Origin of the sequence: Nitratidesulfovibrio sp. HK-II (assembly GCF_003402415.2) — a bacterium.
Taxonomy (GTDB): Bacteria; Desulfobacterota; Desulfovibrionia; order Desulfovibrionales; family Desulfovibrionaceae; genus Cupidesulfovibrio.
Map to the genome: position 1 here is coordinate 1,472,501 of NZ_AP036014.1, position 57,511 is coordinate 1,530,011.

Annotated in this window: 49 protein-coding genes and 2 rRNA genes (1 of these 51 only partly in view); 33 read left to right on the plus strand and 18 right to left on the minus strand. The window is 68.8% G+C overall.

Annotated features, from left to right (window positions below; all coding sequences use genetic code 11):
• Positions 1-818 (plus strand): 23S ribosomal RNA (locus tag RVX_RS05885) (it extends 2,110 nt beyond the left edge of the window).
• Positions 819-921: 103 nt separating this feature from the next.
• A 5S ribosomal RNA gene (gene rrf / locus RVX_RS05890) occupies positions 922-1,036 on the plus strand.
• Between the two features lie 620 nt (positions 1,037-1,656).
• Here the strand turns inward: rrf and RVX_RS05895 are convergent.
• The 4 genes from RVX_RS05895 to RVX_RS05910 all read right to left on the minus strand — a co-directional run bounded on the left by RVX_RS05895 (position 1,657) and on the right by RVX_RS05910 (position 6,642).
• Positions 1,657-2,823, minus strand: coding sequence for a SufB/SufD family protein (locus RVX_RS05895; RefSeq protein WP_116305116.1), 1,167 nt, complete (start codon positions 2,821-2,823; stop codon positions 1,657-1,659).
• Between the two features lie 2 nt (positions 2,824-2,825).
• Positions 2,826-3,614: an ABC transporter ATP-binding protein gene (locus RVX_RS05900; protein WP_116305117.1), complete on the minus strand. Its 789-nt coding sequence runs from the start codon at positions 3,612-3,614 to the stop codon at positions 2,826-2,828.
• A 392-nt stretch (positions 3,615-4,006) separates the two neighbouring features.
• Positions 4,007-4,750 (minus strand): rhomboid family intramembrane serine protease, encoded by a 744-nt coding sequence (locus tag RVX_RS05905; RefSeq protein WP_116305118.1) that lies wholly within the window; start codon positions 4,748-4,750, stop codon positions 4,007-4,009.
• A gap of 11 nt (positions 4,751-4,761) precedes the next feature.
• Positions 4,762-6,642, minus strand: a complete 1,881-nt coding sequence (locus tag RVX_RS05910; RefSeq protein WP_116305119.1) for a dephospho-CoA kinase — start codon at positions 6,640-6,642, stop codon at positions 4,762-4,764.
• Positions 6,643-6,750: 108 nt separating this feature from the next.
• Here RVX_RS05910 and upp point away from each other — a divergent pair, with 108 nt between their 5' ends.
• Together upp and uraA are read left to right on the plus strand one after the other, a co-directional pair.
• Positions 6,751-7,377, plus strand: coding sequence for a uracil phosphoribosyltransferase (upp, locus tag RVX_RS05915; RefSeq protein WP_116305120.1), 627 nt, complete (start codon positions 6,751-6,753; stop codon positions 7,375-7,377).
• Positions 7,378-7,532: 155 nt separating this feature from the next.
• A complete protein-coding gene (gene uraA, locus RVX_RS05920; RefSeq protein WP_116305121.1) occupies positions 7,533-8,819 on the plus strand; it encodes a uracil permease in 1,287 nt (428 codons plus the stop codon).
• 437 nt (positions 8,820-9,256) lie between these two features.
• On the opposite strand, the gene cmk is transcribed toward uraA, so the two are convergent.
• Positions 9,257-9,916 (minus strand): (d)CMP kinase, encoded by a 660-nt coding sequence (cmk, locus tag RVX_RS05925; RefSeq protein WP_116305122.1) that lies wholly within the window; start codon positions 9,914-9,916, stop codon positions 9,257-9,259.
• A gap of 52 nt (positions 9,917-9,968) precedes the next feature.
• Positions 9,969-11,123: a histidinol-phosphate transaminase gene (gene hisC, locus RVX_RS05930; protein ID WP_116305123.1), complete on the minus strand. Its 1,155-nt coding sequence runs from the start codon at positions 11,121-11,123 to the stop codon at positions 9,969-9,971.
• Positions 11,124-11,480: 357 nt separating this feature from the next.
• Here hisC and RVX_RS05935 point away from each other — a divergent pair, with 357 nt between their 5' ends.
• A complete protein-coding gene (locus tag RVX_RS05935) occupies positions 11,481-12,875 on the plus strand; it encodes an NAD(P)/FAD-dependent oxidoreductase (protein ID WP_420192420.1) in 1,395 nt (464 codons plus the stop codon).
• A gap of 194 nt (positions 12,876-13,069) precedes the next feature.
• Here RVX_RS05935 and RVX_RS05940 read toward each other — a convergent pair whose 3' ends face one another.
• Positions 13,070-13,513 (minus strand): universal stress protein, encoded by a 444-nt coding sequence (locus RVX_RS05940; RefSeq protein ID WP_116305124.1) that lies wholly within the window; start codon positions 13,511-13,513, stop codon positions 13,070-13,072.
• A gap of 255 nt (positions 13,514-13,768) precedes the next feature.
• Here RVX_RS05940 and RVX_RS05945 point away from each other — a divergent pair, with 255 nt between their 5' ends.
• Complete coding sequence (locus tag RVX_RS05945) at positions 13,769-14,326, plus strand: hypothetical protein (RefSeq protein ID WP_116305125.1); 558 nt, start codon at positions 13,769-13,771, stop codon at positions 14,324-14,326.
• Between the two features lie 244 nt (positions 14,327-14,570).
• Here RVX_RS05945 and thpR read toward each other — a convergent pair whose 3' ends face one another.
• Together thpR and RVX_RS05955 are read right to left on the minus strand one after the other, a co-directional pair.
• On the minus strand, positions 14,571-15,428 hold the full coding sequence (gene thpR, locus RVX_RS05950) for an RNA 2',3'-cyclic phosphodiesterase (protein ID WP_230404425.1): 858 nt from the start codon (positions 15,426-15,428) through the stop codon (positions 14,571-14,573).
• Positions 15,425-16,012, minus strand: coding sequence for a CinA family protein (locus RVX_RS05955; RefSeq protein WP_420192421.1), 588 nt, complete (start codon positions 16,010-16,012; stop codon positions 15,425-15,427). The genes thpR and RVX_RS05955 overlap by 4 nt, the downstream gene beginning before the upstream one ends.
• A 180-nt stretch (positions 16,013-16,192) precedes the next feature.
• Between RVX_RS05955 and RVX_RS05960 the strand changes: the two genes are divergently transcribed.
• From RVX_RS05960 to RVX_RS05985, 6 genes are all read left to right on the plus strand, one after another.
• Positions 16,193-16,972, plus strand: a complete 780-nt coding sequence (locus tag RVX_RS05960) for a hypothetical protein (RefSeq protein WP_116305127.1) — start codon at positions 16,193-16,195, stop codon at positions 16,970-16,972.
• Between the two features lie 204 nt (positions 16,973-17,176).
• A complete protein-coding gene (locus RVX_RS05965) occupies positions 17,177-17,518 on the plus strand; it encodes a PilZ domain-containing protein (RefSeq protein WP_116305128.1) in 342 nt (113 codons plus the stop codon).
• A gap of 91 nt (positions 17,519-17,609) precedes the next feature.
• Positions 17,610-18,764 carry a glucokinase gene (locus tag RVX_RS05970; protein WP_420192422.1) on the plus strand — a complete coding sequence of 385 codons (1,155 nt, stop codon included), beginning with the start codon at positions 17,610-17,612 and terminating at the stop codon, positions 18,762-18,764.
• Positions 18,745-19,521, plus strand: coding sequence for a TVP38/TMEM64 family protein (locus tag RVX_RS05975; RefSeq protein ID WP_116305129.1), 777 nt, complete (start codon positions 18,745-18,747; stop codon positions 19,519-19,521). Before RVX_RS05970 ends, RVX_RS05975 begins: the two co-directional genes overlap by 20 nt.
• Complete coding sequence (locus tag RVX_RS05980; RefSeq protein WP_116305130.1) at positions 19,499-20,971, plus strand: dihydrolipoyl dehydrogenase family protein; 1,473 nt, start codon at positions 19,499-19,501, stop codon at positions 20,969-20,971. The genes RVX_RS05975 and RVX_RS05980 overlap by 23 nt, the downstream gene beginning before the upstream one ends.
• 474 nt (positions 20,972-21,445) lie before the next feature.
• A complete protein-coding gene (locus tag RVX_RS05985; RefSeq protein WP_116305131.1) occupies positions 21,446-22,372 on the plus strand; it encodes a deoxyribonuclease IV in 927 nt (308 codons plus the stop codon).
• Between the two features lie 163 nt (positions 22,373-22,535).
• Here RVX_RS05985 and RVX_RS05990 read toward each other — a convergent pair whose 3' ends face one another.
• Together RVX_RS05990 and RVX_RS05995 are read right to left on the minus strand one after the other, a co-directional pair.
• On the minus strand, positions 22,536-23,195 hold the full coding sequence (locus RVX_RS05990) for a hypothetical protein (RefSeq protein WP_116305132.1): 660 nt from the start codon (positions 23,193-23,195) through the stop codon (positions 22,536-22,538).
• 299 nt (positions 23,196-23,494) lie between these two features.
• Positions 23,495-24,217: a hypothetical protein gene (locus RVX_RS05995; RefSeq protein WP_116305133.1), complete on the minus strand. Its 723-nt coding sequence runs from the start codon at positions 24,215-24,217 to the stop codon at positions 23,495-23,497.
• A 342-nt stretch (positions 24,218-24,559) separates the two neighbouring features.
• On the opposite strand from RVX_RS05995, the gene RVX_RS06000 reads away from it, so the two are divergent.
• The 18 genes from RVX_RS06000 to RVX_RS06085 all read left to right on the plus strand — a co-directional run bounded on the left by RVX_RS06000 (position 24,560) and on the right by RVX_RS06085 (position 42,099).
• Entirely contained in the window at positions 24,560-24,922 is a 363-nt protein-coding gene (locus RVX_RS06000; protein ID WP_172596529.1) for an Hpt domain-containing protein, read from the plus strand.
• A 333-nt stretch (positions 24,923-25,255) separates the two neighbouring features.
• Positions 25,256-25,930: a hypothetical protein gene (locus RVX_RS06005; protein ID WP_116305135.1), complete on the plus strand. Its 675-nt coding sequence runs from the start codon at positions 25,256-25,258 to the stop codon at positions 25,928-25,930.
• Between the two features lie 53 nt (positions 25,931-25,983).
• The gene (locus tag RVX_RS06010; RefSeq protein WP_116305136.1) at positions 25,984-27,114 is read left to right on the plus strand and encodes a FlgO family outer membrane protein; all 1,131 of its coding nucleotides are present in this window, start codon (positions 25,984-25,986) and stop codon (positions 27,112-27,114) included.
• Positions 27,115-27,526: 412 nt separating this feature from the next.
• Positions 27,527-27,664 (plus strand): 50S ribosomal protein L34, encoded by a 138-nt coding sequence (rpmH, locus tag RVX_RS06015; protein WP_116305137.1) that lies wholly within the window; start codon positions 27,527-27,529, stop codon positions 27,662-27,664.
• Entirely contained in the window at positions 27,652-28,251 is a 600-nt protein-coding gene (gene rnpA, locus RVX_RS06020; RefSeq protein WP_116306397.1) for a ribonuclease P protein component, read from the plus strand. The genes rpmH and rnpA overlap by 13 nt, the downstream gene beginning before the upstream one ends.
• On the plus strand, positions 28,248-28,565 hold the full coding sequence (gene yidD / locus RVX_RS06025) for a membrane protein insertion efficiency factor YidD (protein WP_116305138.1): 318 nt from the start codon (positions 28,248-28,250) through the stop codon (positions 28,563-28,565). The genes rnpA and yidD overlap by 4 nt, the downstream gene beginning before the upstream one ends.
• Entirely contained in the window at positions 28,555-30,165 is a 1,611-nt protein-coding gene (gene yidC, locus RVX_RS06030) for a membrane protein insertase YidC (protein ID WP_116305139.1), read from the plus strand. Before yidD ends, yidC begins: the two co-directional genes overlap by 11 nt.
• A gap of 162 nt (positions 30,166-30,327) precedes the next feature.
• Positions 30,328-31,707 (plus strand): protein jag, encoded by a 1,380-nt coding sequence (locus tag RVX_RS06035; protein ID WP_116305140.1) that lies wholly within the window; start codon positions 30,328-30,330, stop codon positions 31,705-31,707.
• Positions 31,708-31,907: 200 nt separating this feature from the next.
• Complete coding sequence (gene mnmE / locus RVX_RS06040; RefSeq protein ID WP_420192423.1) at positions 31,908-33,437, plus strand: tRNA uridine-5-carboxymethylaminomethyl(34) synthesis GTPase MnmE; 1,530 nt, start codon at positions 31,908-31,910, stop codon at positions 33,435-33,437.
• 130 nt (positions 33,438-33,567) lie between these two features.
• On the plus strand, positions 33,568-34,371 hold the full coding sequence (locus RVX_RS06045; RefSeq protein WP_116305141.1) for a 4Fe-4S binding protein: 804 nt from the start codon (positions 33,568-33,570) through the stop codon (positions 34,369-34,371).
• 149 nt (positions 34,372-34,520) lie between these two features.
• Entirely contained in the window at positions 34,521-35,951 is a 1,431-nt protein-coding gene (locus RVX_RS06050; protein WP_230404430.1) for a 4Fe-4S binding protein, read from the plus strand.
• A 261-nt stretch (positions 35,952-36,212) separates the two neighbouring features.
• Positions 36,213-36,818, plus strand: a complete 606-nt coding sequence (locus RVX_RS06055) for a 3'-5' exonuclease (protein ID WP_172596530.1) — start codon at positions 36,213-36,215, stop codon at positions 36,816-36,818.
• A 356-nt stretch (positions 36,819-37,174) separates the two neighbouring features.
• Entirely contained in the window at positions 37,175-37,867 is a 693-nt protein-coding gene (locus RVX_RS06060; protein WP_007522763.1) for a response regulator, read from the plus strand.
• 111 nt (positions 37,868-37,978) lie between these two features.
• Entirely contained in the window at positions 37,979-38,746 is a 768-nt protein-coding gene (pstB, locus tag RVX_RS06065) for a phosphate ABC transporter ATP-binding protein PstB (protein ID WP_043608425.1), read from the plus strand.
• Positions 38,747-38,821: 75 nt separating this feature from the next.
• Entirely contained in the window at positions 38,822-39,502 is a 681-nt protein-coding gene (gene phoU / locus RVX_RS06070; protein ID WP_116305143.1) for a phosphate signaling complex protein PhoU, read from the plus strand.
• 178 nt (positions 39,503-39,680) lie between these two features.
• Positions 39,681-39,959 carry a hypothetical protein gene (locus RVX_RS06075; RefSeq protein ID WP_116305144.1) on the plus strand — a complete coding sequence of 93 codons (279 nt, stop codon included), beginning with the start codon at positions 39,681-39,683 and terminating at the stop codon, positions 39,957-39,959.
• A complete protein-coding gene (locus RVX_RS06080) occupies positions 39,949-41,238 on the plus strand; it encodes a GAK system CofD-like protein (RefSeq protein ID WP_116305145.1) in 1,290 nt (429 codons plus the stop codon). The genes RVX_RS06075 and RVX_RS06080 overlap by 11 nt, the downstream gene beginning before the upstream one ends.
• A 93-nt stretch (positions 41,239-41,331) precedes the next feature.
• Positions 41,332-42,099 carry a DUF3313 domain-containing protein gene (locus RVX_RS06085; RefSeq protein WP_116305146.1) on the plus strand — a complete coding sequence of 256 codons (768 nt, stop codon included), beginning with the start codon at positions 41,332-41,334 and terminating at the stop codon, positions 42,097-42,099.
• Between the two features lie 151 nt (positions 42,100-42,250).
• Here the strand turns inward: RVX_RS06085 and alaS are convergent, their stop codons facing one another.
• Positions 42,251-44,890, minus strand: a complete 2,640-nt coding sequence (alaS, locus tag RVX_RS06090) for an alanine--tRNA ligase (protein ID WP_116305147.1) — start codon at positions 44,888-44,890, stop codon at positions 42,251-42,253.
• Between the two features lie 133 nt (positions 44,891-45,023).
• A complete protein-coding gene (gene recA / locus RVX_RS06095) occupies positions 45,024-46,097 on the minus strand; it encodes a recombinase RecA (RefSeq protein WP_007522742.1) in 1,074 nt (357 codons plus the stop codon).
• A gap of 306 nt (positions 46,098-46,403) precedes the next feature.
• Between recA and RVX_RS06100 the strand changes: the two genes are divergently transcribed.
• Entirely contained in the window at positions 46,404-47,510 is a 1,107-nt protein-coding gene (locus RVX_RS06100; protein ID WP_116305148.1) for a tRNA(5-methylaminomethyl-2-thiouridylate) methyltransferase, read from the plus strand.
• A 345-nt stretch (positions 47,511-47,855) separates the two neighbouring features.
• Positions 47,856-49,220 (plus strand): sodium-dependent transporter, encoded by a 1,365-nt coding sequence (locus RVX_RS06105; protein WP_116305149.1) that lies wholly within the window; start codon positions 47,856-47,858, stop codon positions 49,218-49,220.
• 993 nt (positions 49,221-50,213) lie between these two features.
• Here the strand turns inward: RVX_RS06105 and RVX_RS06110 are convergent.
• The 3 genes from RVX_RS06110 to RVX_RS06120 all read right to left on the minus strand — a co-directional run bounded on the left by RVX_RS06110 (position 50,214) and on the right by RVX_RS06120 (position 55,599).
• Entirely contained in the window at positions 50,214-50,576 is a 363-nt protein-coding gene (locus tag RVX_RS06110; RefSeq protein ID WP_007522736.1) for a molybdenum cofactor biosynthesis protein MoaE, read from the minus strand.
• Between the two features lie 40 nt (positions 50,577-50,616).
• Complete coding sequence (locus RVX_RS06115; protein ID WP_116306401.1) at positions 50,617-51,261, minus strand: diacylglycerol kinase family protein; 645 nt, start codon at positions 51,259-51,261, stop codon at positions 50,617-50,619.
• 2,112 nt (positions 51,262-53,373) lie between these two features.
• Positions 53,374-55,599 (minus strand): Tex family protein, encoded by a 2,226-nt coding sequence (locus tag RVX_RS06120; RefSeq protein ID WP_116305150.1) that lies wholly within the window; start codon positions 55,597-55,599, stop codon positions 53,374-53,376.
• Positions 55,600-55,708: 109 nt separating this feature from the next.
• Here RVX_RS06120 and RVX_RS06125 point away from each other — a divergent pair, with 109 nt between their 5' ends.
• A complete protein-coding gene (locus RVX_RS06125) occupies positions 55,709-55,945 on the plus strand; it encodes a hypothetical protein (protein WP_007522733.1) in 237 nt (78 codons plus the stop codon).
• Between the two features lie 110 nt (positions 55,946-56,055).
• Here RVX_RS06125 and RVX_RS06130 read toward each other — a convergent pair whose 3' ends face one another.
• Both RVX_RS06130 and tpx read right to left on the minus strand, forming a co-directional pair.
• Positions 56,056-56,526, minus strand: a complete 471-nt coding sequence (locus RVX_RS06130) for a hypothetical protein (protein WP_116305151.1) — start codon at positions 56,524-56,526, stop codon at positions 56,056-56,058.
• Positions 56,527-56,952: 426 nt separating this feature from the next.
• Positions 56,953-57,465: a thiol peroxidase gene (gene tpx, locus RVX_RS06135; RefSeq protein ID WP_116305152.1), complete on the minus strand. Its 513-nt coding sequence runs from the start codon at positions 57,463-57,465 to the stop codon at positions 56,953-56,955.
• Positions 57,466-57,511 lie beyond the last annotated feature (46 nt).

Genomic DNA, 57,511 nt, shown 5'->3' on the forward strand with positions numbered 1-57,511 from the left:
AGCTTGACATTGGGTTTTGGGCTTGCATGTGTAGGATAGGTGGGAGGCTGTGAACTCTGTACGCCAGTATGGGGGGAGCCATCCTTGAAATACCACCCTTGCAAGTCTAAGGCTCTAATCCATGCCCGTTACCCGGGATGGAGACAGTGTCTGGTGGGTAGTTTGACTGGGGCGGTCGCCTCCCAAACAATAACGGAGGCACGCAAAGGTTCCCTCAGCCTGATCGGAAACCAGGCGTCGAGTGCAAACGCATAAGGGAGCTTGACTGCAAGACAGACATGTCGAGCAGGGACGAAAGTCGGCGTTAGTGATCCGGTGGTTCCGCATGGAAGGGCCATCGCTCATTGGATAAAAGGTACGCCGGGGATAACAGGCTGATCGCGCCCAAGAGTTCATATCGACGGCGCGGTTTGGCACCTCGATGTCGGCTCATCACATCCTGGGGCTGAAGCAGGTCCCAAGGGTACGGCTGTTCGCCGTTTAAAGTGGTACGCGAGCTGGGTTTAAAACGTCGTGAGACAGTTTGGTCCCTATCTTCTGTGGGCGTAGGAGACTTGAGAGGGCCTGTCCCTAGTACGAGAGGACCGGGATGGACGCACCCCTGGTGGTCCTGTTGTCACGCCAGTGGCACAGCAGGGTAGCTATGTGCGGAAGGGATAACCGCTGAAAGCATCTAAGCGGGAAGCCTGCCTCAAGATAAGGTCTCCCTCTCTTCGGAGCTGAAGGGCCCGGGTAGACAACCCGGTTGATAGGCTGGAGGTATACATGCGGTGACGCATTCAGCTGACCAGTACTAATAGCCCGTGCGCCTTGTTTTCTTCTCTACACTTCCTTTCCACCCTGTTTGATTACATCTTTCGGTCCCGGCCGATGTGGCGGCGCTCAATAGCCAGCCTTGCCGGACGGTGACCAGAAATTTGTGCTGGTGTCCATGGAGGAGGGGGTACACCCGATCCCATTCCGAACTCGGAAGTTAAGCCCTCCATCGCCGATGATACTGCGTACTCTTGCGTGGGAAAGTAGGCCGATGCCAGCACTTATTTTCAAAAGGGATGCGACAAACCGCATCCCGACCCATCACGCAAAGGCCCCGGTGAGAAATCACCGGGGCCTTCGTGCGTTTGTGACAGGGCGCGAGGGGACGGGGGATGCAACTGGCTTACGGATCCCGCAGGAAGACTGGCATATCTTGATCAGTTTCGGCGACACTGGGAGCCAAAGGCTTTCTGTCCGCACAACAATGCCAAGACTGGCGTGAATCGGAATATCCGGCATTGCTCACGGCATGGGAGAGCTTTTCGGACGGACCGGCCGCCCTGCCGAAGGGAGTGCCTGGTTGCGCGCCGGTCAGGCCGACAGTGACGCGCCAAGCGCTAGCGAAACACGCCCTCACTGCATGTGCGAAGCGGCGATGCGACACCACGCCGACAAGGCCGCGGCTGACCGTGCGCGAAATGTGGGCATGGCGGGCGCAGCCAGGGGCAGGCGACCCGGCAGTTGCACTCTGTCCAGCTGTTTCCTTTCTTTGCCAGACGCAAGACGGCCCCGGCAGTTGCGTGCTGCCGGGGCCCGTCGTCATTTTCCGTGTGGCGTTCGTGTGGAGCCCGCCGTTAGCTGCATGGCACCCCGCAGGATGCTCGCATGCGTCTTGCTGCGCTACATGGCGTCGCCCGCGTCCAACTGGTTGATCTGGTCTTCCACGGCCTGTTCCAGCTCGCGCGGCAGGCCCATGATGTCCACGTTCAGGAAGCCGCGCACGATGGTCGAAGTTGCTTCGTCCTCGTCCAGGCCGCGCGCCATGAGGTATTCGATCTCTTCCTGCGCGATCTTGCCGACGGCAGCCTCGTGGGACAGTTCAACGCCGTCCACGGTGCCTTCCAGTTCCGGAATGGCATGGATGACGCCGCTGCCCAGGATCAGCCCCTTGCACTCCAGGTGGCCGCGCGCGGGCACCTGGTAGGCCCCGATGTGTCCCCGGTTGATGATGGTGCCGCCGGTGGTCAGGGTGCGGGCGATGATTTCGCCGCGCGTGTCGGGCGCGTTGAGCAGGATGCGGTTGCCCGTGTCCACGTGCGAGCCTTCCGGGGCCACGATGACCGAGTTGAACCGCGCCACCGACCCGCGTCCGGCAAGGGTGAGGGTCGGGTACATCTGCAGGTCCTTCACCGGTTTGAGCAACACGTAGTTGTTCACCAGCACTGCGTCTTCCTCAAGCACGCCGGCGGAGCGCGGGCGCACCGCCGTGTCTTCGCCCCAGTTGTGGATCATGGTGAAGGTGAGCTTGCCGCCCTTGTGCACGAAGAATTCGGAGATGCCCAGGTGGGCCGCCTCGCGCGTGCCGTGGGCCGTGGCGCAGCCGGTGATGATGTGCATCTCCGCGCCTTCTTCCACGATGACCACGTTATGCACGTTCTGGCCCACGCCGTTGCCCTTGATGAACAGGCACGACTGCACGGGCGCTTCTATCTTCGCCCCCTTGCGGGCGCGGATGAAGTAGCCGCCGTGCAGGTGTTCCGCAGCCGCGCGGGTGTATTCGTCGCGGTTGGGGTCCACCATCTTCCAGAAGTACTGCGGCAGACCGTCGTACTGCTTGAGGGCCTGCTTGATGTCCAGCAGCTCCAGCCCTTCCTGGGTGGACTTGCAGTGCACGCCGCTGTGGTTCATGTGCATGAACGAGCCGCTGCGCTCCTTGGTGTTCACGTCTATGCCAGCGTACAGCAGCCGTTTGCGGTCGAATTCGTCCAGCGTTGTAAGGTCGGTGATGGCGTCTGCCTGCGCCCCTTCGAAGCTGTAGCGCGAAAGATCCACGTTCTTGAAAGCCATGGCTACAGCGCCTCCTTGATCTGGCCGAGCGCTGCGTCGGAATCGAGGCAGCGCAGGCATTCCTGGTAGCCGTACTTGCTGACGTGGTCGAGGATGTCGCGGGGCCGCGCCTCGCAGCACAGGTGCCCGTCGTACATCACCTGGCCGCGGTCGGCGTTGACGTATTCGAGAATGTAGCCGGTGTGGGTGATGATCAGGCCGGAGGTCTTGCAGCGGGCCTTGTGCTGCTTCATCGAGCAGGAGGCCGGGGGCATGCCGTCCAGCAACTGGCGGGCTGTCTGGCCGATGAGGGCCATGTTCTCAAGGTCCACGCCGGATTCCGGCTCGTCGAACAGCACGAGGTCGGGCCGCTGCGCCATGAGCTGAAGCATTTCGGACCGCTTGATTTCACCGCCGGAGAACCCGGCGTTGACGTCGCGCTCCAGGAACCGGTCAAAGTTCACTTTCCGGGCCAGGTCTTCCACGTCCACCTCGCGCTCGCGGGCGCACATCTTCACCAGGTGGCCGGTCTTCAGGCCGTGGATGGTGGGCGGGCGCTGGAACGACATGCCGATGCCGAGCCGCGCGCGCTCGTACATGGGGGCGTGGGTGATGTCCTGCCCCTTGAACAGGATCTGCCCCTGGGTGACGGTATAGTTTGCGAAGCCCATGAGGGTCATGAGCAGGGTGGTCTTGCCGGAGCCGTTGGGACCGAACAGGATGAAGGTCTCGCCGGCCTCTATCTTGAGATCGATGCCTTTCAGAACCTCTACGTCGCCGATGCAGACGTGCAGGTCGCGTATTTCGAGCATGATGGACCCCTTGCGATGTTTTGCGCGATGCGCGGCCCGGTGCGTGCGCCCGGCCTTGTTCCCTTCACGGTGGCAACGGGATGGCATGGCAGGCGAAAACGGCGCGAACCGCCGCGCGGCAGCCCGAAACTTATGCGGCATACCCCCCGGTAAGTCAATGCGGGGAACCCTGCGGAAAAGGTGAGGAAGCACTCGCAACAGGGCGAAAAGACGGGGGGAGGGGGCAGCGCGTCCCGATACGGGCGAGGAGGGCGGACGGGACTGGTCTGGCCAGCATTTTCTGGTCGGCATTGTCTGGCCGGAGTGATTCGGCCGTATTGGTTCTGAACGGGCTGGTTCTGGACAGGCCAAGCGACGGCGCGCAGGGAAGGCAGGCGGGGGCTGTCGCTCCGTCATGCCTCCGGGTCATGGGGCAGGCGGATGACGCCCCGGCCACGCCCCTGGGGCATGTGACAGTAGTAGCAGCGCCCTTTCTGGCGGAACAGGGGCAGCAGCACGAACCCGGCCACGAATCCGCCCAGGTGCGCCCACCATGCGATGCCCGCGCCGTCGCTGCCCAGCGTGGTCAGTCCCGAGAACAGTTGGGTGACGAACCAGATGCCCAGATACACCACGGCGGGCAGGTCGAAAATCAGCGGGATGAACAGCAGCGGCACCAGCGTGGTGACCTTGGCGTGGGGGTACAGCAGAAAGTACGCCCCGAGCACCCCGGCGATGGCCCCGGAGGCCCCCACCACCGGCACCGTGGACGAGGCGGAGAACACCAGGTGCGTCAGCAGCGCCGCCAGCCCGCAGGTGAGGTAGAAGACCATGAAGCGCAGCGGCCCCATGACGTCTTCGATGTTGTCGCCAAAAATCCACAGCGTCCACATGTTCACCAGAAAGTGCCCCCAGCCCCCGTGCAGGAACATGTGGGAAACGAAGGCCACTGCGCCCCCCGGCGGATAGCCGGAGGTCAGCGCCCAGTCCGGGTGGGCGAAGCGCGCGGGCACCACCCCCATGAAATGGAACAGGCGCAGGGTTTCGCCCGGCGTCAGCGTCTGCTGCCACAGGAATACGGCCAGGTTGGCGGCAAGGATGCACCACACCGCCCAGGGGGTGTGCACGCGGGGAATGGTGTCGCGCAGGGGGAACATGCGCTAGCGTCTCACGCCTGCCACAGCGAGGCAAGATGGAGGGCAAGGCGCGCGTCGCGCGCGGCGCGCAGCCGGGCCAGCTCGGCCAGCAGGCCCTGCGCCCGGCGAGCGAGGTCTTCCGGCGTGCCGGAATTGTCCACCACCAGATGGCAGGCGCGCATCTTGTCTGCCTCGGGCCATTGCCAGGCCTCCATGGCGGCGATCATGTCCGGCGGCCAGCCGCGATGTGTTTCCAGCCTGCGGGCACGCTCGGCGAAAGGGCAGTGCACGCCCACCAGCAAGATGGAAGGCGCGGCGGGGGGCAGGACGCCGACGGGTGTGCTCTCGGGGCGCGCACCGAAGTGCGCCGGGGTGGCGTGTCTGGCGCCGGACGTCGCGCCGGACGCTGCGGCAAAGGCGCGCGCGGCCTTGCCTCCCCTGTGTTTCTTGTCGGGCAGCATCGCGGCCGCGCTTGCCGCGCGTACCGGGCCGGTCTTCGCCCCTGCGGCGGGGCCAGCGCCGCCGCTGGAGTATGTCGCCTTCCAGCCCGCTTCCAGAAACAGCGGCACTTCGGCCACGGCCACGGGCTCGCCCGCTGCCTCGGCCCGTGCGAAGAACGCGTCCATGTCGTGCCGGGCCAGGGGGTGGATCATCTCCTCCACCTCGCGGCGCAGGGCGGCGTCGGCCCGCATGGCCTCGAACAGGGCGCGCTTGTCCACCGGCCCTTCGGGCGCGGGCACGAAACGGTCGCCGTAGCGGCCGCGCAGCAGGTGGTGCCCGCCGCCGCCCGCTTCGTACAGCCGGGCCACGGCCGCGTCGGCGCTCCACACCGGCAGTCCCGCGTCCTCCAACTGGCGCATCAGGGCGGATTTGCCGCACCCCGGCGAGCCGGTGACCACCACCCGCTGCGTGCGCCGCGACAGGCGCAGGGCCAGCGCGGCGAAGTCCTGCGGGGGCGGGCAGGTGAAGTGCAGGTCCTCGCCCGATTCCGGGTGGCGGAAGGCCAATTGCCAGGCGTGCAACATCTGGCGTGGGGGAAATTCCGGTTGGCCAGCCATGTCCGGCGGCAACTGCTCCCCCGGGCCGTACACCGCGTCCTGCCACAGGGGATGGCCCAGATGGGCCATGTGCACCCTGATCTGGTGGGTGCGCCCGGTAAAGATGCGTACCGCCACCAGTGCGAAGCGCCCGCCCGGATCGGCCAGCAGCACCCGCCACGCGGAGCGCGCGGGCTTGCCGCCCCGGTTCTCCGGAACCACGGCCATCTTCACCTTGTGCAGCGGATGGCGGCCGATGGGCGCGTCGATGTCGCCCGCCGGGGCGGGCACGCCGTGCACCAGGGCCAGGTATTCCTTGTTCACCTCGCGCTCTGCAAAGGCCCGTGAAAGTTCCAGGCGCACCGCCTCGGTCAGGGCCACCAGCAGAAGACCGCTGGTGTCCTTGTCGATGCGGTGCACGATGCCGGGGCGAAAGCCCTCTTGCGCGGCCAGTTCGGGAAAGTGGCGCACCAGCCGGTGCACCAGCGTGCCTTCCGGGCAACTGGGGCAGGGGTGCACGGTGAGCCCGGCGGGCTTGTCCAGCACGGCGATGGCGGCGTCGCGGTACAGCACGGCCAGTTCGCCTTCCTCGGGCGTCACCCTGGCGGCGGGCACGGCAAGGGTGAGCGTGACCGTCTGGCCCGGCTCCACACGGGTGTTGGGCACGGTGCAGGCGCGGCCCTGCACCGTGGCGGCCCCGTCGCGGATGGCCCGCTTGACCTTCTCGCGAGAGATGGCGTCGGCGTGCCCATCCGCATCGCCCAACCCGGCCATGGCATCGCCCAGAAAGCGGTCCAGCCGTTGTCCGGCGTGCTCCGGGGGGACGGTGAAGGAATGGGTGCGCGCTTCGGCCGGGGGGGGCGGTGAATTCGACATGTTTGGCAACGGTTGTGCTTTCACTTGACCGATGGGGGCGTGTTTTTTACAACCTGTGCGTTTGGGGGGCAAGCGCCCCGCGCACCGAGACAGACAAGGAGACCTATCGTGGCCGTTACCGTGGTGAATCATCCGCTGGTCAAGCACAAGCTGGGCATTCTGCGTCAGCACGACGTGCCCGTAAGCGAGTTTCGCGCCATTTCCAACGAAATATGCCGACTGCTTACCTACGAGGCCACCAAGGACCTCGAAACGGAGAAGGTCACCATACAGGGGTGGGCCGGGCCTGTCGAGGTGGAGCAGATCCGCGGCAAGAAGATCACCGTGGTGCCCATCCTGCGCGCGGGCCTTGGCATGCTGGACGGCCTGCTGGACATGATCCCCGGCGCGAAGGTCAGCGTCGTCGGCATGTTCCGCAACGAAGAAACGCTGGAACCGGTCAAGTACTACGTGAAGCTGGCCAAGAACATCGAAGAGCGCATGGCCATCATCATCGACCCCATGCTGGCCACCGGCGGCACCCTGAACGCCACCATCGACCTGCTGAAGGAAGCGGGCTGCCCCCAGATCAAGGGGCTGTTCCTGGTGGCCGCGCCGGAAGGCATCAAGAAGGTCACCGAACGCCATCCCGACGTGGACATCTACGTTGCCTCCGTCGACGAGCGGCTCAACGAGCACGGCTACATCCTGCCCGGCCTCGGCGACGCGGGCGACAAGATATTCGGCACCAAATAAGGCGCACCACGGGGCGGGACAGCAAATGTCCCGCCCCTTTTTGTGAGGGGCCTCGCCGCCCCGCCGTTGGCGGTTGCCCCCTTCGACCGGCGTACCCAAGGGCATCATCCCCGCGCGGCACCACGCACCACATCAGCACATTTCCGGAGAGGGCCATGGCCAGAAAGACCATCCAGGTGGAGGAAAAGGTACCGTTTCTTCAGGGCATTCCCCTGAGCTTCCAGCACCTTTTCGCAATGTTCGGGGCATCGGTACTGGTGCCCACGCTGTTCAAGATCGATCCGGCCATCGTGCTGCTGATGAACGGCATCGGCACTCTGATCTACCTCGTGCTCTGCAAGGGAAAGGCCCCGGCCTTCCTGGGGTCCAGCTTCGCCTTCCTGTCGCCCGTGTTCGTGGTGCTGGGCGCGGACCAGGCCATGTGGGGGGCCAACTACTCCTACGCGCTGGGCGGGTTCATCGCCTCGGGCTGCATCTTCATCTCCGTGGCCCTGATCATCTGGAAGTTCGGCCCGGACTGGATCGGCGTGGTGCTGCCGCCCGCCACCATGGGACCCATCGTGGCCCTGATCGGCCTTGAACTGGCCGGGGTGGCCACCGGCATGGCCGGCGTCATGCCCGACGCCAACGGCGTGTACAACTCCACCGCCATCATCATCTCCATGAGCACGCTGCTCACCGTGGCCTTCGGCTCGGTGCTGTTCCGGGGTTTCATGGCCATCATCCCCGTGCTCACCGGCATCGCCGTGGGCTACGTGGTGTCCATGGCCCTTGGCGCGGTGAACTTCGGCGGCGTGGCCGCCGCCCCCGTGCTGGCCACCCCCACCGTGTACATGCCCAAGTTCGACATCAACACCATTCTGATCATCATTCCCGCCGCGCTGGTGGTCATTTCCGAGCACATCGGCCACCTGGTGGTCACCGGCAACATCGTGGAGCGCGACCTGACCCGCGACCCCGGCCTGCACCGCTCGCTCATGGGCGACGGCGTGTCCACCGTGCTGTCCGGCTTCTTCGGCTCCGTGCCCACCACCACCTACGGCGAGAACATCGGCGTCATGGCCATCACCCGCGTGTACTCGGTGTGGGTCATCGGCGGCGCGGCCATCATCTCCATCCTGCTGGCCTTCGTGGGCAAGCTCTCCGCGCTCATCCAGTCCATCCCCACCCCGGTCATGGGCGGCATCTGCATCCTGCTCTTCGGCGTCATCGCCGCTTCGGGCATCCGCATGCTGGTGGAATCGCGGGTGGACTACTCCAAGCCCGCCAACCTCACCCTGACCGCCATCGTGTTCATTACCGGCATCAGCGGCGTGCCCGTGCAGGTCGGCTCGGTGCAGCTCAAGGGCATGGCCCTCGCCACCGTGGTGGGCATGATCCTGTCGCTGATCTTCCATGTGCTGGATCGCAGCGGGGTGGCCAGTTCGCAAACGGATTTGTAAGAGTATTGAGGATAATCGGGGGAAGGGAGGGGGCTTTGAAAAGCCCCCTCCCTTCCCCCGAACCCCCACCCCTCCCGCAAACTTTTCATTTGGTTCATTGCATCCCTGTCGCGGTAACGCGGCGGGGATGTTTTTTTGTGGAGGTAGAGAGGGATATTCGCAACGCCAGGGTTAGTATGTTTATCCACGGTTCCGCCGAAACGGGAGTGCAGAACAGCAGCCGTTATGCGAGTCTTCGAGCATTGCCCTAGCCGTTGGTGAGCAAAGCGAACCTTACGGACAGGGGCCGCAAAGCGCGGATGGCGATCGCAACGCGCGATAGCCCTTTGCCCGCCGGAGGCGAACAAAAAAAGTGCCCGTTCAAATGATACGGCCCGCGCTTCACACGAAGTGCGGGCCGTTTGCATGAAAAGCCGAGGGAAAGTCAGTGATGATGGCTACAACCCGCCGCGCGCGGCCATGTGCCGGGTAAGTTCGTCGAACACGCCGTCGATGTCGAGGGTGGTGGTGTCCACCGTGACGGCATCGTCGGCGGGTCGCAGCGGGGCCACGGCGCGGTTGCGGTCCATGTCGTCCCGTTCGCGGATCTGGGCGGCGATGGTTGCGAGATCGGCGGGCTGGCCCTGCGCTTCCAGTTGCAGACAGCGGCGGCGGGCGCGTTCCTCGGGCGTTGCGTCCAGGAAGAACTTGTGCCGCGCGGCGGGAAACACCACGGTGCCCATGTCGCGACCTTCCACCACCAGGGCGCAGGAGGCCCCAAGGGCCTGTTGCGCCGCCTTCAGCCGCTCGCGCACCACCGGCAGGGTGGCGATGCGCGAGGCAAGGGCCGCCACTTCCTCGGTGCGGATTTCCTCGCCCACGGGCACGCCGTTGCAGGACAGCACGGAGGCCCCGCCCGCACCGGACAGCGCGAAGCAGAAGCCTTCCAGCCGGGCGCGCAGCTCGCCTTCCGGCAGTTCGTGCGCGCCGGGGCCCAGCTTCCAGGCCAGGGTACGGAACATGGCCCCGGTGTCCAGGTAAGCCACGCCCAGCGCATCGGCAAGGCGCTTGGCCAGGGTGGTCTTGCCCACGCCCGCCGGGCCGTCCAGGGTGACCACGGGAACGGTGGGCGCACCGGTGCTTCCGGCTGCCTTGGAACAGGCGCAACATTTACCCGGCATGGGACATGATCTCCCCGGCGGCCTTCAGGAACGCCGCGTTCTCGTCCGGGCTGCCCACGCTGACGCGCAAGAGGTCGGGCAGGCCGTAGCTTTTCAGCGGGCGGATGATGATGCCGCGCCGCAGCAGTTCCTCGAACAGGTGCGCCGCGCCCTTCCCGCCCGAGGCCGGGCGGAACATCAGGAAGTTGGCCTTGCTGGGGTACACGTGGCAGCCCAGCGCGGCCAGCCCGGCCGTCAGCGCGTCGCGCCCCTCGGTGGTCACGCGCAGGGTCTCGGCGCGGAACACCTCGTCCGCCAGCGCGGCCATGCCCGCCTCTTCGGCCAGGATGTTCACGCTGAACGGCAGCCGCACCCGGCGCAGGTAGTCGGCCAGTTGCACGGGCAGGATGCCGTAGCCCAGGCGCAGCCCGGCCAGGCCGAAGCTCTTGGAAAAGGTGCGCAACACGGCAAGGTTGGGAAATTCGTCGATGCGCGCAAGCAGCGAGTGGGCCGCCTCGTCGCCGCAGAAGTCCATGTACGCCTCGTCCACCACCAGCAGGCAGCCGGTGGGCAGGGCGCGTGCCAGCCGTTCCAGGTCGGCCACGGGCGGGCAGAAGCCGGAGGGGTTGTCCGGCGTGGTCACGAACACCACGGCGGTGGCGTCGTCCACCAGGGCCAGCAGCCCGTCCCAGTCGAACGAAAAGTCCGCCGCCAGCGGGGCCTGGCGGAATTCCACGCCCGCGAGGCGGGTCTGCAACTCGTAGATGCTGAAGCACGGGTTGAACGCCACCACGTTGTGCACGCCCGGCACCGCGCGCACCCGCACAATGAGGTCGATGATCTCGTCCGAGCCGTTGCCCGCCACCACGCGCTCGGCGGGCACGCCGTGATGCGCGGCGATGGCCGCCGTCAGGCGCGGGTTGCCCGACTGGGCGTAGCGGAAGGCCAGGTCCGCCTTCTGGCGCAGGGCCTGCTGCACCACCGGCGAGGTGCCCAGCGGATTTTCGTTGCTGGCCAGCTTGATGACGTGGGCAAGGCCGTACCTGTCGCGGATTTCGTCGATGGACAGGCCGGGCGTGTACGGCTTGAATCCGCGCACCTCGGGCCGCACGGCGTCGGGCGAGGCGAACGGAAGACCGCTGGGGGCGCTTGTGTCGGCGCTCATGGTGGAACGTGCTCCTTCGTTGGGCGCGCGGCGGGGCGGGGGTGCGCCCGTCGTCGCGGAAGACCCATCAGATAGTCCAAGGGGCGCGCACAGCGCAAGGGGCGGCGCGGTGATGGCCGTGCGGTGGTGAAGCCGGGGCTTGCCCCGTCTGCGCGTGCTTCGCCCTCTTCCTGCGTGGGGCGCATCTTCTGCTGGCCCCTTGCCCCTTGCCCCCGTCCGCCGGGTGCGTATATCGTGAAGGATGGCCGCGTGCCCGAGCGCGGCGTGCAGTACGTCTTGTTTCGCGGGCACATGGTCCGCGGGGCGATGCGAACACTCATGCGGATACACGCGGGACGGCACACACGGAGGCAGATCATGATCGGCCAGAACGATACGGACAGGTTCTCGCGCGGTACCGGCAGGCCCCGCGTGGTCATCGTGGGGGGGGGCTTCGGCGGGCTGTGGGCGGCGCGGCGGCTGGCCCGGTCCGGCCGGGTGGACGTGGTGCTGGTGGACCGCAACAACTACCATACCTTTTTGCCGCTGCTGTACCAGGTGGCGGCGGCCGAGATAGAGCCGGAGCAGATTGCCTACCCCTTGCGCGGGGTGTTCCGGCGGCAGGACCGCGTCAGCGTGGCGCTGGCGGAGGTGCGCGGCGTGGATGGCGCGCGGCGGGTGCTGCACACCGACGGGCCGGACATTCCCTACGACCACCTGATTCTTGCGCCGGGCAGCCTTACCTCGTTCTTCGGGGTGCCCGGCGCGGCGGAAAACGCCTACACCCTGAAATCGCTGGAAGATGCGGTGCGCCTGCGCAACCACATCCTGGCCTGCTTCGAGCGCGCCAGCCTGACCGAAGACCCGGCCCGGCGCGCCGCGCTGCTGACCTTCACCGTGGTGGGCGGCGGGCCCACCGGCGTGGAGTTTGCCGGGGCGCTGGCGGAACTGGTGCGCACCCCGCTGGCGCGCGACTTTCCGGAACTGGCGGGCAAGACGCCCGCCCGCATCGTGCTGCTGGAGGCCGCCGACGGGCTGCTGACCGGCTTTCCCGAGCAGTTGCGCACCTACGCCCGCGACCGTCTGGCCCTGATGGGCGTGGAGGTGCGCACCAAGGCCGGGGTGGCCGAGGTGGGGCCCACCGACGTGCGCCTGGGTGACGGCATGCGCATCGCCACGTGCACCGTGGCCTGGACGGCCGGGGTGCGCGGGCACGACGTGGCGGCGGCGCTGGGCCTGCCCGTGGGGCGGGGCGGCCGCGTGCCGGTGCTGCCCACCCTGCAGGTGGACGGGCACCCGGAAATCCACGTGGTGGGCGACCTTTCGCTGCCCGAGGGACAGAATCCGCCCATGATCGCCCCCAACGCCACCCAGCAGGGCCGCCATGCGGCGGCCAACGTGCTGCGGCTGCTGCAGGGCGGCAAGGCCAAGGTCTTCCGGTACCGCGACAAGGGGGCCATGGCCACCATCGGGCGGCAGGCGGCGGTGGTGCGGCTGGGGCGCTTTGCCTTTTCCGGGCTGTGGGCCTGGGTGCTGTGGCTGTTCGTGCACCTGGCCTACCTGATCGGCTTCCGCAACCGGCTGTTCGTGCTGGTGAATTGGGCGTGGGATTACCTGTTCTTCGAGCGTTCGGTGCGGCTCATCCTGCCGCGCGTGGCCATGGACGACGCAGTGTGCGAGGCCCCGCCGGAGGTGGCGGACGGCGCGGATGCCGGGGCCGGGAACGGGCGGGATGCCGAAGGGGCCAAGGGGACGGGCCAAGCCGCGTCATGACCTTGCGCAAGGGAGCAAAAGGGACGGAGGTTGAGCGGGGAATGTTCCGGAACGCCTCTCATCACGGGAAGTAAACGGAAAGGGCCGCCGCGAACGGTTCGCGACGGCCCCTGGTCTTCAATGAGTAGGGCAATGGGGAACAGGGCTCTATGGCCCGGCGGCCATTCCCTGTAGTCGTCCGGCCGCCCTGCGGGCTACACCGAAGGACGGATGGTCAGCACCGGCTGGCGGGCGCTCTTGACCACCTTTTCGGCCACCGAGCCGAACAGGATGCGGTCCAGCCCCTTGCGGCCATGGGTGCCCATGATGATCACGTCCGCGCCTTCCTTGTCGGCGATGCCCAGGATTTCCTCGGCCGCATAGCCGGTGACGATGCGCCCCTCGGCCTTGATGCCCTGGAAATTTTCGGCCACGAACGATTCCATGGCCTTTTCCGCACCGGACACGATCTCGCCCACGAAGTTCTCGATGGAGTTCGGCGGCACGTGGAAGCCCACGTACTGGCTGAGCGAGGGGGCGGCGTACAGCACCAGCACCGATGCGCCAGCCATCCTGGCGAAAGAGGATGCGTATTCGGCAACGTCCTTGCTGTGCTCGGAAAAGTCCACGGCGCAGAGAATCTTCTTGAAGTCCTTCATGGTGTTCCTCCGTGGTTACGGGTTCCGTGCCCCTCTCGGGGCCGGGTGGCAGTCTGAACCTCTTCGTATTCTTACAGTATGCCCTGCGGGTGAAATAGACAAGGGCGGATTTCATGCGTACTGTCCGGTTGTGGGCAAGCCGTGCCGCCCGGCAGCTTTTTCCCGCTGTTCACGAAAGTGGGAGCCATGAATTTCAGGCGGTTCCATGAATGATGCCCGTGGCAGGGTTCTTGCTTCGGCACGGTCGGACCCTGCATGCACGACATGCGCTACATCCCTGACATGGGGGACGTCATGAAGATCGGCACGGAACAACTGGAGGCCCTGCAACGGCAGGAGCAGACGCAGAAGAAGACCACCGGGGGCGTGAGCGCCACCGGATCTGTGGGCGACTTCGGCGCGCTGCTTTCGCAGGAGCTGGCAGGCACCGAGGCGTCGCAGTCCGCTGCGTCCGTGGTGCCGCCGGGGGCGGCGGGCATCGACCCGTTGCTCATGGCCTCGACGGTGGATGGCGTGAACGGAGTGGACGCCACCTCCGCCGATGCGACCGGCCTCGATGAGGCCATGGCGCAACTGGACGGGCTGCTCGACAACTGGGACGCCTACGCCCGCGAACTGGGGCAGGGGGCGTCTTCCGGCGGGCTGCGCGGCGCGTATTCGATGCTGCAAGGCATCGACAGTTCGTTGCGCGACCTCAAGCAGACCATGCCCAACCTTTCCGACCACGAAGGGCTCGCGGCCGTGGTCAACGAACTCGAAGTGATGGCCGCCACGGAGAAGTTCAAGTTCAACAGGGGCGATTACGCCTCGTAGGCCTGGGCAAACCGACCTTTCCCCGTCGCGCGGGACGTGCGGCGGGGATGTACGGTGAGCCCGTCAGCGGCGTGCCGTTCCCTCGCCCCGGCGGGGAGACGGCATGACAGAGCGGCACGACGCCGCGCCTTCGGGCGCGGCGTTTTCCGTTTTTACATGATTATGGTGTGTTGGCGTGGTTGCGCGAGGCAAATTCAAACAAGCGGCACCGGAACTGCTCTGAGGGGACGAGGCGGACCGAACATCATCCCCGCGCGGGCAGCACGGCCAGCGGGGTGTACACCGGGTGGGGGCCGCCAAGGTCGCTGCGCCACAGCACCATTTCGCGCACCATGCAGGCGGGCCAGGGCGAGGCGGCACGGGTGATTCCGGCGTCAATGGCCGCCAGCAGGGCCGCCAGCAGGGCCGCCAGCAGGGCCGCGCGCGCGCCCGCCGCCTGCGGAAAAGCGGGGAAAGCCGATTCGCCCTCCGGGCGTGTGCAAGCCACCCGTTCAGCGCCCCTTGGTCCGTGTTCCTGCCGGTCGTGTTCGGGGCGGTCGATGCCCCGCGCCGCGTGCACGCGGGCCAGCGTGAGGTGCGGCGCAAAGGGGCGGCCCTCCGGTGCGAAGCCCAGCGGGGCCAGCGCCGCATTGACGGCCCCGGCAAGGGATGCGCACTCCTTCCCGCCCCGCGTCAGGCCCAGCCACAACACGCGCGGCGCGCCCCTGGCGGGGAACGCCCCGGCCCTGCCCACGGCCAGCGTGAACGGGGCGAAGGCCACTTCGGCCAGCGCCGTGGTGAGTTCCGGAATGCGCGGAGTGGGCACATTGCCCAGAAAACGCAGGGTCAGGTGCCAGTTGCCGGGGGGCGTCCAGCGCAGGCGGCGCAGCAGGTCGGCCAGCGCCGGTTGGCGGGCATCGGCGGGCGTGCGGCCGGGCGCGCGCAGGTGGTCGCGCAGCATGGCCAGCCGGTCTTGCCATTCCTGAGGCAGGGGCAGCCCCACGAAGCAGCGCACAGCAGGCTCAGCGCCCTTTTGGGCAGACTGGCAGGATTGCCCCGACTGATCGGCGGGGGCGGCAGCGCCCACGTCTCCGCCAGACTCGGAAACAGGGCGGCCGTTCATGGCGCGTCCGTTTCCCGGGGCGGCTCCTGCTCCCCGAGCAGGGCCAGCAGGGTTTCCACGGCGGCCTGGGCCGTGGCCAGGCGTACGGAGGCCCGGTCGCCGGGGAACAGCAAGCGTCGCGCGTGTACGGTATCTCCGTCGGCCACGGCCAGCCATACCGTGCCCACGGGTTTTTCCGGGGTGCCGCCATCGGGCCCGGCCACGCCGGAAACGGCCACGGCGTAGCGCGTCCCGGTCAGGCGGCGTACCCCCGCGGCCATGGCGCGCACCACGGGCTCGCTCACCGCCCCGTGTGTAGCCAGCAGGACCGGGTCCACCCGCAGCACGTCGCGCTTCACCTCGTTGGCGTACGCCACCACCCCCCCCGTGAACCACGCGGAACTGCCCGGCACGTCCGTGCACAGCGCGGCGATGAGCCCGCCGGTGCACGATTCCGCCGTGGCCAGCGTGGCCCCCCGCGCCACCAGCCGTTGCCCCAGCAATCGGATGCGCGCGTGCGGGGCCTCGGCGGGGCGGGAAAGGGCGTGAGAGCAGGGCCGGGAACCGGCTTCGGGGGCGTGCGGGACACATGGGGCGGGGGGCATGGGCGGCTCCTGATGGACGGGGTTGAGCGTGGTGCGGGCGTGGTGCGGGCGTGGCGGACGGCGCGTGGCGCGCATCCTTCCGCCCGGCTACCACCGAGGAACCTGCGCGGCAAGTGGCGCGCTTGCTACGGGCTGCCAGCGCTGCTACTCTGGTGGCCGACAAGCAGCCATGGAGACGCGATGACCGACCAGCGTGAGGAGATGGTTTCCGCCCTGCAGGATGAAGTGCTCAGCGAGATGGCCGAGACCTTCTTTTCCGCGCGCAAGGCCGTGGACGACGAAATCGAACTGTTCCGCGCCCGCGAGGACGAACTGCGTCGGGCCAGCCAGCGCGCCCTGTGCCTGGCGGCGTGGCTGTCGGACCTGCTGACCGGCAGGGACATGGCCGAACGGCTGTGGCTTGCGCTGGGAGTGCCCGTGGACTTCCTGTCCCTGGTCGACTCCGGCGAACGCTGCCCGCACCGCGACCTGCCCTTTGCCTGGACCCGGCGCGGCCGTTACGAAAAACTGCTGCAGGACGTGTACGAGGACGCTTGGCGCGCCTTCGACGACTATGTCAACGGCACGGCCACGCCCGTGCCGGGGCGGCCGGGCAAGGTGCGCCGTCTGGGCTACCGGCGGTACCGCCGCTGGGCGGGCGAGATCAATCGGATGGTGGAGAAGGTCAACCGCGACCATTCGCCCTCGTGCGTGCTGGGCATGGCGCGGTCCATGGACGTGCAGGGACAGGACAAACTGCGGGTGGCTGGCGGCGGCATGGACGGCTATTCGTGCGCGCTGGACGCCACGCTGGCCCTGCCGTGCCTGGACGAGCGGGTGCCCGAATTGCCCGACCTGCCGGAACTGCCGCCGCCGGACGCGGCCGCGCGCACCTTGCGTTCCTTCGCCCGCAAGGCATGGGACGAGCGGCGTAACCGTGCGGCCGAAGTGCTGGCGCGCGTGGAGCGTACGCAGGAATGACATTTTTTCGATGACACGCTGCGGGCCAGCCGTCCGGCAAGCCGGGACATCCGGCCAGCCGGTGGCGGGCCGAACACGACGGACGTTGCAGACACGGCGGGCATGGACCGAAATGGGGCGGTCCATGCGTGCCCAACGCACAGCAGAAGGTGCGCCGCGCGCAGGGGCCGCACGCGGCGCACGCCACGCAAGAGGGGAGAAGACATGGACGCGAAACAACCGGCGGCCGAACCCGCCGCCAAGTCCGGCGGCGAGCGCAGGCGCGCCGCCCGTGTGGCGGGGCGGTACAAGGGCCGCATCGAGATTTCCGGTTACGGCTTTTCGGTGATGACCTGGGACGTCAGCCTCACCGGCGCGCGGTGCGCCGTGCGCGGCAAGTTTCCCGAGGGCACCGTGTGCACGCTGTTCGTGCAGAACGCCAAGGGCGAGGAAATGGGCCTGCCCGCCCGGGTGGTGCGCGGCACCGGCAACGACGTGCGGTTGAGCTTTTCGGCGGTGTCGCCAGAGGCCAGCCTGTTCCTGCGCGCCCTGACCGGCCTTACGTAATCCCGGCGTGCCGGTGGCCGCCGCCCGGCAGGGCGGCACCGCGCCGAAACGCGGCGCGCGAATGAACCTGCACGGAAGGAACGGGGGAAGCATGCGCGTGCTGGCGGCGGACATAGGCGGCACCAACAGCCGCTTCGCCCTGTACGAGACGGACGGGCTGGCGCGCGGCCATGCGCCGCGCCCGCACGACCGCCTGTGTGCGGTGCGCCTGCCCACGGCCGGGGCCGCGTCCTTTCCGGACCTGCTGCGACAGGCCGCAGCCGTGGCGCCGGGGCTGTTCGCCCCGGCGGACGGAATGCCCCCGGCGCTGGCCGTGTTCGCCGTGGCCGGGCCGGTGCGGGGCGGGCGCAGGTGCGCGCCGCCCAACATCGCCTGGGCGGTGGACCTGGACGACCCCGCGTTGGGGCCCCCTGCCGCGCCGGGCCAGCCTCCGCTGTCCGCGCTGCCCCCCTTGCCGCCGGTGCTGCTGATCAACGATTTCGTGGCCCAGGCCTATGCCTGTCTGCGCCCCGGCATGCTGGACGTGCTGGATGTCCTGGACGGGATGGCGGTGCCGGACGCGGCCATGGCCGTGGTGGGGGCGGGCACCGGTCTTGGCAAGTGCCTGCTGCTGCCGCCCTGCCAGCCGGGCGCGCCGCCCAGGGCCCTGCCCTCCGAGGGCGGGCATGCCCTGTTCCCCTTCATCGACGAGCGGGAAATGGCCTTTGCCGCGTTCATCCGCGCCCATGCCGGGCGGCAGGTCATCGGCGACCTGGTGGTGTCCGGCCCCGGCCTGCGCCTGCTGCATGCCTTTCACACCGGGCAGTGGCTGGAACCGGCCGAGGTGACGGCCCGCCTGGTTCCAGGCCGCGGGCCGGGCAGTGAGCCGGGCGGCGGACCCGATGACGAAGAGGGCAAGGGCCTGGGCCAGGTCCTGTCATGGTTCGCCCGGTTCTATGGCCGCGCCTGCCGCGACTACGTGCTGGAAACCCTGGCCCTGGGCGGGCTGTTCATCGCGGGGGGGGTGGCCGCCGCCGTGCCCGCGTTGGTGACGCACCCGGCCTTCGCCGAAGCCTTCCGCCAAAGCGACACCCACGCCGACCTGCTGCGCGGGGTGCCGGTGCGCCTGATGCGCAGCCCCGACGCCGGGCTGCTGGGCGCGGCCCTGTATGGCGCCCTGAACGTCCCACAGGATACGACTGCAAACGGCGGGCGGGCAGCGGCCCGTCATGCCGAAAAGGAACCTCATGCGGCCAAGGTGGATTGAGACGGCGCGGCGCGCCCTGTTGCTGGCGGTGGTCGCGGCCTGTCTTGCGGCGGCGTGGTGGTCCGGCCTTGGCGAATGGCTGTCGCTGACCCGGCTCAAGGCCTCGCAGGCGGAACTGGTGGCCTGGCACCAGCGGCAGCCCATGCTTTCGGTGGGGGCGTACATGGCGGTGTACGTGGCCTCGGCCGCGCTGTCGCTGCCGTGGGCCACGGCCCTGACCTTGGCGGGCGCGGCGGTGTTCGGTTTCTGGACCGCGCTGTGGTCCACCTCGCTGTCCAGCACCCTGGGGGCCACCCTGGCCTTTCTGGGGGCGCGCTACGTGTTCCGCGACGCGGTGCGGGGGCGCTTTGGCCACCGTTTGGCCCGCATCGACGAGGGCCTTGCGCGCGACGGGGCGTTCTACCTGTTCGGGCTGCGCCTGGTGCCCGCCTTTCCCTTCTTTCTGGTGAACCTGCTCATGGGGCTGACGGCCATGCCCGTGCGCACCTATTTCTGGGTGTCGCTGGTGGGCATGCTGCCGGGCACGGCCGTCTACGTTAATGCCGGACGCGAACTGGGAGCAGTGGCCTCGCCGGGCGACGTGCTGTCGCCGGGGCTGCTGGCAGCCATGACCCTGCTGGGCGTGTTCCCGCTGCTGGCGCGTCGGGTGCTGGAGCGGGCGCGTTCACGCCGCGCGGAACCCGGTTCCGGCCCGGCTGGGCAAACGCGGCACGACGCCCGCAAGGAGAACGAGCATGACCCGGACCACACGACATGACGCGGACCTGCTGGTCATCGGCGGCGGTGCGGCGGGACTGACGGCGGCCGTTGGGGCGTCCCGCCTTGGCGCTCGGGTGGTGCTGGCCGAGCGGGAAGCCGCCCTGGGCGGCGATTGCCTGCACCACGGCTGCGTGCCCAGCAAGACCCTGCTGGCCACGGCCAGGGTGCGCCACGCCATGCGCCGCGCGGCGTTCTTCGGCCTGCCCGCGCCGGAACTGGAACCGGTGGACTTTACAGCCGTGGCCCGGCGCATCCGCGAGGTGCAGGCCGTCATCCAACTCCACGATGCGCCGGAGCGGTTCGCCTCGCTGGGGGTGGACGTGCGCTTCGGCCCGGCCCGCTTTTGCGACGAACACACCGTGGACATCGGCGGGCGGCGGGTGAGCGCGGCGCGCATCCTCGTGGCCACCGGATCCGCGCCGCAGTTGCCGCCTTTGCCGGGGCTGGATTCCGTACCCTTCCTGACCAACCGCGAGGTATTCTCGCAGGACACGCTGCCCGCGTCGCTGCTGGTGCTGGGCGGCGGCCCCATGGCCTGCGAAATGGCCCAGGCCTTCGCCCGGCTGGGCTCGCGGGTGACCATGGTGCTGCGCGGCCCGCGCATCCTGCCGCGCGACGACGCGGACATGGCGGGCGTGGTCCATGCCGCGCTGGCCACGGACGGCGTGCGCGTGCTGGCCGGGGCCACGGTGACGATGCTGCGCCAATGGCGCGATGCGGATGGCGAGGGCGTGGAGGCGGACCTGGAGGCGCCCCTGGGCGAGGGGCGCGGCCCGCTCACCGTGCGCGCGCATCGGCTGCTGGCGGCGCTGGGCCGCACCCCGGAAACCGCCGGGCTGGATCTGGCGGCGGCGGGGGTGGCCACCGGAAAACACGGCGGCATCGTGGTGGACGGCCGCATGCGCACCAGCCAGGGACACATTTTCGCGGCCGGGGACGTGACCGGCGACTGGCAGTTCACCCACGCGGCCGGGCACGAGGCCGGGGTGGTGGTGGCCAACGCCGTGCTGCGCCTGCCGCGCAAGGCGGACTACACGCGCATGCCGTGGTGCACCTTCACCGATCCGGAACTGGCGTCGGTGGGCTGCAACGAGCGCATGGCCGCCGAGCGCGGCCTGCCCGTGGACGTGCACGTGGAGCCGTTTTCCGCCAACGACCGCGCCCTGGCCGAAGGCGCGCCCGAAGGGCGGCTGAAGCTGGTGCTGCGCAAGGGCGGCGGCAAGGTGCTGGGCGTGCAGGCCGTGGGGCCGCACGCGGGCGAGGTGCTGAACGAATGGGTGGCGGTGCTGGGCGGCGGGGTGCGCCTTTCCGCGCTGGCCGGGGCCGTGCATCCCTATCCCACTCTGGGAGAGATTTCGGCCCGCGCGGCGGGCAACGTGGTGTCGCGGGTGCTGTTTTCCGGCGGGGTGCGCAGGGTGCTGCGCCTGCTGTTCGGCTACCGGGGCTGATGGATCTGGCGGGCTGCCCAGACGCATGGAACCGTCCGGACACGTTCGTGGCGCGCTCTTGGCGGGCGGCGGCAGGAAATGAAGTGCCCCCGGAGACGGTGGCAGAAGCGGGGGTACCGTCTCCGGGGGCTGTTCCGGGGGCATGTTGACGAAGGGAGTGACGCTGTGCGCGGCATCCCTTCGATGGTGCCTGTCTAACACCGTTATGCGCTGTGCGATATTGGGTGGAGCACTGAATTCCCGGGTAGGGAAGGCGGTAGGGAACCCCCATGAACGGCGCAGGCGCATGGGGCCAGGCAGCACGGCAGGGGCCGTGCGGCCTGGGGCGCGCCGCCAGCCATGCGATCAGGCCGTGAGTTCGGGGCATGCTATAAGGACGCGCGGCGCGGGCCATGCGAACAGGACGCGCGCGGCGAGGGGCCGTGGGCTTCGCGCCAGACGCGGACAATGTCCAACGAAGTCGGGGGAGGAAGGATGCCGCTGTTCGGGGCGCACATGTCCGTGGCCGGAGGGCTGTGGCGCGCGGTGGAGCACATCGTGGCCGTGCGGGGCGATGCCTTGCAGGTGTTCACCGCCAACCAGCGGCGGTGGGAGGCCCCCCGTCCTCCGGAGGAAGACGCGGAGCACTTCCGCGCCGCCGTGGCCGCGTGGGGCGGCGGGTTCGTGGCCTCGCATGCCTCGTACCTGTTCAACCTCGCCTCGCCGGACGAGGACGCGGCGCACCGTTCGGTGCAGGGGCTGGCCGCGGAAATCGAGCGTTGCGCGCTGCTGGGCATCGCGTGGGTGGTGCTGCATCCCGGTGCGCACCTGGAGGGCGGACGCGGCGAGGCCGCCGTGGCGGACGGCACGCGGCGGGTGGCGGAGCGGCTTGCGCGCGCCTTTGACGCGGCGGGCCGTCTGCATCCCGAAGCCGTCGGGGTGGGGGTGCTGCTGGAGAACACCGCCGGGCAGGGCACCTGCCTGGGAGCCGACGTGGCGGAGCTTGGGCGCATCGTGGACGCCTGCCCGGCGGGCGAGCGGCTGGGGGTGTGCATCGACACGGCACATGCCTGCGCCGCCGGATACGACCTGGCCACGCAGGATGGCTACGCGCGGCTGATGGCGGCGGTGGACGGCGCGGTGGGCCTTGCGCGGGTGCGGCTGTTCCACGTCAACGACAGCGCCACGCCGTGCGGGGCGCGCAGCGACCGGCACGCGCACGTCGGCCTGGGGCACGTGGGCGCGGCCGGGTTCGCCCGGCTGGTGCGCGACCCGCGTTTCTCCGGCCATCCCATGGTGCTGGAAACGCACAAGGGCAAGGACCTGGCCGAGGACCGCCGCAACCTGCGGGTGCTGCGCCGTCTGGCGGCCGGTGATGACCCGGAGCTTGCGGCGCGCGACGTGGAGGGACTGCAGGAATAGGCGGATGACCGGCCGGGAATCCGGCCGGGCGTTGCCGGATGTTTCGAGCTTCGCTCGGCTGATCGAATTTTGTCCCACGCGGACCGAAGGCGGGTACCTGCGCTTGGTGGTGTGCGGTGAACGCGCGTGGGGGAGGTGACCGAACCTCCCCCTGCTTGTTGGGCTACTGGCGGGATGCGGTGTCGCCTTCCGGAGCGTTGTCCGAGACATCGCCTGCCCCCGCGTCCGCGCCGGATTCCGCCTCGGTACGGGGCGTTTGCTGCCCGGGCAGCAGCGACCCGGGGCACGCCGCACCCGACGGGCATCCGCCTGCTCCGCCTGCACTGGCGGACGCGCATCCGGAACAGCCAGCGGTGTCGCCGCCCGCGCCGGGCGCGGTGACCGCGTATTCCGGCAGCAGGTGGGGCATCAGTTCCTTGGTGGCCGAGCGGTGCGCGGCCTCCACGAACACGCCGCCGTCCCGCGCCGTCACGTCGAAGCGCGTCACCACCCGGCGGTCGTCCGGGAACATCAGTCGTTTCTGGCGGATCATTTCCTCCACGATGCCTTCCAGCGCTTCCTGCGCGTCGTCGGTAAGGTCGAAGCGCACCAGCGACAGGCGCAGGTTGGCGCGCCAGCGCTCGTCGGGCAGGAAGGCCGCGTTCCACGCGAACACGCCAAGGCTCACGGCGTTTTCCGGGCCGCTCAATTCCTCGGCCACGGCCAGCAGCGGGCGGCAGAAGTCATGGATGGTCTGGGAAAAGGGGTCCATCTGCCGTTCGGCCTTGCGGCGGCGGATTTCGGCGATGCGTTTCTTCAGTTTCTTGGCGGTGGGAGCGGCCATGGTGCCTCGCTGCGGTAAGGTGCGTGGCGCGCCCGTGCGGGCGCGAACGGCTGGTGCATAGGCGGTTTCGCGGGCAAGCGCAACCCGCCGGGCCGTGCGGGGCGGATGCTTCGGCGGGAGGGGGGCCGCGCCCGGCAGGCCGCCGTCCGGGGCGTTTGGGGAGCGGGGCCGCCAGATGTGGAAAGCAGGAACCCGCCGGAAACGGCGGGTTCATCGCGTGGAGGGCAGTGTCAGGGAGGGGTGCCGACGCGGACGGGGGCATGCGGTCTGCCCCCGGTCTGCACGCCAGGCCCCAAGGTTCAGCGACGGCGCGAACGGGCCCACAGGGCGATGCCCGCCAGCCCAACGATGTAGCCGATGCCGCCCGCAACATCGGCCATGCGCGGACCGCCGGATTGCATGGCCGCCAGCGAATGGCGCAACGGGGCCACCTGCTCGGCCACGGACTCGGCCACGATGCGGCGCAGGGCCGCTTCGTCCAGCGTGGTTGCCGCGCCGGACCCCGCGCGCGCGGTGGAAACGGCGGGCGCCGGGGCCTTGGGCGCGTCCTGCGCCGTAGGGGCGGGCTCGACGGCGGGGCCGCCCTGCGCATCGGGTTGGGCGGCGACTGGCGAAGCGGCAACTGGCGGCGCGGACAGGTATTCCTCGGCGGGCATGGTCCAGACATTGCGGTGGCCTTCGCCCGCCTGCACCTCTATGACCAGGTCCGCCTTGCCGGCCCGCATTTCCGGGGTGATGGGCAGGGCGCAGCGCCCCTTGGCGTCGGTGATGCCCGTGCCGAGCACCGCGCCGTTGGCGGCGGAGGTGACGGTGACCTTGGTGTCGCGGGCGGGGTTGCCGCTGCTGAACGAACTTTCACAGCGGATGGCCCCGCCTTCCACCCAGGCGAACACGTTCACCCGATGGGCCAGGGCCGGGCGCGCCTGCGCGGCGACAAGCGCGATGGCGACGAACAGGGTCGCCAGAAGGGACGCCGCGCGCAGCGATGCGCGCGAGGGAAACGGGGTCGGTGTGGAATGCATGGTGCCTCCTGCGTGTTGCCCCTTTGCAATGCATCATTTTTTTGCAAAGTTCAAACTTCGAGCGTGCGTTTTTTTAAAACGTGCTACGAATCCTCGACGCGCGGCGGTACGATCGGGCGGCTTTCGCTTGCCTGCGCACGCAGTTGAGGCTATCAGGTCAAGGATATCACCTTCAGGAAGAAGGGTAGACGGATGAAGGACGCAAATCCGAAACATGCACAGGGCGCGCGCGCGGAAGCCGACACGGGCCGCGAGCCCCTTGGCCATTCCTCTGGACATCCTGCGGGCCATCCTGCGGGCCACCCCGCGAACCATCCCCCAAACCATCCGGCGGACCATCCCGTGCTCGACCGGTCAGGGGCCATGCGCCGCCTGGAACTGGACGCCGAAAGCTATGGCCAGTTGCTGGCGCTGATGACCGTGGAGGTGGCCGGGACGCTGGACGCCCTGACCGAGGCGTGGCGCAGCGGCGACCGGCAGTCCATGCGCCTGCACGCGCACCGCCTGAAGAGCGAGGCCGCCAACGTGGGTGCCGAGGAGGTGCGCTTTGCCGCCGCCCGTCTGGAACGGCTGCTGCGGCAGATCGGAGAGGCGGGCGTTCAGGAGGCTGGCGCGGCGGGGGCGGATGCCCACGGCGACGCCGCGGCGGCCGTCAGCCATCTGCGCATGGCGCTGGCGCGTCTGGCCGCCGTGCTCGGCCAGTAGCGGCCAGTGGCGGGCGGTAACGCCGGTCACGGCCAGCGGGGCAGCAGAAGACGCCTGGTATTTCGCGGAGATCCGGCGAGCCAGGGGTGTCCCGCGCATGCCCGATCGCCGCGTCGGCGCGCCGTCGGCAGGGTTTACGGGGGCAACTGTCCCGTTTTGTCGGCTGCGCCATCAGGCCCGCGCGCCTCGGTATTTTCTTGGGGTGTAGCCATCTTCCCGCCTTACGCGGTGCCCGCTCCGCATCCCGCGCTCTAAAGCAAAACGCCATCCGGCCGATGAAGTTTCCGACGGGGTGCGCCCACCCCGCCGCGACCCTTTGCGGAAGGTACGCCCATGCTTCGCCGTTTCCGTGCATTTCCTGCCGTTGATCACGCCGCGCGCGGCTGTGCGCCGCTTTGGCGCGGTCTGTTCCGCGTCCTGTTGCTGGCCGCGCTGCTGGCGCTGCCCGCCTTCGCCGCAGAAGGGCTGTGCGGGCCGACGGCCACGCCGCCGCCGCGCAACGTGCCCGACGAACCCTTTGCCGAAACCCGCGCCGGGCGGACCCTGGACGAGCCCGACGACTGGAGCCGCATGGCCACGGCCACGGCCCTGCGGGTGTACAAGGCGCTGGACGACCGGGCTGACCTGGTGGCCCTGCCCATCCGCATCACCCCGCCCAACGCCCGGCCCTTCGCGCTGGCCTACCAGAACCTGCTGGCCACGGAACTGGTCTCGCGCGGCATGCAGGTGTCCCTCGCGCCAGAGGCCGACGCCGTGGAACTGGACTTCGCGGTGCACGCCGTGCCCGTGGGGCCGCAACAGCCGGTGTCCGCCGCGCACACCCGCCCCGACGACAAGTGGGAGGTGGTGCTGACCACCACCATGTGGCGCGGCAACCGCTACGTCATCCATACGGCTGACGGCTTTCTGGTGCGCGGGAACGAACTGGGCAAGTACGTGGACCCCGACGCGCCCGGCCACACCGTGCGGCCCTTCCGGTCGCGCAGCGTGCCCATGGTCAACAGGTAGAACAGCCGGAACGGCCGCCCAGGCCGCGCAACCGTCAGACCGGGAGGCGACGCATGTCCGCATCCATCACATATCCTGAGTGTTTCCGCGCGGTCCGATCGGCGGGCCTGTCGCTCGCCCTGTCGGCCTGCCTGATGGCGGCCGCGCTGCACGCGGCCCCGGCGCGGGCCGATGCCGGTCCCGTGGGCGCGGCCGCGCGCCAGCCCGCCGCGCCGGACGCCGTGCTGGTCAACCCGCCGGAAGGCTCGGAACTGCTCAACGCCAACACCTACGCGGCCGATGCGCTGCACGCGGTGATGGCCTCGCGCGTGAGCACGGGCAGCCCCATCCTGGTGGCCACCCTGGCCGATGTGGACAACCTGGAGCGCAGCACCCCCTTCGGCCGGGTGACCATGCAGCAGGTGGCCTCGCGCCTGGGCCAGCACGGCTACCGCGTGCTGGAAGTGCGCATGGGGCGCGCCATGACCTTTTCGCAGCAGGGCGAATTTCTGCTCTCACGCGACGCCACCCGCCTGATGCAGTCGGAATACGACGCCCAGGCCGCCCTGGTGGGCACCTATTCGGTGACGGGCGGCACGGCCTACGTGTCGTTGCGCGTGGTGCGGCTGGATGACGCCGCGGTCATGGCCGCCTACGAGTACCACCTGCCGGTGCGCGGCGACGCTCGCCGCCTGATGGCAGGGCAGGGCGACCCGTGGAGCCAGTACGCCGGACGGCGGCAGGCGTTTTCCGGCGCGGCGGTGGCGTCGGCCGTGGCTCCCCCCGCCGCCGTGAGCGGCCCGGCAGGCCCGGCTGGCCAAATCGGGCAGGCAGGCATGTCGGGGGGCCGCCCCGTCTATCCGACGCCGGTGGCGGTACCCGCCGCGCAGCCCACGGACCCGGCGGCCATGCCGCTGCTGAAGGATTTTCCGCCCATCGGGTCCAAGTCTTCCGCCACGGCGGGCAAGCCCGTGGCCAAGAAGGCGGCCCCGGCCCAGAAGCAGGCCGTCAAGAAGCAGGCAGCCAAGCCCGCCGCCAAGGCGGCCGCCAAACCTGCGGGCAAGGCCCCAGCCAAGAAGGCTCCCGCAAAGGCGGCGGACGGCAAGAGCGCGGCGAAATCCGCATCCAACCCCGCGCAGAAGCCCGCACCCACTTCTCCGGCGGCGCCCCAGTCCGAACCCCAGCCGGGGCAGCCCTCGGGGTAGCGCGAACCGGCGCGCCCTTTGTGCTGCACGAGCGCAATATCCGAAACTCCCGGCGGCGCGCGGCAGTGCGCTCCGTCGGGAGTTTCTCGTTGCGGCGCAGGATATGAAAACGCCGTGGCAAACGCCGGGGTTGTTCCGGCCGTCGCGTCGGGCAACGCGGTGGCGATGGGGCAGCGTGGCCGAATCGGATCGGGGCGGCCCCGGCTGGCGCGCCTGCTCTTGCTCCGTCCGGGGCGGGCGCGGCCGCCACGTGGATTTCACTTGAATTCCAAGCCCGAAGGGCCTATGTCTGCGGTGCCGGACGCGGGCGCCGCCCGTTCCGGCATCATCCCCAGCTACATCAGGCTCCACTTGACGCAGACCTGCATACCGGGTAAACAGGTCCGTTCATATTTTTTGAAGGAGAAATTCCATGTCGAAGAGAACCTACCAGCCCAGCAAGATCCGCCGCAAGCGCACCTGCGGCTTCCGCGTCCGCATGAGCACCCCCAACGGTCGCGCCGTCATCCGTCGCCGCCGCGCCAAGGGGCGCAAGAGATTAGCTCTCTAGTCTTCCCCCGGCGCAACCGGCTTGTCCGGCGGCCCGATTTCGTGGCCTGCTACGACAAGGGACGCCGTCTTTTCACCAAGCATTTCGTTCTGTTCGTCCTATTCGACCTGGATCGCACGGCCAGCCCGGAAGGGTGGCGCCTGGGGCTGGCCGTTACCAGGAAGACGGGGTCGGCCGTGCGGCGCAATCGCGTGAAGCGGGTGCTGCGCGAGTTCTTCCGGCTCCATCGCGCCTTGATGCCCGATGGCGTGGACGTCATCGCGGTGCCCAAGCGCCACCTCAAGCCCGAGCGGGTCACTCTCGCCCTCGTCACCCAGGAACTTCAGCCCCTGCTGGCGGAACTTGGCGCGCATCGCCGCGCTGAAGACCGCACTGGCCCCAACCGGCCAACGGCGACAGGGGGGGAGCCTTCCGAACCGGAGTCGCCTTCGGATTCGCCTGGACCGGAATTTTCCGGACCGGAGCCTGCCGGGCCTGAAACGGCCGCGTCGCGAACGACCCGGCCGGACACGGCTCCATCAGGCTCCGCCCACATCGACGAGGCCCGGCCGGACACGGCCCGCGAGGCGGAAACCGGAGCGCAATGAGCACCTTACCGCGCGAACTGGTCGTGTGGCCCATCCGCTGCTACCAGCGCCTCATCTCGCCCTTTCTTCCGCCTGCCTGCCGGTACGTGCCGACCTGTTCCGCCTACGCCGCCGAGGCCGTGCTGACGCACGGCGTATTGCGCGGCCTGCTGCTGGCCTGCCGGCGGCTGCTGCGTTGCCACCCGTGGTGCGCAGGCGGGTATGATCCCGTGCCCCCTCCCCGGCATTCCCGAAGCGTTGCCATCGGCGTTTCCGCCAGCGCAACAGCCAGACACGCAACAGCACAGGAGCTGTCGATCTCCCATGGAAAGTAAGCGCGCCATCATCGCCATCGCCTTGAGCCTGGTTGTCATTTTGGGTTGGAGCTATCTTGCCGACCACATGGGCTGGAACGGCCAGCCCGCGCCGCAGACCCCGCAGGAGCAGGCCGCCCCGCAGGCGGCCCAGCAGGCGGCCCCGCAGGCCGCCGCACCCGCTCCCCGCAGTGAGGCCCCCGTCTTCCTGCCGTCCGCCGGGCGCGAGGTGGCGGTCGTCACGCCGCTGTACAAGGCCGTGCTGCATTCCGGCGGCGGCGTGCTGAAGCACTTCAGCCTGACGCGTTACCGGACCGCCATCACCGCCGGGGCCCCGGCCGTGGATCTGGTGGACACCGCCGCCACGGTCATGTCGCCCCTGGGTCTGCTGGTCAACGGGCAGCCCTCGTGGAGCACCGGCCAGTGGTCCTTCGACGGGGGCGACCTGTCGCTGGCTGCCGGGCAGTCCGGCAGCCTGACCTTCACCGGCGAGGTGGACGGCGTGCGCGTGGTGCGCGAGCTGACTTTCAACGCCGACACCTACCTCATTTCCGAAAAGGTGCGCCTTGCCCCCCTGGCCGAGGCGCGCACCGTGCGCCTTGGCTTCACCGTGGGCGCGGGCAACCTGTCGCCCAACGGCGGCCAGTACGACCACACCCGCGTGGCCTGGCTGCAGGACGGTTCGTTCAACGAGAAGACCAGCGCCTCCGACCTTGAAAAGGGCGTGCAGGAAACCGGCGCCCTGGGCTGGGGCGCGGTGATGAGCAACTATTTTCTGGTGGCGGCCGTTCCGGCCGAGGCCACCGGCGTGACCATGAAGGGCAAGCTGCAGGAAGGCGTGTACCGCGTGGCCATGGAGCGCGGCGACGTGTCCATTCCCTCGGGCGGCGAAACCAGCGCGGCGTGCAGCTACTGGATCGGCCCCAAGGACCGCGAACTGCTGAAGGACGCGCCCAACCACCTGGCCGAGGCCATCAACCTCGGTTGGTTCAGCATCATCGCCCGCCCGCTGGTGGACCTGCTGGTGTTCTTCAACAAGTACGTGGGCAACTACGGGGTGGCCATCATCCTGCTCACCGTGGTCATCAAGCTGGTGTTCTGGCCGCTTTCGCACAAGAGCTACAAGTCCATGGAGCAGATGAAGAAGCTCCAGCCCATGCTCCAGAAGCTGCGCGAGAAGCACGGCGACGACCGCGAGAAGATGAACGAAGAGATGATGCGCCTGTACAAGACCTACAAGGTCAATCCGGCGGGCGGCTGCCTGCCCATGCTGGTGCAGATTCCCGTGTTCTTCGGCCTGTACCAGGCGTTGCTGAACGCCATTGAACTGCGACATGCCTCGTTCATCGCGCATTTGCCGTTCACCGACATGGTCTGGCTGGCCGACCTTTCGGCCAAGGATCCGTACTACATCACCCCCATCGTCATGGGCGCCACCATGCTGTTGCAGCAGAAGCTGACGCCCGCCCCCGGCGACCCGACCCAGGCCAAGATCATGATGTTCATGCCCGTGGTGTTCACCTTCATGTTCCTGAGCTTCCCGTCGGGCCTCGTGGTGTACTGGCTGTGCAACAACGTGCTGTCCATAGCGCAGCAGTGGTGGATGCTCCGCAAGGCCTAGGACGTGGCTTTCGCCGTCCTTCCGCCCGTGCCGCGCGCACGGCGGAAGGACGGCCATGCGCCGGGCGCGCCCCGCATGACGACGCGCCGTCCGGCGGCGGGCCACCCGCCCGCAAGGCCCCTCCGGCTCCGCCTTCCCTCCCTCCCTTTTCGAGGTGACAGCATGGATGGATACAAGGAGTTTCAGGGCAAGAGCCTTGACGACGCCATTCGCGAGGCCTGCTCCTACTTCGACGCCCCCCGCGAAAAGCTTGAGATAGACATCGTTCAGGACGCAAAGTCCGGCATCTTCGGCATCGTGGGCGCGCGCAAGGCCAAGATTCGCGCGCGTCGCGCCCAGATCGGGCGGATGGCCCAGGCGGGCGCCGCGGTGCAGCCGGAGGCTTCGGCCACTGCGCCGTCTGCGGTACTGGCGGAAGACGCGGATGCGTCCGGTGAACGGCCCGCCCGCGCGTCCCGGCCCCGCGAAGAGCGTCCGCGCGAGGACCGTCCCCGCCGCGAGCGCGGGGAGGCCCCGGCCCTGGCCGAGGCGGCCGTTGCCCGGTCCGATATCCGTGACGATGCAGACTCCGAAGACGACGACGAACGTGACGGGCGCAAGCCGGAAGGCGAGCGCGGCGAACGTGACGACCGTGGCGGACGCCGCCGCCGCCGTGGCGGCCGTGGCCGCCGCGAGCGTGACGGCGAACCTCGTGGCGACCGTCCCGATGGAAACGGGCGCGGCGAGCAGCCCGCCCCGCCCCGAGGGGGCGAAAGCGATGCCGACGACGCCGCAACCGACGCTTCCCGTCCTGGCGGCAGACCCGCCCGCGCGCCCCGTGACCAGAATGCGCAGCGTTCTTCTCGCGGGCCGCGTCCCGCGCGCCAGCCGCAGGAAGACGACGGCAACGGCCAATCGGACCAATCGGGCCGCCGTGGTCCCCGCCGTAACGGCGAACAGCCGGACAGATTGGACCGGCCAACTCGTTCGGACAGGCCCGATCGGGCCGCGGGTGACGCCCCCTTCCCGGCCGACATGCTGGACGACGCCGACGAGCACGGCGGCGACGGCCTGCCCGAAATCCCGCTGGAACAGCTGGATCAGGATCAGGTGAAGCAGGTGGCCGTGGAGGTCATGGAACGCCTGGTCACGCCGATCATTGGCGAAGCGGGCTTCGCCGTGGAACTGGCCGAGGGCCGCGTGAACGTTTCCGTGGATTGCGGCGAGAATTCCGGGCTGCTCATCGGGCGCGAGGGGCAGACCCTGTCGGCGCTGCAGTATCTGGCCTCGCGCATCGTCTCTCGCACGCTCGGCTCGTCGGTGCGCGTGCAACTGGATTCCGGCGACTACCGCGAGCGGCAGGACGACAAACTGCGCGACATCGCCCTGCACCTGGCCGAAAAGGTGCGCGCCACCGGCAAGCCGCAGTCCACCCGTCCGCTCAGTTCGTACCACCGCAGGGTGGTGCACGTGACCCTGCAGGACGACGAAGAGGTGGTCACCCGCAGCAAGGGCGACGGCCCGCTGAAACGGGTGATCATCATGCGCCGCAGAAAGGGCTAGATCGGTCCGGTCCGCCGGGCGGCGGCAATCCGCGCCCGTTCGCAAGCGCGAGATTCCGTTTGCGGTGCGACCGTGGACCCTACATAGTGAATGCGCAGGGCGGGGGATACCCACACGGGTTTCCCCCGTTCGCGTCCACAAGGGCGCGCGCCGCCGTGATCGTGGGGATCGGGCGGCACCGCCGCGCCGGGGAGCACGCCATGCGGCAGGAAGGCACCATAGCCGCCGTCGCCACCCCGCCCGGACACGGGGGGGTGGGCATCATCCGCATCAGCGGGCCGGACAGCCACGCCATTCTCGGGCGGCTGTTCCTGCCCGCTTCGCCGCGTTTCGCCGGGTTCCGGCCATGGACGCTGCATCGGGGCCGCGTGCGTGACGCCTCCGGTGCGCCCGTGGACGACGTGCTGGCCGTGGCCATGCCCGGCCCGCGCACCTTCACCGGCGAGGACGTGGCCGAAATCCACTGCCACGGCGGCCCCGCCGTGCTGGCGGCGGTGCTGGAGGCTGCCTGCGCCTGCGGGGCGCAACCGGCGGGGCGGGGCGAATTCACGCGGCGGGCCTTTCTGAACGGGCGCATGGACCTGACCCAGGCCGAAGCCGTGGCCGAGATGATCGCCGCCCCCGCGCGGGGCGGGTTGCGCCTGGCCCAGGCCCGGCTGGAAGGGCTGCTGGGCGCGCGGGTGGCCGCGCTGCGGGCGCGACTGCTGGAGTTGCGCGCGCAGGTGTGCGTGGCCGTGGACTTTCCGGAGGACGAGGTGGATTGCCTTGCCCCCGAGGCCTTCGTGGCCGAATGCGACGCCGTGGCCAGCGGGGTGCGCGGGCTGCTGTCCGCGCACGAGCGGGGGCGCTGCTGGCAGGAGGGCGCGCTGGTGGTGCTGGCCGGGCACGTCAACGCGGGCAAGTCCAGCCTGATGAACGCCCTGCTGGGACGCCGCCGGGCCATCGTCACCGACATGCCCGGCACCACCCGCGACTTCATCGAGGAGCCGGTGCACCTGGCCGGGCTGCCGGTGCGCCTGGTGGACACGGCGGGCCTGCGCGAAACCGGCGACATCGTGGAGCAGGAGGGCGTGCGCATCAGCCGCGACCTGGTGGCCCAGGCCGACCTGGTCCTGCTGGTGGTGGACGCGGCCGCCGGAGTGGGCCACGCGGAACGCGAACTGCTGCGCCAGGTGCGTGGTCAGCATGCCCCGGATTCCCCGGTCGGCGTGTCCGTTCCGCCTGACGTGTCCGGCTCGTTTGATATGGCTTCGTCCGGCGTACTCGGCATGGCGCGCGGCCGGGTGCTGGTGGTGCTGAACAAGGCCGATCTCGCGGCGGGGGAAGAAGGCGCGGCCGCCTTCCAATGCCCGACCGGGGTGGAGGGCTGCCCCTGCGTGGCCGTTTCCGCCCTGCATGGCCAGGGCGTTGACGAACTGGCCGCCGCCGCGCGGGCCATGGTGCTGGCGAGGCTTGGCGAGGCGGGCGGGCCAGGCTCGGTTGACTCGGCGGGCGCAAGCGGCGAACCGGAATCCGGCGATCTCGCCCCCAACTTGCGCCAGGCCCAGGCGTTGCGCCGCGCCCTGGACGAGTTGGATGCCCTGGCGGACGACATTCGCGCCGGGGTGCCGTATGATCTGTGCTCGGTGCGCCTTGACGGGGCTTGCGCCGTGCTGTCCGAGATCACCGGAGAAACCACGCCCGCCGAAGTGCTGGAACATATTTTTTCTTCATTTTGCATAGGAAAGTAGGTGGAATTCGCCCTGCGACGGGACCACCGGGAAGCAAACAAGCCATCCCGCCCGTTGTGACCTGCGTCACCGACCGGAACCCGCCCCCCGTGCCACGGTGCACGCAAGGCGGACACGCCACAGGAGAACCATGTCCGATCGCGCTCCCTCTCCCTTCATCGTCAACGGTTGTCGCGGCACGACCGTCTCCTCCTCGCGCGGGGGCACCTGCCGCTTTTCGCTGCCCGTGCCCGAAGGCTTTCTGGCCCGGCTCGAACAGGTGGTCGTCGGCAGCGGCTGGCCGGAATTCCTGCGCGACGTGGTGCGCGGCCCCATCCTGCACCACCACGCCTTCCGCGTGGCGGTGTCCGCGTGTCCCAACGGCTGCTCGCGCCCGCATATCGCGGACGTGGGCATCATCCGGGCCTGGACGCCGGGCCGCGCCTCCGACGCCTGCACCCGCTGCGGGCTGTGCGAGCGGCTGTGCCCCGACCACGCCATGGTGGTTACGGAGAACGGGCCGGAACTGCACCCCGAGAACTGTCTATCCTGCGGGCTGTGCATCAAGCGCTGCCCGGAAAAGGCCCTGCCCGTGGCCCGCGAGGGCTGGCGGGTGGTGGTGGGGGGCCGTCTGGGCCGCCGCCCCCGGCTGGCCACCGAACTGGAGGGGCTGGACGAGGTGCCCGGCGCTTCGGGCTTCCCCGGCCAGTCGCACCTGCTGGACGACGACGGCGTGGTGCGCGCGTTGCGCAACGCGCTGGCGTGGTACATGCGCGAATACCGGCTGCACCTGCGCTTCGGCGACCTGGTGGCCTCCGACCCCGCCACGGCGGCGCGTCTGGCGGGCGTCCTGCCGGGGCCGGTGCGCACCCCTGAAAAAATGGCCCCCGTCCGCTTCGATGCCCCGGACCCGGATACCGGCGAAGGGGAGGGCGCGGGTGGCGAAACCCCGTAGCCGCCATTTGCAAGAGCATGGCCAGCCACCGCACCGATTTTCCTCCCCCGCATGGCGCAACGCGCCCGTCGCACGACGGGGGTAACGCTGCGGCGGATTGTCCCGGAGGGGGAGACAGCACCGGGACATCACCCGGAAACCGGCAGGCCATGCCACCATTGCCCCATGCTGCATCGCGGCCCGTGCCGCCGTTTTCGCCCGCCATTTCCGATGGCGGCGCGGACGGCGGGCCGGGCCGTGTCGCGTTCTGGTCCGTGGCCGCGCCCTGTCTGTCGGCCTTCGCCCTGCTGGCCGCCCATGCCGTGCGCGCGGGCGACTGGGGCGTGGCTGCGGCGTGGGGCGTGCTGGCGGGCCTGGTCTGCATCCGTCTGGCCTGGGCGCGCCTGGTGGCGCTTGCGGCGCTGTTCGCCGGGGGGCTTTTCTGGGTGTCGGCGGGCGTGGATCTGGTGCGCTTTCGCATGGCCTTCGGCATGGACTGGCTGCGCCTTGCGGCCATCATGGCGGCCATCACCGGCCTGACCATGGCCGCGTGGTGGCGGCTGGCGGGCGAGGCCGGGCGTTTGCGCCATCATCGTGGCGCGGGCACCGCGTGGCCCAGGGCCGTGGCCTTCCTGCTGACCGTGGGGCTGCTGTGGCTGGCCCGCTGGCGCGCGTCCAGTATCGTCTTGTTGCTGTCCGACCGTTTCCTGCCCGGCTCCGGCCCGCTCCAGATCGCCCTGGCCGGGGTGTACGCCGCGTGGGCGGCCGGGCTGCTGCTGGACCCCGCCAGCGCCCGCAAGGCCCGCCCGCGCCTGTGGGCGCTGTTCTCCGCCGTGTTCTTCGGCCAGTTGGCCCTGGGCCTGCTGGGCGCGCACCGGCTGTTGATGACCGGGGCGCTGCACCTGCCGGTGCCCGCCCTGATTCTTGCCGGTCCGTTGTTCCGGGGCGAGGGCGTGTTCATGCTGGTGCTGTTCGGCGTCTCGGTGCTGTTGCTGGGGCCTGCGTGGTGCAGCCACCTGTGCTACATCGGCGCGTGGGACGACGCCTGCTCGCGGCTGGCAAAGCCTGCCGCCCACAAGGGCAGGGGCAGGCGGACCGCGCCGCTGCCGCCCTGGGCCGTGGTGTTCCGCTGGTGCCTTGCCGCCGCCGTGTTCGCCGCCGCGTGGACCATGGGCCGGGCCGGGGTGCCCCTGGGCGTGGCCGCCACGGCGGCTGGTCTGTTCGGGCTGGCCGGGGTGGCGGTGATGGCCGGGGTGAGTTCGCGGCGGGGCATGATGGCGCATTGCACCGCCTTCTGCCCCATGGGGGCCGTGGGCAACCTGCTGGGGCGGATTTCACCGTGGCGGCTGCGGGTGGGGCCGGGCTGCACCCGCTGCTGGGCGTGCCTGGCCGTGTGCCGGTACAACGCGCTGGACGAGCAGCGACTGGAGGAGGGGCGGCCCGCGCTTTCCTGCACCCTGTGCCGCGATTGCGTCACCGTCTGCCGCCACGGGGCCATGCGCCTGACCTTGCCGGGGGTCGCGCCGCGAACGGCATGGCGCATCTTTGCCGTGCTGGCCGCCGTGCTGCACGCGGTGTTCCTGAACGTGGCCCGCATGTGAAGCGGGGTGAAGCCGCGTGAGTCTGCCGGACATGGTGGGGGCCAGGGAGAACCCCGGGGGATTGGGACCTTGACGGACCTTGGCGGAGCTTGGCGAACCGTGGCGGGTGACCGTTCCGGAGCCGGGGGTTTACGTAACCCGGCCCATCATGTATGAATGCCGCCGCCGGAGCCACCGCGCGCTTCGTGCCTTTTTGCATCCCGCGCCGCCGGTCCTCCGCATTTCCGGCTCCGTGGACCGCGCCTTCACGAGTGCCACCTGATGAAGAAGATTCCCGAACGGTATCGGCGTAAGATCAGCAAGGACGAGATCAACGAGCTGCCCCTTGAGCGGTATGCGGGTGATATCCGCATCGTCCGCGACGAGGACGGGCTCGCGGACGCCATTGACCGCCTGCGTGACGAGGACGTGCTGGGCTTCGACACCGAGACCCGGCCCACCTTCCGCAAGGGCAAGGTCAACCTGCCGTCGCTGGTGCAGCTTGCGTGCAGCGACGTGGTCTACCTGTTCCAGCTCAACTGGCTGCCCTTCGGCGACGCGCTGGCCTCGGTGTTGTCCGACCCGGACATCGTCAAGACCGGCGTGGCCGTGCGCGACGACATCCGCGACCTGCAGAAGCTGTACGCCTTCAACGACGCGGGCGTGGTGGACCTGGGCGAGGTGGCCCGCGACCTGGGGCTTGAGACGCACGGCCTGCGCAACCTGGCCGCCAACTTTCTGGAAGTGCGCATCTCCAAGGGGGCCCAGTGCTCCAACTGGAGCAACCGCGAACTGGCCCCGCAGCAGGTGCTGTACGCCGCCACCGACGCCTGGGTGAGCCGCGAGATTCATCTGCGCATGCGCAGGCTGGGGCTCATTAACCGCTAGACTGGCGCTAGTTTGGCGCTAGTTGGCCTTGGCCGCCGTCTTCCATTCCCCGTCCCGCGAATTTATCGCCTCCCGCCAAATCGGGCACGCTTTTCCCGCAGTCCACGCGCGCACCCTGTACGTCACGGTGCGCGCGGTTCGTTGTGCCGTCCCCCGTTTTCTCCGTTCCGTCTTCGTCGTCACGCAGTCGTCACCAACATGCGGCATGCGTGGTGGCGCTGGCCTGGCATGGCCAAGGAATTCCGGCTGTCTTGGCAGTGAGGGGGAAAAATGTCACGTTCTTGTAACGGGGCAACCACGCATCCGTCACCGGCGACGCACATCTTCACGGGCAGGAAAGCGCCAAGGAGAAGCACATGACGAAAGAGCGCATTCTGGTGGTGGAAGACGACGAGGACATCCTGCAGTTGCTGACCTTCACCTTTGAATCCGCCGGGTTCGAGGTGCGGACGGCCACCACCGGGCGCGAGGGGCTGGACATCGCGCTGCGGCAGAAGCCCGCGCTGGTGCTGCTGGACCTGATGCTGCCCGGCATGAGCGGCCTGGACGTATGCCGCGAACTGAAGCGCCTGCCCGAGACCGAAGACGTGCCGGTGATCATGCTTACCGCGCGCGGCGAGGAAGTGGACCGCATCGTGGGGCTGGAACTGGGCGCCGATGACTACGTGGTCAAGCCCTTCAGCCCGCGCGAACTGGTGCTGCGCATCCGCGCCGTGCTCAAGCGAGCGCAGGGCGTGGCGGAAAACCCCCAGCGCTCGCAGTGGCGCGTGGACGGCCTTGCCCTGGACCTGGAGGCGCACCGCGTGGAGGTGGACGGCGAGGAAGCCGCCCTTACCGCCACCGAATTCCGCCTGCTGTCGGAACTGGTGCGTAACCGGGGCCGCGTGCGCACCCGCGACCAGTTGCTGAACACCGTGTGGGGATATGAATTCGAAGGTTACGCCCGCACCGTGGACACCCACGTGCGGCGGCTGCGCCAGAAGATTGGCGGCTACGCGGCCATGATCGAGACCATCCGGGGCGTGGGATACCGCTTCAAGGAACAGTAGCCGGGCAGGACCGCCGACGGCCCAGCGCCGTTGCCCCGCCATTCCGCGGCATCGCCCCCTTTTGCCTAACGCCCCAACGCGCGGCGCGCCACGCGCCGCCGGGAACGAGACATGCCAGACAGCAAGAACGTGAAGATGCACTCGGCGTCGCTGAATTTCTACTACGGCGATTTTCAGGCGCTGCACGACATCAATCTGGAATTCGAGCGCAACCAGGTCACCGCGCTCATCGGGCCTTCGGGCTGCGGCAAGAGCACCTACCTGCGCTGCCTGAACCGCATGAACGATCTCATCCCCATCTCGCGCGTGGACGGCGAGATCTGCCTCGACGGGATGAACATCCATGATCCGAAGCTGGACGTGGTGGAACTGCGCCGCCGCGTGGGCATGGTGTTCCAGAAGCCCAACCCCTTCCCCAAGTCCATCTTCGAGAACGTGGCCTACGGCCTGCGCGTCAACGGCGTGCGCGACAAGGAATACATCGCCGAGAAGGTGGAGCAGAGCCTGCGCCACGCCGCCCTGTGGGAGGAGGTGAAGGACCGCCTGCACGAATCGGGGCTGGGCCTTTCCGGCGGCCAGCAGCAGCGCCTGTGCATCGCGCGGGCCCTGGCCGTGGAGCCGGAGGTGCTGCTGATGGACGAACCCGCATCCGCGCTGGACCCCATCGCCACCCAGAAGATCGAGGAACTCATCCACATCCTGAAGAAGGACTACACCATCATCATCGTGACCCACAGCATGCAGCAGGCGGCGCGCGTCTCCGACCTGACGGCCTTCTTCTACATGGGCAAGCTGGTGGAGTGGGGCGCGACGGAAATGATGTTCACCCGGCCGCGCAACAAGCAGACCGAAGACTACATCACCGGCCGCTTCGGCTAGGGGAGTTTTCGCACTGCCTGGCGGCAGCCCGCCGCCCAACGCCCCCCGCCTTGACAACTCCCCCAGGAGATTTCCGTGGAAACGCATTTTCACCAGCAATTGCAGAAGCTTCGCCTGAAGGTGCTGGAAATGGCCGCGCATTCGCAAACGGCCATCGAAACCGCCGTGCGGGCCCTGCAGCAACGCGACGCCGACGCCGCGCGCTCGGTCATCGCGGGCGACAAGCTGATCAACACCATAGAGTGCGAGATCGATGAACTCAGCTTCCGGCTGCTGGCGCTGGACCAGCCCATGGCCGTGGACCTGCGCATCATCGTGGCCATCATGCGGGCCAGCATGTACCTGGAACGGGTGGGCGACGAGGCCGTGAACATCGCCGAGGCGGCCATGTTCCTGGCATCCCGGCCGCCGTTGCCGGAAATGCCCAGCCTGAACGAACTGGGCGCCCACGCAGTGGACATGTTCCGCAAGGCGGTGATGTCCTTCCGCGAAAGCGACGCTCGGCTGGGCCGCGAACTGCGCGTGCTGGACAAGCGCTGCAACCAGTTGGACATGCAGGTGCTGCGCGAGCTCATGGACTACATGAGCCGCGAGAGCCCGGCCGTGGAACGGGCGGTGCACACCATTCTCGTCTCGCGCAGTCTCGAGCGGGTGGGCGACCTGTCCACCAACGTGGGCGAGACGGTGATGTTCATCGTCGAAGGGCTGAACATCAAGCACAGCTTCCAGATCAATTCCGGCGGCACGTGCGGCTAGCGCGAGCCCCTATACTTCTCCGCAGCAGCGGGGCCGCCCCACACGGCGGCCCCGCTTTGCATTCAGGGGCGGCTGCGGTATGCTGCACGCCCCGCCGCCCGCCGGACATCCGGAAAGGCGGCGGCCCATCCCATACCCTTGCGGCCCCGCATCCACGGTGGCCCGCCCCGGAGACCCGATGACCCAATACGGCAAACGTACCGTGCAGTTTCCCATAGCTCCCGAAGACGCGCCCGCCCTGGTGCGGCGCGTCGGCGAGCAGATGGCCACCGGCACCATCACGCTGGATGGCCGCTCCATAGACATTGAAGGCTACGAAAGCATCGGCATTTCGCTGAAGCGCACCGGCGAGAAGCTGCGTGCCCGCGTGAAGGTGAAGTTTCCCAAGCGCCCCGGTGAAGCGGGCGACGACGCCGGGCATGCTGAGACCGGAGACGATGACGGGGATGACGACTAGCCGCCGCGCCGGGGCAGGCCCTGGCCCGGCGTTCCCGCGCGACGCGGCCCACGGGCCGCGCATCGTCTTCTTCACCGGCGGCACGGCGTTGAAGGCGCTCAGCCATGCGCTGACGCGCCACACCCACAATTCCGTGCACCTGGTCACCCCGTTCGACTCCGGGGGCAGTACGGCGGTGCTGCGGCGCTACATCCGCATGCCCGCCGTGGGCGACCTGCGCAACCGACTGCTGGCCCTGGCCGACCCGGCCGTGGCCAGCCCCGCGCTGGTGGCCCTGTGCGACCTGCGCTTGGCCGACGCGGGCGAGCACGACACCCTCATGCAGCGGCTGTACGCGCTGGCATCGGAGCGTGACCCGGCCTGGCGCGGCATAGACCCGCTGGTGGCCGACGTGCTGCGCCTGCACCTGCGCTGGTTTCTGGAATTCGCGCCGCCCGGCTTCGACCCGCACGGGGCGTGCCTGGGCAACCTGCTGCTGGCGGGCGGCTACCTGCGCCACGGCGGGGGACTGGGGCCGGTGGTGCACCTGTTCTCGCGCCTGTTCCGGGTGCGCGGCGCGGTGGTTCCCATCGTGGACGACGACCTGCATCTGGCGGCGGAACTGGCCGACGGCTCCGTGCTGCTGGGCCAGCACCGCATCACCGGCAAGGGAACGCCCGGCATCACCGCGCCGGTGCGCCGCCTGTTTCTTACCCGCACCCGGCCCAATGGCGGGGACGGCGGGGAATGGGGCGGACCCGCCCGCAACGCAGACCCCGCCGCCTCGTCCGCCAGCGCTCCCGGCGCGCCGGTTCCCGTCGAGGCGGAGGTGGCCGTGGGCGAGGCCGCCGCGCGGCATATTTCCCGGGCGGAGCTGATCTGCTTTCCCATGGGCAGCTTCTACACCAGCGTGCTGGCCAACCTGCTCCCACGGGGCGTGGGCCGCGCCGTGGCCGAGGCCGACTGCCCCAAGGTGTACGTGGCCAACAGCGGCACGGACCCCGAGCAGCTCGGCCTGTCCGTGGCCGACTGCGCCGCCGCCCTGCTGGCCGCGTTGCGCCGCGACGCGGGCTCGGACATGCCCGCGGCCCGCCTGCTGGGCACTGTGGTGGTGGATGCGCGCAACGGGGTGTACCCCGGCGGCATCGACCGCGAAGGGCTGCGCGCGCTGGGCGTGGACCTGCTGGATGCCCCGGTGGTGCGCCCGTTGCCCGACGGGGCGCAGCCGCCTGCCACCGCGGGGCGGCACGACGCCGACGCGGTGGCCGACCTGTTGCTGGGCATGGCGCGGCCGCACTGAACATTCGCTGCCGTCCGGCATGATAAATACCGGGCTTGCGCGGCGTATTGCATGGGGTAGGGTGGACGGATGCGTCCAACCCGGAGGAATACCATGCAGCATTCCCTTCCGCCTCACGCCCGCCGTTCCCAGACCCTCGTCCACCCGGCCTTCATCCAGCCTGACACTGCCGGGCACATCCACTTTCGTCCCTTTCCTTCTGCCCGCCTGCTGGCCTGCTTGTGCCTTGCCCTCGCGTTGTGCGCGGGGCTGGCCGCGTGTGCCGCCAAGGAGCCACGCAGGGCGGGGCAGTCGGGCTTTCTGGGCGATTATTCCCAACTCGTGCCCGGTGAGCCCGGCAAGGCTTCAATGATCTACCGCAAGCCCGGCCTGGACACCCGCAAGTACCGCGATATCGTCATCGACCCGGTGCGTGTGGTGCTGAAGCCGGACGCCGACCGCGAGGTGGACCCCGCAAGCCTGAACAGCTTGGCCACCCTGTATCGTGAACGGTTGGTGGACGAGATTTCGCCCGTGTACCCGCTGGCGCGGGTGGTGAGCCCCCAGACGCTGCGCCTGCGGGTGGCCATCACCGATGTGGTGCCCGGCAAGCCCGTCCGCAACGTGATGTCCATCATGCCGGTGGGGTTCATCGTTTCGCAGGCCACCTATGCCTCCACCGGGGAATACCCGGACGTGGGGCAGTCCGAGACCGAGGTGGAACTGCTGGACGCGGTGACCGGCGAACGCCTGGTGGCCGCAGTGGACCGGCGGGCGGGCGCCAAGGCGCCGTTGCGCGCGCCGCTGGATGATGCCAAGGACGCCATCGAGGCGTGGGCCGGGCGTATTGCCGCGGAACTGGCCAAGGTCCGCGTGCAGTAGCACGCAGCACGGAGCTGCTGGCCGAGTGTCTGGCCGAGTGTCTGGCCGAGTGTCTGGCCGAGCGCTGGCGCCTCACGTCCTTGGCCCGTCGCAATGAAAAAACGCCCCCGCGTGCAGGCACGCGGGGGCGTCGTGTTTACTGGCCGGCTGGCTAGCCCGCGATGGTCTTGCGCAGGATGTCGAAGGCCTCGTCGATGCCCGCCGGGTTGGTGCCCCCGGCCTGGGCCATGTCGGGCCGCCCGCCGCCGGAGCCGCCCACGGCGGCCGCCACGGCCTTGATCAGGGCCGGGGCGGTGAAGCGGTCGTGCAGGTCCTTGGAAACGGCCACGATCAGGCTCACCTTGTCGCCGTCGGGGGCGGCCAGGCAGGCGATGCCAGAGGGCAGCTTGGAGCGCACGTCGTCCATCAGGTCGCGCAGGGCCTTCACGTTGGGCACTTCCACCTTGGCGGCCAGAACCTTCACGCCGTTGATCTCGGCCAGTTCGTCCATGATGTTGCGGCCCTGGCCGGAGGTGGCCTGGGAGCTGGCCTTTTCCAGGTCCTTGCGCAGGCTCTTCACGTCCTTCTGCAGGGCCTCCACGCGCGGCGCGATTTCGCCGGGGCGGGATTTCAGCAGCCCGGCCACCTGCCCCAGTTCGGCGCGCTGGTCCATGACCATGCGCAGGGCGTTCCAGCCGGTGATGGCCTCTATGCGGCGCACCCCGGCGGCCACGCCGCCCTCGGACAGGATCAGGAACAGCCCGGCCTGGCCGGTGGCGCGAAGGTGCGTGCCGCCGCACAGTTCCACCGACTCGTCGGCGATGGCCACCACGCGCACCTCGTCGCCGTACTTTTCGCCGAACAGGGCCATGGCCCCCCGGGTAAGCGCGGCGTCGTAGGCCATGTGGTCGGTTTCCAGCGGCAGGTCGGCCAGGATCACCCGGTTCACCTCGCGCTCCACGGCGGCGATCTCTTCCGGCGTCATGGCGGCGATGTGGGTGAAGTCGAAGCGCAGCCGATCAGGGGCCACCAGCGACCCGGCCTGCTTCACGTGGTCGCCCAGCACGCGGCGCAGGGCGGCGTGCAGCAGGTGGGTGCAGGTGTGGTTGCGGGCCGAGGCCACGCGTTCGTCCTCTTCCACCTGCAGGTGCACTTCCTGGTCGGGCAGGATTTCGCCGTCCACCGTTTCGATCTGATGCACGGTGAGTTCGGGCGAGGGCTTCAGGGTGTCCAGCACGCGGGCCTTGCCCGAGGGGGAGGTGATGGAGCCAAGGTCGCCCGTCTGGCCGCCCGAGGCGCCGTAGAACGGGGTGCGAGTGGTCACCACGTAGCCCTTGGCGCCCTTGGGAAGCCCTTCGCTGGGCAGGCCGGTGGCATCCAGCAGGGCCACCACGCGGCTGTCGCCCGCAAGGTGGTCATAGCCGATGAATTCCGAGCGCAGGCCTTCTTCGAGCAGGGCGTGGAAGCGCGAGGCGATGTCCGATTCGCCCGAGCCCTTCCAGGCGGCCTTGGCGCGTTCCTTCTGCTCTGCCATCAGGGTGCGGAAGCCGTCCTCGTCCACCGTGAAGCCGCGCTTTTCCGCGATGTCGTTCACGATGTCCAGCGGGAAGCCGTAGGTGTCGTACAGCTTGAAGGCCACGTCGCCCGCCACGCGGGTGCTGCCCGCGCCGCGCAGGCTTTCCAGTTCCTCTTCCAGCAGGGCCAGGCCCTTGTCCAGGGTGCGGTTGAAGCGCTCTTCCTCCTCGCGCACCACGCGGGCCATGAAGTCGGCGTTGCCGCGCAGTTCGGGGTAGTCGTCGCCCATGACCTCGACCACCTTCATGGCGGTCTTGTGCAGGAAGGTACCGGTCTGCCCGATGAGCCGCCCGAAGCGGTAGGCGCGGCGGATCAGGCGGCGCAGCACGTAGCCGCGCCCCTCGTTGGAGGGCAGGATGCCGTCGGTGATCATGAAGGCCATGGAACGGCTGTGGTCGGCGATGACCCGCAGGGCGGTGTCGGTGTCGTCGTCCGCGCGGTAGGACACCCCGGCGATGCCGCAGGTGTACTGGATGATGGCCTGGAACAGGTCGGTGTCGAAGTTCGAGAACACGCCCTGACACACGGCGGCGATGCGCTCAAGCCCCATGCCCGTGTCGATGGAGGGCTTGGGCAGCGCGGTGCGGGTGCCGTCGGCGGACTGGTCGTACTGCATGAACACCAGGTTCCAGATTTCCAGGTACCGGTCGCAGTCGCACTTGCCGATGCCGCAGTTCGGCCCGCAGGTCATGTGCTCGCCCTGGTCGATGAGGATTTCCGAGCAGGGGCCACAGGGGCCGGTATCGCCCATGGACCAGAAGTTGTCCTTCTCGCCCATGCGGTAGATGCGTTCGGCCGGGATGTCGGTGTGCGCAAGCCACAGGTCGCGCGCCTCGTCGTCGTCGCGGAACACGGTGGCGTACAGGCGTTCCTTGGGCAGCTTCAGGTCTTCGGTCAGAAACTTCCAGGCGAACTTGATGGCGTCTTCCTTGAAGTAGTCGCCGAACGAGAAGTTGCCCAGCATCTCGAAGAAGGTGTGGTGGCGCGCGGTGCGGCCCACGTTTTCAAGGTCGTTGTGCTTGCCGCCCACGCGCAGGCACTTCTGCGAGGTGGTGGCCCGCACGTAGGCGCGCTTTTCCTGCCCCAGGAAAATCTTCTTGAACTGCACCATCCCCGCGTTGGTGAACAGCAGCGAGGGGTCGTCCTTGGGCACCAGGGAAGAGGAGCGCACGATCTCGTGGCCCTGCGACTGAAAGAATTCGAGGAACCGGCGCCGGATTTCGTTGGCGGTGATCACTGGTTGTCTCCTGTGCAAATCGTATGGCGTCGCATGCAGTGCGCGCCGCGCCCGTTGGCCCGTTCACCCGGAATGCCCGGCCGCGTGGCGGCGGGCGGGGCGGGGATGGCGGCGGCGCGGCGCGAAGGCGCGGCTAGAATTCGTCGTCGTCCATGGCGCCCGCGTTGTCGTCCGGGTCCACCACCTTGGTGGGCATCATGCCCAGGTGCTCGATGAGCTTGGCTTCCACGGTCAGGCGCAGGGCCTCGTTTTCTTCCAGCAGGGCGCGGACGTTCTCCTTGCCCTGGCCGAGGCGCTCGGACCCGAAGGCGAACCACGAACCGCTCTTTTCGATGATGCCCACGTCGGAGCCAAGGTCGATGAGTTCGCCGGTGCGCGAGATGCCCGTGCCGTACAGGATGTCGAACAGCGCCTCGCGGAAGGGCGGGGCCACCTTGTTCTTCACCACCTTGACGCGGGTGCGCGACCCGTAGACTTCTTCCTTGTCCTTCAGGGTCTGGATCTTGCGGATGTCCATGCGGATCGAGCTGTAGAACTTCAGCGCGTTGCCGCCGGTGGTGGTTTCCGGGTTGCCGTAGCCCATGGTGCCGATCTTCATGCGGATCTGGTTGATGAAGATGACGGCGGTGCGCGACTTGTGGATGGTGCCGGTAAGCTTGCGCAGGGCGTGCGACATCAGGCGGGCCTGGCCGCCCACCTGCATTTCGCCCATCACGCCTTCCAGTTCCGCCTGGGGAATCAGCGCGGCGACAGAGTCGATGACCACGATGTCCACGGCGCTGGAACGCACCAGCATGTCGGCGATGTCCAGCGCCTGTTCGCCGAAGTCGGGCTGCGAGATGAGCAGTTCATCGGTCTTCACGCCGAGGCGCGTGGCGTAGTTGGTGTCCAGCGCGTGTTCGGCGTCGATGAAGGCGGCGGTGCCGCCCAGCTTCTGGCATTCGGCGATGATGTGCAGGGCCAGCGTGGTCTTGCCCGAGGATTCCGGGCCGTAGATTTCCGACACGCGGCCGCGCGGAATGCCGCCCACGCCCAGTGCAAGGTCCAGCCCGATGGAGCCGGTGGGAATCACCGGGATGTTCACGTGGGCGGTATCGGACAGCTTCATGACCGAGCCCTGCCCGTACTTGCGCTCGATGGTGCTGAGGGCGGTGGCAAGGGCCTCGCGGCGCATTTCTTCGGGCGTCAGGGCGGGTTTCTTCGCCATGGGAGTCTCCGGAGTGGGATGAGTGTAGCCGCGACGTGCGCCGGCAGGCGTCACCATGTGTCGACAGGCTTCACGGGCATATCAGAAGGCGCGGCGGCGGGCAACGGCGGGCGCGCGACTCCGGACGGTCCGGGCCCTGGCCTGCATGTCCAAAGAGCGTCTTGGCGATGGCCAGGGGGCGGTCCAGCTTCTGCCCGTCCTTTACCCGTCTTCCCCCTTCCCCCCCCGCTACCGCACGCACCTGTGCCGCCCTTGCCCCCCTGCCGCCCCTTGCCAATGGGCCGCCCGCGCCGTATGTGACCCCCCATGGAACGCAAACGCTATGACGCCGTGGCCCTGCTGTCCGGCGGTCTCGATTCTATTCTGGCGGTCAAGGTCATAGAGGAGCAGGGGCTTTCGGTGAAGTGCCTGCACTTCGTCTCGCCCTTCTTCGGCAAGCCCGGCAAGGTCAAGCACTGCGAGGCCATCTACGGTCTCGACATCGCCGCCGTGGACCTTGGCGAATCCTTCGCAACGCTGCTGCGCGAACGCCCGGCCCACGGCTTCGGCAAGGTGCTGAACCCCTGCGTGGACTGCAAGATCATCATGATTTCCAAGGCCCGCGAACTGATGGAACGCTACGGGGCCTCGTTCATCATAACGGGAGAAGTGCTGGGCCAGCGCCCCATGTCGCAGCGGCGCGACACGCTGAACGTCATTCGGCGCGACGCCGGGGTGAAGGAACTGCTGCTGCGGCCCCTGTGCGCCCAGAAGCTGGACCCCACCCCCGCCGAGGAATCAGGCCTGGTGGACCGCAGCCGCCTGCACGCCATTTTCGGGCGCGGGCGCAAGGAACAGATGGCCCTGGCCGAAAAGTACGGCCTGACCGAAATTCCCACCCCGGCCGGGGGCTGCAAACTGGCGGAGCGCGAAAACGCCCGCCGCTACTGGCCGGTGCTGGCCCACGCCACGCACGCCACCGCCGCCGAATTCAAGCTGGCCAACATCGGGCGGCAGTACTGGGCCGGGCCGCACTGGCTGTCCATCGGCCGCCACCAGGCCGACAACGACGCGCTGGTGCGCTTTGCCTTTCCGTCGGACCTGCACTTCAAGGTGGCGGGCTTTCCCGGCCCGCTGGCCATCGGGCGGCAGTTCGACGGCAAGGCGTGGGATGGCGAGGTGGTGCGCGACGCGGCCGCTTTCGTGGCCTCGTTTTCGCCGAAGGCGGTGCGCGAGGGCACGCCGGTCACCGTGCGCGTGGCCGGGCCGGACGGCATGACCGAGGTGACGGTGATGCCCGCACGCGTGACCCCCCTGGGCTGGGGCGAACTGAATTGGCAGGGCGTGCGCGAGGAAATCCGCGCCGATGCCCGCGCCCGCGCGCTGCCCGTGCCCGATGGCAATGATGATGGCCCCGACGGCCAGTCGGAATAGCAAGGGAAGACCCGCCCCAATCCCCGAGCTCCCTCGCTCCCCTGTTCCTCAGGCGGCCAACGGCCTGCCGTCCCGCTGGCGGGCGCGGCTTTTACCTGTTGTAGTGGTACCAGCAGGAACGACCTGACTTGCCTTGTTCACAGGCGGCACTTGCGGATGCGAGTGCCGCTTCTTTTTCGTGTGGTCTGCCATTGCGCACCATTTCAAACTGTTGCGCCCGCCCGCCTTGGGGGATGGCACGCTTGCCGTGGAAGCTGGTCATAAATACCTTGATAAAGAAGGGGGATGTGTCTAATGAGGGGTGCCCGGATCGCCCGGAGCCCACATTTCAAGGAAACAGTGCACATGGCGAAACAGATCACCACCGCCCGCGACGGCTTCGCGACGCGCCTCGGCGTGCTCGCGGCCACCCTCGGTTCGGCCGTGGGCCTCGGCAACATCTGGAAGTTCCCGGCCCTTACCGGCCAGAACGGCGGCGCGTCGTTCCTGCTGGTGTACGTGCTGGCCACCCTGCTGGTCGGCCTGCCGGTGATGATATCGGAAATCATGCTGGGCCGCCGCGCCCGGGCCAACGCGGTGGGCACCTTCCGCCAGCTTGCGCCCAAGGGCCAGCCCTGGCATCTGGTGGGCCTGTCGGGCGTGGTGGCCGCGTTCCTGATCATGGGCTTCTACACCGACGTGGCGGGGTGGGTGTTCGCCTACATCTTCAAGGCCCTGTCCGGCGAAATCGCCACCACCGATCCCGCCGTGGCCGCCAAGGCCTTCGAGGCGCTGGTGGGCGACCCGGTGCAGTCGCTGCTGTGGCAGTGGGGCGTGCTGGTGCTGATCAGCATCATCATCATCGCGGGCGTGGCCCAGGGCATCGAACGCACCACCAAGGTGCTCATGCCCGTGCTGCTCCTGCTGCTGGTGGCGGTGTGCGCGCGCAGCCTCACCCTGCCCAAGGCGGCCGAGGGCCTGGCCTTCCTGTTCACCCCCGACTTCAGCAAGATCACGCCAAGCGTCATCCTGATGGCGCTGGGCCTGGCCTTCTTCAAGCTGTCCATCGGCATGGGCACCATGACCACTTATGGCAGCTACTTCCGCAACGACCAGGACATTCCGCTGACGGCCACCCGCGTCATGCTGTGCGACCTGACCATCTCCATTCTGGCGGGCATGGCGGTGTTCCCGGCCGTGTTCAACTTCGGCTTCGAGCCCAGCGCCGGGCCCAGCCTGCTGTTCATGACCATCCCCGCCGTGTTCACCTCGCTGCCGGGCGGCCAGGTGTTCATGGTCATCTTCTTCTGCCTCACCGCCATCGCCGCCACGGGGGCCATGCTCTCGCTGCTGGAAGTGCCCGTGGCCTGGCTGGCCGAATCGTTCGGCATGCCCCGCAAGCGCGCCACCATCCTGACCTCGGTGACGCTGGCCATCATCGGCGTTCCGGCCACGCTGTCCATGTCCACCATGGCCAACGTGAAAATCTTCGGCATGACCGTGTTCGACCTGTACGACTTCATGTCGTCCAACGTGCTGCTGCCCGTGGGCGGCATCTGCATCTGCCTGTTCGCGGGCTGGGTGTGGGGCGCGGCCAACGTGAAGACGGAACTGTCCAACCGTGGCCAGCTGACCAACGCGGGCATCATCTCCGCGTTCCTCACCGTGGTGCGCTGGGTGAGCCCGGTGCTGGTGCTGCTGGTGCTCCTCAAGGGCCTCAAGGTCTTCTAGGGACTGCTTCTAAATTGGCCTTTTGCCCGTTGGCTTCGTCAAACTTCGCCTGCCATGTCGGTCGAATACGATGAGAGTATACGCCCTCATGGCAGGCTCGTTTTCCTTGCCAACGAACAAAAATCCTAATTTATAAGCAGCCCCTGGCGCGCGTTGTCTTTCCGTTTCCGGCTGCGCCAGACCGCGCCCGCCACTCCGGTTACATACGCCGGAGTATGCGCCCTCCGTGGCGGGCTTGTCTTCCTTGCCGGAAAACGGTAATACTGCCGCGCGCAGTTGGAAATATTGGCCGGGGTTCGTTTGAACTCGCCAAGGCATGAATGCAAAAGGCCCCGCTTCGGCGGGGCCTTTTGCGTTGATGGAGCAGGCGGACTGGTAGCAGGAGAAGGGGTAACAGGTGGAGAGGAAAAGGAGCAGGCCATCCCCGGAACCTCACCACTCCTTGCGGCTGCCCGCGTAGGGTTTGGCCAGCCCGCGTTCGATGAGCGCGGAGGCGATGTCCGCCCGTCGGCCTCCACGTCGGTCAGCAGGGGAAAGTACGTGTCGCGACGCGGGTTGCGCAGGGTGACGGTGCTGCCGGGAGCGGCCAGGCGCAGGGGCGGTTCGCGGGCGGGGGCGAAAGCTCGCGCAATTCCCTGCGCGGGTAGCGCTTTTCCGGGGTGTCGCACCCGGCGATGCGCACGCAGATGGCCCGGCCCGCCACGGGCGTGTCGCCGGGAATGTCCACCACCAGGGTGTCGGCGGCCAGCAACCGCAGACCACGGCCCGCGCGTCGCCGAAGGTTTCTTCGGCCCGGCAGGCATTGCCGCTGGCGCGGGACCCGCGTGGCGCGACACGGGGCCGCCATGCGCCGGACACGGAAAGGAATGGAATTTGCTGTACTTTCGGCGGCGGGAGAAAAAACTGCCCCGGCGGCAGCGCCACCGGGGCGAAAAAGGCGGGGATGTGACCGTTGCCGACCGCGCGGGTACGCGGGTGCGCAGCGGCGGGCCGTCAGCCGAAGATTTCTTCCTTGGTCACGGCTTCGGCCTTGATGCGGTCCAGCAGTTCCGCGAACACGGCCTTGACGTTTTCGCGGATGTCGCCCGCCACCACCAGGAACAGCACGTCGTCGCCGGGGGCCAGTTCGCCGTCCACGGCGTCGGCGAGGATGCGGAAAATACCGGGGCGCGCCGACAGTTCACGGCATATTTCATTGATGCGGGCACGGTCGGGCGTTACCCTGATGGCGACAACGTTGCCCTTGTCCTTGCGCGACCAGCCGCGCACCACGCCGTTGTGCACCAGCACCATGCCGACGTTGTCGGCGAAGCCGGGTTCCTTTTTCAGGTCGGCCAGTGCCTTGTTGACGTCCATGTGTTTGCTCCGTGCCGGGTAATGCCCCGGTAAACTGCAGTTAGAGGTCCGGATGCCCCAGTTGCAATCGTTGCTGCGCCGCCTGCCGGAGTTCCGCGAATCGCGCATGAGCGCCGCGGGTCTCTCCCTGTGGCTGAACTGGCAGGGCGACATCAACCCCGCCGTGCCGCAGACCTTGCAGGACTATGGCGGCATGACCATCGCCGCCGAGCGCGACCAGTCGCTGTGGTTCTTCTTCTCGGCGGACGTGTTCCTGGCTCTGGCCCGGCTCGAGATATGGGGCAAGTTCAACCCGCTGCCCGTGGCGGTGCAGGTGCTGCCCGCGCGTCTGCTGCTGGGCATGAAGCGCGAGATATCGCTGTCCATCGAGAACGTGCTGACCACGCAGGAACTCATCGCCCCGCAGGAGTTCCAGGTGTGGGTGCACCCGCGCGCCCGCGAGATGGGCGCCGGAGTGCCCGGCCTGTCCTTCGAGAAGACGGCGGCCCTGCGCGGCATGGTGCCCGCCGAATGGACCATGCTGCAGGCCGACCCGCGCCTGCCGTACCAGTCCACCACAGGATGGTACTCGGTGCTGCGCCCCCTGGGCAACCCCCTGGACAAGGGCTTTCAGGCGGGCTGGCGCGCCATGTTCGGCGAGATTGAGGAAATTCTCAAGCGCCACAAGTTCAAATACATTCTGCATGAATCATTTCTGATCTTTCCGCTGGAAAACCTGCGCCTGTACCGCCAGTGGTGCCGCGACCTGTTGCAGCGCGTGCGCGAGGTGAAGGAACAGCGCCCCGACAGCTACTGGCCGTGCGTGAGCGCCATAGTGGATCGCAAGGGGCTGAACTTCAACAACGAACTTCCCCGCAAGCTGTCCCTGGACTGGGACCAGCTGGTGCCGGACTACCCCCACGCCAGTTTCCGCAACGCCTACCTGCTGGGCGAGGGTTTCACCATCCATGAAGTGCGCTTTTCGGTGGAGCACAGCAGCATGGACGACTGGTGCAACGTGGGGCTCGCCGAAGATGGCCAGGAGGCGGGCGCGCTGCCGGTGGTGGTTTCCACCCGCGCGGTGGCGGGCAACAACCCCTGCTGCTTCTACTGCGGCATGCGCAACCACGAGGTCACCGCCTGCCCCACGCGCAAGCTGGAGTCGCTGACCCCCAGCGTATGGCGCGACGTGGCCCTGCTGGATTTCGAGACCATCAACCGGGGGTTCCAGATCATCGACGGCCAGCTCGCGGGCGACATCGGCGAGGGGTTCACCGCGCTGTTGTCCTCGGAGGGGGCGGAAGGCATCATGACCCGCGCCATGTTCGACATCGGCAGCGCGGGGCAGCACCGCATGGCGCGCCGCATGTGGCTGGCGCGCGGCAAGGAGTACCCCAAGGGGCTCGACGAACTGGCCCCCAAGGACGACAACCCGGTATGGGCCGTGCTGGACGGACTGCGCCACGGCGAACCCATGGCGCTGGAGCGCGAACTGGCCCAGATCCAGATCAAGAACCCCCGCGACTACCGCAACCGCACCATGATGGGCTACGTGGCGCTGGAGCGCGGCGACCTCATGCGGGCCGCCTCGCTGTGGAAGGAGGCGGAAACCCTGTCGCCCACGCAGTTGCAGCAGGCCTGGCACATCTTCTTGCAGGGCCGGTTGCAGGAGGTGCAGGGCAGATACCAGCCCGCCACCCAGCTGTACCGGCAGGTGGTGCGGCTGTGCCCGCAGTGGGCGGAAGCCGAATACCGGCAGGCCGTATGCCACGTGAAGATGGGCTTCGTGGAGCAGGCCACCACCCAGTTGCTGGCGCTGATGGGGCAGGACCCCAACGTGTTCAACCGGATATTGCTGGACCCGGAGATGGAGCGCGGCCACGTGCACCTGCTCACGGCGCTGCACCTGCCGTGGACCGAGGCCGAGAACCGCGTGGAGGAAGAGAAGGAGGGGCTGTCGCGCCTGCGGGGCGAGGTGTCCAGCTGGTTCAGCGACGAGCACCCCTTTGCCGCGCAGACCGACGTGCGCGTGGCCAACCTGATCCGCATGTCCGAAATCCGCAACTTCGTGCCGTATCAGACGGTGATCAACGGCCGCTCTCAGCTGGAAAAGGACCTGCAACTGCGCATCAACCGAGAGGCCAAGGATCTGAAGACAAAGTTCAAGGGGTTCATGGCCCGGCTGATGTACGTGCGCGACGAAGCCGCGTGGTTTCCCTTTCCGCGTATTCTCGTGGAGTTCAACAAGAACTACAACCTGTGCGCCGCCAACCTGAACTGGGCGCTGAAGAACAACCTGCAGGTGGCCGAGACCTTCAAGCGTGCCCATGTGGTGGCCGAAGCCGAGGAGGAACGGCTGCAGAAGCTGGAAGGACGCCTGAAGTTTCTGCGGGTGGTGCGCGATTCCACGCTGTTCCTGCTGCTGCTGGGCCGCAGCTTTCTGTGGATGGAGATCATTGGCCTGCTGCTCATCCTGGTGGTGCTGCCGCTCAGCCTCTACTACGGCGAGCGCGCCGGGGCCACATGGGCCACCGGGCTCATCAGCAACCAGAAGTGGCAGTTGCAGAAGGGCTTCATCCTCATCCTGTCCATCGTGGCCCTGGGGCTGGCCGCCCTGCGCACGGCCCTGGTCTTCGAGAAGAAGAAGGAGAAGCTGTTCAGCGAGGCGCGCCAGGGCAGCGGCAAAAAGAAGAAGTAGACAGGCTCGTGGCCGCCCGGCCATGCGGCGGTATCCCGATCAAGACGGCACGCCCGCGCGACATGCATCGCGCGGGCGTTTTTTCATTGTTTTCGATGGCTATCGGGCGAGGCCGTCCGGCTATTGCTCCACTCCCTTCATGGCCAGGCTCACCCGGCCGCGCGCCCGATCCACCTCCAGCACGCGCACCCGGACGGTGCGGCCGGGGGCCACCACCTCGCCGGGGTCGCGCACGAAACGGTCGGACAACTGGCTGACGTGCACCAGCCCGTCCCGGTGCACGCCAATGTCCACGAACGCCCCGAAGGCGGTGACGTTGGTGACGATGCCCGGCAGCACCATGCCCGGCTCCAGGTCGTCGGGCGAATGCACGCCCTCGGCGAAGCGGAACAGGGTGAACGCCGGGCGCGGGTCGCGGCCGGGGCGGGCCAGTTCCGCCAGGATGTCCGCCAGCGTGGGCAGGCCCACCTCGCCGGAAATGTAGCTCTCGGGTCGGATGCGGTCACGCAGCTCGGCCCGGCGCAGCAGGTCGGCCACCGCGCAGCCAAGGTCCGCCGCCATGCGGGAGACCAGGGCGTAGCGTTCCGGGTGCACCGCGCTGGCGTCCAGCGGGTTGTCCCCGTGCACCCGCAGAAAGCCCGCCGCCTGCTCGAAGGCCTTGGGACCCAGGCGCGGCACCTTCAGCAGGTCCCTGCGGGCACGGAAGGGGCCGTTTTCCGCCCGGTGGGCCACGATGTTGCGGGCCAGCACCGGCCCGATGCCGGAAACGTGGGCCAGCAACTCCGGGCTGGCCGTGTTGGCGTCCACGCCCACGGCGTTGACGCACGAGGCCACCACCTCGTCCAGCGCGCGGCGCAGGGCGGCCTGGTCCACGTCGTGCTGGTACTGCCCGACGCCCAGCGAGCGCGGGTCTATCTTCACCAGTTCCGCCAGCGGGTCCATGAGGCGACGTCCGATGGACACCGCCCCGCGCACGGTCAGGTCGTGGTCCGGAAATTCGCGGCGCGCCGCCTCTGACGCGGAATACACCGAGGCCCCGGTTTCGTTCACCAGCACCACGTCCACCCCGGCGGGCAGGCCCGCGCCCCGCGCGAAGGCCTCCGTCTCGCGCCCGGCGGTGCCGTTGCCCACGGCCACCACCTCGATGGCGTATTTGGCGCAGCAGTCGCGCAGGGTGCGCGCGGCGCGTTCCGCCCCGGCGTCGCCGGTGAGGGGGTGGATGACCTCGTGGTGCAGCAGGGCGCCCTGCCCATCCAGGCAGACCAGCTTGGCCCCGGTGCGCCAGCCGGGGTCCAGCGCCAGCACGCGGCGGCCGCCCAGCGGCGGGGCCATGATCAGTTCGCGCAGGTTGGTGGCGAACACGCCGATGGCCTGCGCCTCGGCCCGTTCGCGCAGGGCCGTGCGCAGCTCGTTTTCCAGCGAGGGGGCCAGCAGGCGCTTCCAGGCGTCGGCAAGGGCAGCGTCCACCTGCCCGGCGGCGGTTTCCGGCCGGGGTGCGGGACCGTTTCCGGCGATGTTCGCGCGGCGGCGCAGGGCGTCCAGCGCGTCGGCGTCCTCGGGGCGCACGGTCACGGACAGGAACCCCTCGCGCTCGCCGCGCAGCATGGCCAGCAGTCGGTGCGAGGGCATGGCGGCGGCGCGCTCCTCGTGGCCGAACCAGTCGGCGTAGGTGGCCCCTTCCGCTTCCTTGCCTGGCACGGCCTTGGCGCGCAGCGCTGCGCGACGGGCGAACAGTTCGCGCAGCGCGCCGCGCAGGGGGGCGGATTCGGCGAAATTCTCGGCCAGGATGTCGCGCGCGCCGGCCAGGGCGGCCTCCACGTCGGGCACGGCCAGTTCCGGGTCCGTCGCGTGCGGGGTGACATGCGCGGCGGCCAGCGCGCGGGCGTCGGCCATGGGTTTTGCCGCGCGCAGCGCCTCGGCCAGCGGGGCCAGGCCGCGCTTGCGGGCCTTTTCCGCGCGGGTGACGCGCTTGGGGCGGTAGGGCAGGTACACGTCTTCCAGCGCGGTGAGGGTGGAAGCGCCCGCCACGGCCCCGGCCAGTTGCGGGGTAAGCAGCCCGCGTTCCTCCAGCGAGGCCAGCACGGCGGCGCGGCGCTTGTCCAGTTCGCGCGCCTTTTCCAGCGCGTCGCGCACGGCGGCCACCTGCACCTCGTCCAGGCTGCCCGTGGCCTCCTTGCGGTAGCGGGCGATGAACGGAATGGTCGCGCCTTCGTCCAGCAGGGCGATGACGGCGGCCACGCCGGGCGCGGGCAGCGCCAGCGCGGCGGCCAGCGCGTTCGGCGCGGCGGCGGTGGGGCAGGGCGTGGCGGCGGGCGTGCGGGGGGAGGCTGTGGCTTCTGCTGTCACGGGAGATTCCTGTTGTTGTCCTGTGGAGGACGATGTAAGCATGTGATTACGTCCATGGATTGAACCATCGGTGCAGCGGAACCGTCCTTAACCATGAAGGAGGCATGCCATGAGCCACACCGAAGCCGATCTGCCCGCCGTCATCCACGAAGCGGAGTTCGTCATCCTGTCCGACGGCACCCAGGTGCGCTACGAGGAAAGCGGCGGCGCGCGCGACGTGTTCGTCAACGACGAATGGAGCGCCCGCGCCACTCTGTTCCCCGGTTCGGACTACTGTCTCGAAACCGGGGGCTGCACCTACATGCTGACCGCCACCGACGATGGGCTGCGCGTGGAAAAAAGCTAGGGCCGGGGCACCCGGCGGGGTGCCGGAATGTGCAGTGGGGCCGCGCGGTGCGCGGCCCTTCGTGTTGGCGGGGCGGTCTGCGGCAGCGCGGCCCGAAGGTTCGGCGGCGGCTAGTTGGCCGGGCCCCGGCCGCGCGCGGTGAGCCGGGCGCGCAGGTATGCCCCCAGCAGCGCCCCGGCATCTTCCTGTCCGCCTTCGCCCTGCGACAGGCCCAGGGCATGCAGGTCTTCGGCAACCTGGCGTTCCATCTTTTCCGATTCCATGAACATCACGTAGACCAGCGCGAGGGTGGCGTCGTTGTCCGCGCCGCCGTCGCACATGGCCGCCAGGTGCTCGTGGGGCACGGTTTCCTGCAGGCGGTCCGCGAACATGGCCGCCCACTTGCCGTACAGCGATTCCGGCAGGTGGGGCACCATGGCCGAAAGCGCGCGCGCACCCCGCTCGTCCATGTCGGGCATGGTCACGGCCATGAATTCCTCCAGGGCTTCGCTGCGGCGTTCCGTGTCACGCGAGAGGTGGCGCAGCACCGTGGCGATGACGTGGGCACGGGCTGCTTCGGGCGAGAGGGGCGCTGCGGACATGGCGTTCTCCTGAAAGGGGCTGGATGCGTGCGGGGCTGTGCCGTCAATCTGTTCCGTACCGTTCGGGGCGTGCAGACCCAATCCGGCCATGCCCGGCGTATCCGGCAACGACCGCCACGGGGACGGGCACGCGACGAAGTGGCGCAGCCTAGCGCACCCCGCCCTGCCGCGCAAGGCGCATGCGGGTCGTGGCGGGTGTCGTCATGTCGAAGATAATCGTTGCAATTTCATTGAGTTGCAACATGGATGCGCGAAACGATAAAACGGCCCCGCGTGAACGGAGCCGTTTTGTCGTTTTTGTAAATCCTCATTCTTTCGCACGGTCCGCTTCGTGTCGGGGCATGCTGGCCGCCCGTTTTGCGTTGCAGGGGAGGACAGGCACGCGGCCGCTAGGCGGGAGAGGGGCGTGGGCACCCCGAAGGGCCGCTACAGCGCGGCGCGCACCGCCGCCAGCGCGGCCTCGTAGTTGGGTTCGTGGCTCACTTCGGGCACGATTTCGGTGTAGGTGACCTTGCCCGACCGGTCCACCACGAAGATGGCGCGGGTCAGCAGGCGCAGTTCCTTGATCACTATGCCGTAGGCGGACCCGAAGGCCAGGTCGCGGTGGTCGGACAGGGTTTCCAGCGCGTCCACGCCGGCGGCCCCGCACCAGCGGGCCTGGGCGAAGGGCAGGTCGCAGCTGATGGTCAGGATGCGCACGTCCGCTCCCAGGCGGGTGGCTTCCTGGTTGAACCTGCGGGTTTCCATGTCGCATACGCCGGTGTCCAGCGAGGGTACGGCGGAGATGAGCAGAACCTTGCCCGTGTAGTCGGCCAGGGTGCGCGGGGACAGGTCGTTGGCCAGCGCGGAAAAGCCGGGGGCCTTGTCGCCCGCGGCCACGGGGGAGCCGGTAAGGGTGAGGGGCGTGCCTCTGAAGGTGATGATGCCGGTACGGTCCATGGGTATCCGCCTCCTGCGGAAGATGGTTCGGAAGGGTCGCCTCGCG

Coding starts and splice junctions, on each gene's coding strand:
- uraA (WP_116305121.1), top strand. CDS start 7,533: ATGGCCAGAAAGACCATCCAGGTGGAGGAAAAGGTACCGTTTCTTCAG.
- RVX_RS06050 (WP_230404430.1), top strand. CDS start 34,521: ATGCCACCATTGCCCCATGCTGCATCGCGGCCCGTGCCGCCGTTTTCG.
- RVX_RS05965 (WP_116305128.1), top strand. CDS start 17,177: ATGGACGCGAAACAACCGGCGGCCGAACCCGCCGCCAAGTCCGGCGGC.
- RVX_RS06045 (WP_116305141.1), top strand. CDS start 33,568: ATGTCCGATCGCGCTCCCTCTCCCTTCATCGTCAACGGTTGTCGCGGC.
- RVX_RS05910 (WP_116305119.1), bottom strand. CDS start 6,642: ATGTCGAATTCACCGCCCCCCCCGGCCGAAGCGCGCACCCATTCCTTC.
- RVX_RS06100 (WP_116305148.1), top strand. CDS start 46,404: ATGGAACGCAAACGCTATGACGCCGTGGCCCTGCTGTCCGGCGGTCTC.
- yidD (WP_116305138.1), top strand. CDS start 28,248: ATGAGCACCTTACCGCGCGAACTGGTCGTGTGGCCCATCCGCTGCTAC.
- RVX_RS06055 (WP_172596530.1), top strand. CDS start 36,213: ATGAAGAAGATTCCCGAACGGTATCGGCGTAAGATCAGCAAGGACGAG.
- RVX_RS06075 (WP_116305144.1), top strand. CDS start 39,681: ATGACCCAATACGGCAAACGTACCGTGCAGTTTCCCATAGCTCCCGAA.
- RVX_RS05970 (WP_420192422.1), top strand. CDS start 17,610: ATGCGCGTGCTGGCGGCGGACATAGGCGGCACCAACAGCCGCTTCGCC.
- recA (WP_007522742.1), bottom strand. CDS start 46,097: ATGGCGAAGAAACCCGCCCTGACGCCCGAAGAAATGCGCCGCGAGGCC.
- RVX_RS05985 (WP_116305131.1), top strand. CDS start 21,446: ATGCCGCTGTTCGGGGCGCACATGTCCGTGGCCGGAGGGCTGTGGCGC.
- RVX_RS06060 (WP_007522763.1), top strand. CDS start 37,175: ATGACGAAAGAGCGCATTCTGGTGGTGGAAGACGACGAGGACATCCTG.
- rpmH (WP_116305137.1), top strand. CDS start 27,527: ATGTCGAAGAGAACCTACCAGCCCAGCAAGATCCGCCGCAAGCGCACC.
- RVX_RS05980 (WP_116305130.1), top strand. CDS start 19,499: ATGACCCGGACCACACGACATGACGCGGACCTGCTGGTCATCGGCGGC.
- tpx (WP_116305152.1), bottom strand. CDS start 57,465: ATGGACCGTACCGGCATCATCACCTTCAGAGGCACGCCCCTCACCCTT.
- RVX_RS06010 (WP_116305136.1), top strand. CDS start 25,984: ATGTCCGCATCCATCACATATCCTGAGTGTTTCCGCGCGGTCCGATCG.
- RVX_RS06115 (WP_116306401.1), bottom strand. CDS start 51,261: ATGCAGAATGTATTTGAACTTGTGGCGCTTGAGAATTTCCTCAATCTC.
- yidC (WP_116305139.1), top strand. CDS start 28,555: ATGGAAAGTAAGCGCGCCATCATCGCCATCGCCTTGAGCCTGGTTGTC.
- pstB (WP_043608425.1), top strand. CDS start 37,979: ATGCCAGACAGCAAGAACGTGAAGATGCACTCGGCGTCGCTGAATTTC.
- RVX_RS06125 (WP_007522733.1), top strand. CDS start 55,709: ATGAGCCACACCGAAGCCGATCTGCCCGCCGTCATCCACGAAGCGGAG.
- RVX_RS06085 (WP_116305146.1), top strand. CDS start 41,332: ATGCAGCATTCCCTTCCGCCTCACGCCCGCCGTTCCCAGACCCTCGTC.
- RVX_RS05975 (WP_116305129.1), top strand. CDS start 18,745: ATGCGGCCAAGGTGGATTGAGACGGCGCGGCGCGCCCTGTTGCTGGCG.
- RVX_RS05905 (WP_116305118.1), bottom strand. CDS start 4,750: ATGTTCCCCCTGCGCGACACCATTCCCCGCGTGCACACCCCCTGGGCG.
- RVX_RS05900 (WP_116305117.1), bottom strand. CDS start 3,614: ATGCTCGAAATACGCGACCTGCACGTCTGCATCGGCGACGTAGAGGTT.
- hisC (WP_116305123.1), bottom strand. CDS start 11,123: ATGAGCGCCGACACAAGCGCCCCCAGCGGTCTTCCGTTCGCCTCGCCC.
- mnmE (WP_420192423.1), top strand. CDS start 31,908: ATGCGGCAGGAAGGCACCATAGCCGCCGTCGCCACCCCGCCCGGACAC.
- RVX_RS05935 (WP_420192420.1), top strand. CDS start 11,481: ATGATCGGCCAGAACGATACGGACAGGTTCTCGCGCGGTACCGGCAGG.
- RVX_RS05945 (WP_116305125.1), top strand. CDS start 13,769: ATGCACGACATGCGCTACATCCCTGACATGGGGGACGTCATGAAGATC.
- RVX_RS05960 (WP_116305127.1), top strand. CDS start 16,193: ATGACCGACCAGCGTGAGGAGATGGTTTCCGCCCTGCAGGATGAAGTG.
- RVX_RS06110 (WP_007522736.1), bottom strand. CDS start 50,576: ATGGACGTCAACAAGGCACTGGCCGACCTGAAAAAGGAACCCGGCTTC.
- RVX_RS06105 (WP_116305149.1), top strand. CDS start 47,856: ATGGCGAAACAGATCACCACCGCCCGCGACGGCTTCGCGACGCGCCTC.
- RVX_RS05895 (WP_116305116.1), bottom strand. CDS start 2,823: ATGGCTTTCAAGAACGTGGATCTTTCGCGCTACAGCTTCGAAGGGGCG.
- RVX_RS06005 (WP_116305135.1), top strand. CDS start 25,256: ATGCTTCGCCGTTTCCGTGCATTTCCTGCCGTTGATCACGCCGCGCGC.
- RVX_RS06080 (WP_116305145.1), top strand. CDS start 39,949: ATGACGACTAGCCGCCGCGCCGGGGCAGGCCCTGGCCCGGCGTTCCCG.
- RVX_RS05955 (WP_420192421.1), bottom strand. CDS start 16,012: ATGCCCCCCGCCCCATGTGTCCCGCACGCCCCCGAAGCCGGTTCCCGG.
- RVX_RS06035 (WP_116305140.1), top strand. CDS start 30,328: ATGGATGGATACAAGGAGTTTCAGGGCAAGAGCCTTGACGACGCCATT.
- RVX_RS05990 (WP_116305132.1), bottom strand. CDS start 23,195: ATGGCCGCTCCCACCGCCAAGAAACTGAAGAAACGCATCGCCGAAATC.
- RVX_RS05995 (WP_116305133.1), bottom strand. CDS start 24,217: ATGCATTCCACACCGACCCCGTTTCCCTCGCGCGCATCGCTGCGCGCG.
- RVX_RS06130 (WP_116305151.1), bottom strand. CDS start 56,526: ATGTCCGCAGCGCCCCTCTCGCCCGAAGCAGCCCGTGCCCACGTCATC.
- RVX_RS05940 (WP_116305124.1), bottom strand. CDS start 13,513: ATGAAGGACTTCAAGAAGATTCTCTGCGCCGTGGACTTTTCCGAGCAC.
- thpR (WP_230404425.1), bottom strand. CDS start 15,428: ATGAACGGCCGCCCTGTTTCCGAGTCTGGCGGAGACGTGGGCGCTGCC.